Raw genomic sequence first — 55286 nt, 5'->3', positions numbered from 1 at the left:
CTCCTGAGCGCGGTCGAGATCACGGGGCGAGGATGCCCCTGGCCCGCTGCAGATGCCGTGGACCTTGACACTCACCGTAGGTAACCTAGTCTCTAATGGGAAGTAGGCACTTTGCGGTAACCATCCCTCCGCGGTATTCCGTCCCTCACAGAGGAGCTCGTGATGGCCCTGTTCGACTTCGACCCCTACAACCGCGAGTGCCCCTCGCGACAGCTGCTCGACCGCATCGGCGACCGCTGGACGGTGCTCGTGATCGGCATGCTCGAGGACGGCCCGCAGCGCTTCTCCCAGATCTCCCGCCGTGTCGACGGCATCTCGCAGAAGATGCTCACCCAGACCCTGCGCTCGCTCGAGGCCGACGGGCTGGTGCTGCGCACCGCCTATCCGGAGATCCCGCCGCGGGTCGAGTACGAGCTCACACCCCTCGGCCGCTCCCTGCTGGCGCCGCTGCACGGCCTGGTGGAGTGGGCGCGGCAGCACATGGACGAGGTGCAGGCCGCGCGGGCCGGCTCCGCGCTCGCCTGAAGTCCCTCCCGTCGGCCGTCGGGCGTGGCGGCGCTCGCGCGTCACACCCCCGTGGTGTGCTGGGGCGCATGAGCGGAACACAGATGCTCCTGATCGGGCTGACCCTCGGCGCGGTGCTCGGCGCCGCGGTGACCTGGCTGCTGCTGCGCGAGCGTGCGCGGGCGCTGGTGGAGAGCCGGCGCTCCGAGACGGATGCGGCCGGGCAGCTGCTGCGCCTGGCCGATGAGCGCCACGAGCGGGACGTCGCCCGCAGGGACGCGGCCGAGGAGGAGCGTGAGGTCGAGCTCCAGCGCACCCTCGCGCCGATCTCTTCCACGCTCGCCCATCTCGAGCGGTCCCTGGCCCGTTCCGAGGCCGCGCGCATCGAGGCGGAAGGGGCGCTGCGGGCGCACCTCGGCCAGCTCGCCCAGCGCGCGCAGTCCCTCGAGTCCGGCACCAGCGCCCTCACCGCCGCGCTGCGCGCCCCCACCGCACGCGGACGCTGGGGCGAGGTGCAGCTGCGGCGGATCGTTGAGGCCGCCGGAATGATCGAGCACGTGGACTTCTCCGAGCAGCTCTCCGGCACGCGGGCCGACGGGAACGCCGGGCAGCGCCCGGACCTGGTGGTCCACCTCTCCGGGGACCGGCATGTGGTGCTCGATGCGAAAGCGCCGATGGACGCCTATCTCGATGCGACCGAGGAGACGGACCCGGAGCGCGCCGCGTCGCGCCGGAAGGCTCACGCGAAGGCGCTGCGCCACCACGTGGGCGTGATCTCCGCGAAGGCGTACTGGAAGGCGCTCGGGGACACCCCGGAGTTCACGGTGCTGTTCGTGCCCAGTGACGGAGTGCTGGCCGCGGCGCTCGAGACCGATCCCCATCTGCTCGAGGATGCCTTCGCCAAGGACGTCGTGATCGCCTCCCCGTCCACGCTGGTCGCGCTGCTGCGCACCGTCGCGCACACCTGGCGCACCGACGCCCTGAACCGCGATGCCCGCGCCGTGCTCGACGCGGGCCGGGAGCTGCACCACCGGCTCGGGACCTTCACCGGGCACCTGGGCAAGGTGGGCCGTTCGCTGGACTCGTCGGTCGCCGCGTTCAACGAGGCGGTCGGCTCCCTGCAGTCACGTGTGATGGTCACCGCACGACGATTCGAGGAGCTCGGACTCGCCGGCACCCCGGTGGACGAGGTCGAGCAGCTCACGCGACGGGCGCGCACACTCGATGAGGAGGAGATCGCGGACCTCGCCGCACCCGTGGAGTCCCGCTCGCAGCCCCTGCGCGAGGACCGTACGGGCTGACTCGGGCGGGCAGCGCTCAGATCAGGACTCGGCGGTCGCACCCTCACCGGTGGGCTTGGTGCGGCTGTCGCTCACACCCCGGTTCTTCATCTCCTGGCGCAGCTCGCGCGGGAGGGAGAACATCAGGTCCTCCGTCGCAGTGCGCACAGGCTTCACGTCTCCGTAGCCCCGCTCGGCCAGCTCGGCGAGCAGCTCCTGGACCAGCACGTCCGGCACCGAGGCACCGGAGGTCACGCCCACGGTCCCGACGCCCTCGAACCACTCCTCGCGCAGCTCGGAGACCGAGTCGATGCGGTGGGAGGCCTTCGCGCCGGCATCCTTGGCGACCTCCATCAGGCGCACGGAGTTCGAGGAGTTCGGGGAGCCGACCACCAGCACCAGATCCGCGTCCGGGGCGATCTTCTTGATCGCGACCTGGCGGTTCTGGGTGGCGTAGCAGATGTCATCGCTGGGCGGGGCCTGCAGTGTCGGGAAGCGTTCACGCAGCTTGTCGACCGTCTCCATCGTCTCGTCGACGCTGAGGGTGGTCTGGGAGAGCCAGACGACCTTCTCGGGGTCGCGCACGGTGACCTTGTGGACGTCGTCCGGCGAGTTCACGATCTGGACGTGCTCGGGTGCCTCGCCAGCGGTGCCCTCGACCTCCTCGTGGCCCTCGTGGCCCACCAGCAGGATGTCGTAGTCCTGGCGGGCGAAGCGCACCGCTTCCTTGTGGACCTTGGTCACCAGGGGGCAGGTCGCATCGATGGTGCGGAGATTGCGTGCCTCGGCCATCTCGCGGACCTTCGGGGAGATGCCGTGGGCGGAGAAGATCACGAGCGCCCCCTCGGGGACCTCGTCGACCTCCTCGACGAACACGGCGCCCTTCTCCTTCAGACGGTCCACCACGAACTTGTTGTGGACGATCTCGTGGCGCACGTAGATGGTCTCGTCGTAATGCTCCAAGGCACGTTCGACGGCGACCACAGCTCGGTCGACACCCGCGCAGTAGCCGCGCGGCTCGGCAAGAAGGACGGTTCCGGTGCTCACGCCTCCCATCGTAGGAGGCGAACCGCGCTGGTGGCAGGGTGGTGGGGCAAGACTCACCATCCCTCCACAGGCACCCTCGCTCCACAGGCACTGTGCGGCCACAGGCGCTGTCCCTCCACAGGCGCTGTCCCTCCACAGGTGCAGTGCGTCCACAGCTGGGCCCGGCTGCGATGAGCTGTCCGGACCTCGTGCCAGAGTGGACCCCATGACGCAGACCTCTCCCGAGCCGGATGCGGACAGCGGCGCGGCAGCCCGGCCCGCACTGGCCGCCACCGCAGCGCAGACCACCGCAGAGAATCCGTGGCCGCTGCGGCAGCTGTCCGTCAAGGTCGGCGAGTACGTGGCGAGGATGGCCCCACTGTGGGTCGAGGGCGAGATCGTCCAGCTCAACCGTCGACCGGGCGCGGGCATGAGCTTCATGACGCTGCGGGACATCGACGTGGATATGTCGTTCTCGGTCCCGGTTCGCGAGCATGTGCTGCGCACCCTCCCGGTCGAGCCGGTCCCGGGTGCACGGGTGGTGATCCACGCCAAGCCCACCTTCTGGACCAAGCGCGGAAGCCTCCAGCTCGAAGCCGACGACATCCGTCCGGTGGGCCTCGGTGAGCTGCTGGCCCGGCTCGAGCAGCTCAAGCGCGTGCTCGCAGCCGAGGGGCTGTTCGCCGCCTCTCGGAAGCAGCCGCTGCCGTTCCTGCCCCGCGTGGTGGGCCTGATCTGCGGCCGGGAATCCGCGGCCGAGCGAGACGTGGTCGTCAACGCCCAGCGCCGCTGGCCAGCGGTGAGGTTCGAGATCCGTGAGGTCGCGGTGCAGGGCGCGAAGGCGGTGCGGGAGGTCTCCGCAGCCTTGCGCGAGCTCGACGAGCGCGAGGAGGTCGACGTCATCATCATCTCCCGTGGCGGCGGCTCCCTCGAGGATCTGCTGCCCTTCTCCGACGAGCAGCTGACCCGGCTGGTCGCCGCCGCGAAGACTCCGATCGTCTCCGCCATCGGTCACGAGGTGGACACCCCGCTGATCGACCTCGCGGCGGATGTCCGCGCGTCCACCCCCACCGATGCCGCGAAGCGGGTTGTCCCCGATATCCAGGCCGAGGTCGAGCAGCTGGACCTCGGCCGCACCCGGCTGCGAGCGGGGATCCGGGCCCGCATCGAGCGTGAGCAGTCCGCGCTGGATGCGATGCGATCGCGGCCCGTGCTGGAGAACCCGGCCACGATCCTCGCTGGCCGGGCGGACGAGATCCGGTCCCGGATCTCCCTGGCCCGCACGCTGATCGGCTCCCGCCTGGACCGGGCGGCCGACGAGGTCGATCACCTGGGACGCCAGGTGCGCTCCCTCAGTCCGTTGGCGACCCTCGAGCGCGGCTACGCCGTGGTCCAGGACGCCGGCGGCACGATCATCCGCGCCCCTGACCAGTCCGCCACCGGGCAGGCACTCTCGGTCCGCGTGGCCGGGGGTCGCTTCGGGGTGCAGCGCACCACCGATGACCCGTACACCCCTCCTGCGCAGCCCACCCAGGCCTTCCCTTCCGAGCAGGACGTCGCTTCCGGCAAGACTCTGCCCTCCGACCGGGCCGTCCCTTCCGACCAGGCCCTGCCCTCCCACCAGACCACCCCTCCCGAGGAGACCCGATGACCCCGAGCACGAGCCCCGAGAACGAACTGACGGCGACCGAGGGCGACCCCGCGGCCAGCAGCCCCTCGGTCACCCCCGCCGACGGTGCGCAGCAGCTGCCCGCCGATATCGCTGAGCTCTCCTACGAGGCCGCCCGCGACCAGCTCGTCGATGTCGTGCGGCGGCTCGAATCCGGGCAGGGCGGGCTCGAGGATTCGATCGGGCTGTGGGAACGCGGCGAGATGCTCGCCCGCCGCTGCCAGCAGTGGCTCGACGGCGCCCGCGAACGCCTCGACGATGCCGTCGCCGCGCGACGCTCTGAGGACGGCGCCTCACGCTGACGCAATGCGGCTGAAAGCCGCTCGACTGCGGGCCAGTGCGGCTTCGCGCGGCCCAGCGCCGACCATCAATGCAGCAGTGTGGCCCCGGGTCGCGCGGCCATGAGGCAGTGCGACTGCGGGCCGTTCAGCCGATCGACGTCAGAGCGGCGCCCGCGAGCTCCTCGAGCTCGGCCTGCTCGGCATCGCCGTGGACGAGGAAGCCCCAGTCCGTGCCCTGACAGGAGATGCCGAGCTGCCTGGAACTCTGCTCGCCGCCGCTGAGCAGGCTGCACTCGGCGCCCTCAATGGTGAGCTCCCCCTCGACGACACTGCCCGGCAACGCTGCGGAGAGCATCGGAGCACTGACCTCAGAACCCTCGGTGAGGGTCACCAGCTGCCCCTGCGGTGAGGAGTACTGCACCACCCAGCGCGGGTCCTGCCCATCGGCGAAACGTGCGGAGCGCTCGCTCCACTCCTCCCCCACCGCAGGCACGGCCACCGGGAACGGCACGCTGCGCTGTGCACGCTCCGCGCTCGCGGACACATCGAGGTCGGAGTTCTCCAGCGGCTCACGCTTCAGATCACTGCCCACGCCGAAGAATGCGATGCCGATCACGACCACCACCGCCATCGTCAAGGCGAGCGCCCACACCATGTTGCGCAGCACGGTGTTCTTCTTCGACGGCAGCTCATAGGCGGACTTCGGCTGCGGCCGGGGTGCCGGGGACGCTGGCTGCGCGGTCGGCGCAGCCTGCTCCGGAGGTGCGGAGGTCTCGTGGTCGGGATCGTGCATGACCCCATTGTCCCTGCTCCCCTCCGCGCTGGCTGTCAGGGTGAGGCGCCCCACCCGTCGACCTCACCACAGGCACTGACACGCGCCGCGCCACCTCGTGCAGCACAGCGCCCGGACCTGGCTGCACCGGATCACCGCGAACCAGACCCGCCGCACGGCACGGCACGGCACTGCAGGCGGCCGGTCGCTGCGCCCCGCCGCCTGCTCCCGCGTTCGCCCCGCCCCCAGAAACCTGCAATGATCGAGCGGTGAACGCGAGATTCCTGATCGTCGGAGAAGCACTCACTGACATCGTCGTCGACGCCGACGGCGTCCGTCGTGAGCATCCCGGCGGGTCCCCCCTGAACGTGGCCGTGGCGCTCAGCCGCCTCGGCCATCCCACCGACCTCCTCACCCGCATCGGCAACGATGCGCGCGGCGACGCGATCCGTGCCCATCTGGAAGCGTCAGGCGTACGGCTGACGGCCGGCAGCTCGGTCGCCGCGCCGACCTCCACGGCGCTCGCACAGCTGGATGTCACCGGAGCTGCCACCTACGAGTTCGATCTGCTCTGGGACCCGGACCCGTCGGGCCTGCCCGCTCAGATCGAGGCCGTGCACACCTCCTCGATCGCCGCAGTGCTGGATCCCGGCGCCAGCACGGTGCTCGATGTGCTGCGCAGCCGTCGGGAGAGCGCGACCATCAGCTACGACCCCAACGCCCGCCCTTCCCTGATGGGGGCGCCGGAGCTGGTGCGCGAACGGGTCGAGGCGAGCATCGCCCTCAGCGACGTCGTCAAGGCGTCGGATGAGGATGTGGCCTGGCTGTACGGCACAGACGACGTGGAGGATGTGGTCGCCTCCTGGCGTGAGCTCGGCCCCGCGCTCACGGTGATGACCCGGGGCGCCGAGGGCGCAGTGGGCTTCGCCGAGTCCGGCCGGGTGCAGGTCTCTCCCGTCGTCATCGACGCTGTCGACACCGTCGGTGCCGGGGACACCTTCTCCGCCGGGATCCTCGATGCCCTCGCAGCGAAAGGCCTGCTGGGGGCTCAGAAGCGTCCGGCGCTGGCCGCGATGCCGAGCGTCGAGGTCGCCTCGCTCCTGAGGCGCGCCGCGGCGCTCGCCGCGATCACCGTCTCTCGCGCGGGAGCGAACCCGCCCTGGAGCCACGAGCTCAGCTGACCGGCCATTGCGGCCGGCACATCCGCACCGGGGCTCCCGCACCCTCGACGGCTCCCGCGCCCCAGACCACTTCTCCTGCCCCTGTTCGTTCCCACCGATCCACTGCATGACAACCCCGAGGGAGGCCTCTCCATGAACCAGTCCACGACCGCCGCGCAGCAGGATGGCTACCGCATCGAGCACGACACCATGGGCGAAGTGCGGGTGCCCGCCTCGGCCCTGTACCGGGCGCAGACCCAGCGTGCAGTGGAGAACTTCCCGATCTCCGGTCAGGGCCTGGAGCCCGCACACATCCACGCCCTCGCCCAGGTGAAGAAGGCAGCGGCGCGCGCGAACCAGGACCTCGGGGTGCTGGACTCGGCCATCGCCGACGCGATCGTCGCCGCGGCGGATGCGGTGATCGCCGGCGATCACGACGACCAGTTCCCGGTGGACACCTACCAGACCGGCTCCGGCACCAGCTCGAACATGAACATGAACGAGGTGCTCGCGACGCTCGCCACGAACGCCGGCACCGAGGTCCACCCCAACGACCACGTGAACTGCTCGCAGTCCTCGAATGACGTCTTCCCCACCTCGGTGCACGTGGCGGTCACGCAGGGCGTCGTCGAGAAGCTGCTGCCCGCGCTCGCCCACCTCGCCGAGTCGCTCGAGAAGAAGGCCGAGGCCTGGAAGAGCGTCGTCAAGGCCGGCCGTACCCACCTGATGGATGCCACCCCGGTGACCCTCGGCCAGGAGTTCGGCGGCTATGCGGCATCGATCCGCTACGGCATCGAGCGTGTGGAGGCGGCTCTGCCCCGAACCGCTGAGGTCCCCCAGGGCGGCACCGCCGTCGGCACCGGCATCAACACCCCGATCGGCTTCCCGCAGAAGGTCATCGCGAACCTCGCCGAGCAGACCTCGCTGCCGCTCACCGAGGCGCGCAACCACTTCGAGGCGCAGTCCAACCGCGACGGCCTGGTGGAGATGTCCGGCGCGCTGCGCACCATCGCGGTCTCCCTCACGAAGATCTGCAACGACGTGCGCTGGATGGGCTCGGGCCCCAACACGGGCCTCGGCGAGATCTCGATCCCTGACCTGCAGCCGGGCTCCTCGATCATGCCGGGCAAGGTCAACCCCGTGATCCCCGAGGCCGTGCTGATGGTGTGCGCAAAAGTCATCGGCAACGACGCCGCGATCGCCTGGGGCGGCGCGCAGGGCTCCTTCGAGCTGAACGTGCAGATCCCGCTGATGGGCACGAGCCTGCTCGAGTCGATCCGGCTGCTGGCCAACGCCTCCACCGTGCTGGCGGACAAGACCGTCGACGGGCTGGTCGCGAACGAGGAGAAGGCCCGCTTCTACGCGGAGGCCTCCCCCTCGATCGTCACCCCGCTGAACAAGCTGATCGGCTACGAGTCCGCCGCGAAGATCGCCAAGCACGCCGTCGCCGAGCGCATCTCCGTGCGCGAGGCCGTCGTCGCGCTGGGCTTCGTGGAGCGCGGCGAGCTCACCGAGGCGCAGCTGGACGAGGCCCTGGACGTGCTGTCCATGACCGCGCCGAAGGCCTGATCAGAGTCTTCTGAGCGACGGGGCGTCCCACCGGTCGGTGGGGCGCCCCATCCTCTGTCATGGCGTAGTCAGCGGTCGCGACGCAGTCGACGGTCGAGACAGCGTCAGCGGTCAAAACAGTGTCAGAGGTCGAGCTCGTGCCATCGCCCGAGCGGCATCTCGGCGGCTGCGCGAGTGGTCTCGGGAGCGATCTCACCGCGGTCCTCGAGGGCGCGCAGCACGCGGTCCCCGTTGCGTCGCAGCGCATTCTGCTCACGCTCCTCCAGCAGTGCGACGGCCCAGCCGAGAGCTGCCACCGGTCCTCGCGGGCCCGAGTGCTGCTGGCGCCATTCGGTGTCCTCGGTCAACGCGTGCTGGATCCGTTGCAGATCGCGGGCGTGGGCGTGTTCGAGGCTCCGCAGCGAGGTGACGGCGAGGAGATTCCCGATCGCCAGTGCTGCGGCGGCGATGTTGAGGGATGCCGGGCTCCCCCAGTCCCCCGTCCCACCGCGGATCGCGAGGAACAGGCCGCTGAACAGCACCAGAGGGAAGACGAGCAGGACCGCGACTGCGCTGATCAGTCGCACCACGTGGGCCCTCGCCGGCCAGACCGCCCATGCGAGCAGGAGTACGAGCTGCACCGCGATCACCAGCAGCGAGGTGACCTCGAGTGCTTCGAGAAAGCGACCGGTGCGATGATCCAGGACTGCTGGGCTGCTCGAACCGGTGTGCCGGGGGATCAGCAGCAGCGGCAGCGACGGCAGCGCGATGAGTGCGGCCCAGAGCGCCCAGCGCAGCGGTTTCAGGCCTGCTCGGAGCCGCGGGTGCAGGAATGGGGTCTCCGTCTCGCCATGCCGTCGGGTGTCGAGCACCGTCGAGGTCAGGTGTCGATCCCGGCGTACGAGCCGCGCCTCGGCCTCCGCCACGGTGAGCGGGCCCTCGGCCGTCCGCGCCCACTCCGCGACATCGTCCAGCTGCTCCCGTGCGCGGCGACGGGCGGCCCGTCGGGTGGTGCGGACGGATTCCTCGGGCACGATCGCGGGTCCTCTCGGCACCGTGATGGCGCACTGCTCAATAGTTCTGCGCCATCAGTGTGCACCAGGGACGGCTCCGGAGCGCTCCTTGACCTGGAGTGCACTCCAGGTGGTGTGCTCACTCCATGATGATGCTCCTCGCTCTCGTGCCCTTCACCCTGCTCACGCTGATGCAGCTGCTCGCCCTGGTCGCTCTGCGCAGCGGCCTGCAGGAGGGCGTCGTATCCCTCGCGGCAGCCTGGCCGTCCGTGCTGGCTTACGTGCTCGCGGCGCTGCTGTGCTGCACCGCCCTCGGTCTCGCCCTGGGCCTCGGGGCGTGGGGGAACGGTGGCGACCACAGCAGGGTTCTCGCCCTCACCCTTGGAGTCGGGGCCGGTGCCCTGGTGGTATTGGGGCCGCTGCTATGGGGCCATGCGGCCGGTGAGTTCACCCTGTCCCATCACCTGGTGCGGGCTCTGCTGGTCGCGCCCGCCGTCGTGCTCTACTGCTGGTATGTCTCTGCTCATCGGTGAAGTCTCCGCCCGTAGCGGGCTCAGCCATGACACTCTGCGCTATTACGAGCGGGTGGGAATGATCCCCGCTCCGGAGCGGGATGCGACTGGCCGGCGCCGCTACGATGCGGCGGTGCTGGACCTGCTGCGGGTCGTGGATGCCCTGCGGCGGGCGGGGTTCTCGCTCGCGCAGGTCTCCTCCGTGCTGGAGGTGAAGGCCCGCACCCGGACGGTGAGGGGGCGCACCGTGGCGATGCGGCAGGCGATCGCGCTCCTCGAACAGGATCTGGACAGCCGCACCGCAGCGATCGCGGATGCCCGGAGTCTGCTGTCCTCCTGGCAGGAGGAGCTCGATGCCGGCGAGCCGTGGCCGGACACGCCCCTGGACTGCTGAGGGGCGCGACCTCCCCGATCAGAACACCGGCTCGTCCAGCACGTGGGTCACCAGCTCTGCGACCTTGGAACGCTCGGAGCGCTGCAGGGTGATGTGGGCGAAGAGGTCCTTCTCCTTGAGCGCCTCGACCACGGAGGCGATCCCGTCATAGCGGCCGATGCGGAGGTTGTCGCGCTGGGCCACATCGTGGGTGAGCACCACCCGGGAGTTCTGCCCGATGCGGGAGAGCATCGTCAGCAGCACGTTCCGCTCGAGGGACTGGGCCTCGTCGACGATCACGAAGGCGTCGTGGAGGGAGCGGCCGCGGATGTGGGTCAGGGGCAGCACCTCGAGCATGCCGCGCGAGAGCACCTCGTCGATCACGTTCTGGGAGACCATCGAACCCAGGGTGTCGAACACGGCCTGGCCCCAGGGCCCCATCTTCTCGCCCTGGTCGCCCGGGAGGTAGCCGAGCTCCTGACCGCCCACGGCGAACAGCGGGCGGAACACCATGATCTTGCGCTGGGTGCGACGCTCGAGCACGGCTTCGAGCCCTGCACACAGCGCCAGTGCGCTCTTGCCGGTGCCTGCGCGGCCGCCGAGGGAGACGATGCCGAGGGACTCGTCCTGGAGCAGGTCGATGGCGATCCGCTGCTCGGCCGAGCGGCCTGCCACCCCGAACACGGTCTGATCGCCCTCGACCAGGCGGACCTCGCGATCGCGGGTGACGCGCCCGAGGGCAGAGCCGCGGGGGCTGCTGATCGTCAGCCCGGTGTGCACGGGCTGATGCGCCACTTCAGGGATCTCGACCGTCTGGCCGTCATAGAGATCGGCCATCGTCTGCTCATCGACCGCGGTGGTGACCAGGCCGGTATAGCCGCGATCGCGCGCCAGCTCGGCGCGGTACTCCTCCGCGTGGATGCCCGACGCGCTCGCTTTGATCCGCATCGGCAGGTCCTTCGAGACAAGCACCACGTTCTTGCCCTCGAGCTGCAGGTTCTTGGCGACGGCGAGGATGCGGGTGTCGTTGTCCCCGAGCCGGAACCCGTCCGGCAGGGAGGCGGTGCTCATGTGGTTGAGCTCGACGTGCACGTGCCCGCCGTCCTTGCCGATCGGCAGCGGCTGGGCGAGGTTTCCGTGCAGCTCGCGCAGATCATCCAGGAGGCGCAGGGCCTGGCGGGCGAAGTAGCCGAGGTCCGGGTGGTGGCGCTTGGCCTCGAGCTCCGTGACCACCACGATCGGGAGCACGATGTCGTGCTCGGCGAAGCGATGCAGGGACAGCGGGTCCGAGAGCAGCACGGAGGTGTCCAGCACGTAGGTGATCACCCCGGTCTCGACCTCAGCGAGCATCTGCTGAGCGGCGCCGGGGAGCAGCGAGGGGACCACCGGGGCACCGTCGGGGTTCGCCGCGTCGATCACCGCCGCTCGGCTGCGGGTGCTGAACGATGCCGTGCCGTCGGTGGCGGGCATCGTCTCGCGAGCAGTGATGGTCTCTTCCATGGGTGCCTCCCGAGATCGAGCGGATGCCTGGACCATAGCCGCGCCGGCAGCCGCCATCGGGCGCGTACCGCAGGGTGCGGGTACGACGTTCACCCGATCGTCACCGGGTGTTCTGCAGCACTCCCGGAGGCCTTCAGTGTGCCACCGGTCACAGCAGGTGGCGTGGAGGCGGGCGGGAGTGTTCGCTCTGCCGTGCCACGTGACGCCCGGCTAGACCCCCATCCAGACGCCCCGCCGCACCCTCAGCCGCTCTCCCCGCAGCGCCCACAGCCGGACCCCGCCCGGGCCGAGACAGGACATCGTCCGTTCAGGCGCCGAAGCGGCGCTCCCGGCGGCAGAAGTCCCGCAGCGCCCGCAGCAGGTCGATCCGTCGGAAGCCGGGCCAGTAGGTCTCGCAGAACCAGTACTCCGAGTGCACGGACTGCCAGAGCAGGAAGCCCGAGAGGCGCTGCTCGCCGGAGGTGCGGATGATGAGGTCCGGGTCGGGCTGGCCGCGGGTGTAGAGGTGCTCGGCGATCGAGTCGACGCTGATGGCCGAGGCGATCTGATCGCCGTCGAGCCCCTGCCCGGAGAGGTCGCGCACGAGCTCGCGCACCGCGTCGACGATCTCCTCGCGGCCGCCGTATCCGATGGCGACGTTCACGGTCAGCGAGGATTCTCGAATGACCTGCTCCTGAGCCCGGGCGATCCCGGCGCGCATCTCCTCAGGCAGCGCCTCGGCATTGCCGGTCAGCCGCACGCAGTGACCGGCCTGGATGATCTGCTCGATAGTGCCGGTGATGATCTCGTAGAGGGCGACGAGCTCCTCGGGCGGGCGGCGCAGATTGTCGGTGGAGAGCATCCATACGGTGACCAGTGGGATGTCGAGACCGTCGCACCAGGAGAGGAACTCGAGGATCTTGGCGGCACCGACGCGGTGGCCATGCTCGGTGGTCTCCCCCGCCTCCTTCGCCCAACGGCGGTTGCCATCGACGATCACGCCCAGGTGCTGCGGGAGCGAGAAGGACTCGAGCTCCTTGGTGAGCCGACGCTCGTAAACGCGGTAGAGGAGACCGTCGTCGTCCATCCCAGCCTCCGTTCCGTCCCGCTGTTGCTCATACCCGGTGGTGCTCATGCCCGCTGGCACTCATGGATGCCCGCGCCACGGGCCGTTCTCCACCCCGCCTCAGCGACGCGCGGTCGTGGGCGCTGGGGCGCACCTGTCCATTATCGGTCACCCTGCGGCGCGGCCTCGACGAACCCGGGAAATCGACACCGGATGGACACAGCGAGCACACCATTAACCTACGGCCCCGTAAGTTACGGTGTTCTCATGAATTCCGGATTTCGACACGAGGACGGCCGGCGCCCTTCCGGGCACATCCCCGACGCTTCTGATCACGCACAGACCGCACCCGAGTTCGAGGATCCCGCCGCGCGGGAGCTCTTCGAGGCGACCTCGGGCAGCGGGGGCACCGAGCTGCCGTCCGACGACGACCTGCCCACTGCCGAGAAGTTCCCGTTCGCTCCGCGCACCCTCACCCGGGCGATGGCGCAGCGGGCCACCCAGCTCGGCCTCCAGCTGCCCAAGCCGCGCCTGCGCGGGACGCTGCACCTGATCGCGTTCCCCACCTCTTTGGTGGCCGGCCTGATGCTGGTCGCTGTCGGCGACACCTTCGCGATCCGCCTGGCCTGCGCGGTGTTCGTGCTCACCGCGGGCCTGCTGTTCGGCATCAGCGCCGTCTATCACCGCGGCACCTGGACCCCACAGAAGGCGATCATGCTGCGGCGCTTCGACCACGCGAACATCTTCCTGATCATCGCCGGCACCTACACCCCGATCGCGGTGGCGATGCTCGAGCCTGGCTCGGCTCGCACCCTGCTGGCGATCGCATGGGGCGGCGCGCTGGTCGGCGTCTGCTTCCGGCTGTTCTGGACCGGTGCGCCGCGCTGGATCTACGTGCCCGCCTACATCGCGCTGGGCTGGGTGGCGGTGTTCTACATGCCGCAGCTGCAGGCCAGCGGCGGCTGGGCCGTGGTCTGGTTGCTGGCGATCGGCGGCCTCGCCTATACGGCGGGCGCGGTCATGTATGCGCTCAAGCGCCCGAATCCCTCACCGGCCTGGTTCGGGTTCCATGAGCTCTTCCATGCCGGGACCCTGATCGGCTTCGGCTGCCACTTCGCGGCAGTCACGGTTGCCGTGGTCTGACGAGTCGTCGTGATCTGGCGGGTTGCAGTGATCCGACGGGACGCCGTGCCCTGATGGGCCGCAGCATTCCGGATGGGCCGCCGTCAGCTGACGGTCGCCGCTCAGCGGTCCTCGGTGGAGGGTCGGGTCCCGCCCTCGGGGCGGTCGCCCGCTGGGCCATTCGCCTCAGAGGTCGACTGGTCCGTCGTCGATGGGTCCTCCGCCGGCTGCTCGCTTGCCGACTGGTCCGTCGTCGGCTGAGATTCCACCGGCTGTGTTTCCACCGGCTGTCCGTCCACCGACTGTGCATCCACTGGCCCGCCGTCGGCTTCCGCCGCCGCCTGTTCGGCCTCGGCGCGCTCTTCGGCCTCGATCCGCTCCTTGAGCCGTGCCTGGGCCTGGATCCGGCGGGTATGGCGGGTCATGCTGATCGCGAGCAGCACCACCAGCACCGCCAGCACGAAGGCCGCGAAGAAGCCCGGCAGCCCCGGCGAGACGGTGACGGAGTTGAGCTCTCCGCCGTCGGAGGGGCTCGGGGCGGCGAACACCAGGCCGGCGTCGAGCAGAAGCTGTGCCCCGTTCATGCGCGCGCCTCCATGGTCTCGTTCCGCAGCCCTGCGAACAGGTCGGTCTCAGGAAGCTTGACCCCGATCCGAGAGATGTGCAGCTCGTAGTCCTCGGTGCCCCAGGCCGCGGTCTCGGCATCGTGCGAGATGCGGAAGAACGGCCCTTCGGGATCGACCTGGGTGGCGTGCGCCCGCAATGCATCGTCCCTCACCGCGAGGTAGTCACGGACGTCGATGCGCGTGGTGAGCAGCCGATCATGGCTCTCGTCGTAGTGCTGGAGCATCTGATCGAGCTCCTCGTTCGGCGTTCCTTCGGTGCGCAGGTGCCGGCTGACCGCCGAGAACCGCTGCCGGTGGAAGCCGTTGATGTAGTAGAGCTTCGCGATCGACCAGGGATCGCCCAGCTCGGGCGCGAAATCCGGGTCCGCTGCGAGGTCGAAAGCGGCCACGCTGATCCGATTGACCTGGATGTGGTCGGGATGCGGGTAGCCGCCGTTCTCGTCATACGTGGTCATGACATGGGGGCGAAGGCGACGCACGGACTCGACCAGGGGGCGCACCGCCTCCTCGACTGGGGTGGCGGCGAAGCTCCCGGCCGGCAGCGGTGGCAGCGGGTCGCCTTCGGGGAGCCCTGAATCGATGAAGCCCAGCCACTCGTGGTCCACGCCGAGGATCTCTTTGGCGCGCTCCATCTCCCGGCGACGGATACCGGGCAGGGCCTCGACGGTCACGGTCGGGTCATCACGCAGGCGCGGGTTCAGGACATCGCCGCGCTCACCGCCGGTGCAGGTGATGACCGTGACCTGGACACCCTCGCGCGCATATCGAGCAGTCGAACCGGCACCCTTGGACGACTCGTCGTCCGGATGCGCGTGGACGGCCACCATCCGCAGTGGTTCATCGGAAGCGGGCAGCTGGACGGTCACGGGACTCCTCGGAGGCGGCTGGACGGTGTCGGGACCCCCAGCGACGGTGCGCATGCTCTGCACGGAGCCGGTGGGGTGCACCAGCGTCCGATCGTACGCCACCCCCGCTGAGTGGAACCGGGAGGAACCGGGGATTCCCGGACGACGTGACAGGCACCTCCCCACCTCTCCGGACGCTCCCGGGGAGCACCCGGACAGGGTCTGGGAGACTGGCCCCATGAACGACGTCAGGGAGCGGCACGCCGACCGCTATGGGAAGCCGCTCGTCAGCCGACGCACCGCCCGTGTGCTCCTCGCGCTCGCTGTCGCGGCGTTCGTGGCCGTGGTGCTCTACGTGGGGATCCAGGCCGCGAGCACGCCGGTCCGTTCCGAGGTGCTCTCCTACGAGCATCTCGCCGATGACTCGATCGGCGTGGACTTCATGGTGACCATGGACCCGGGCACGGAGGCGAGCTGCCGTATCCAGGCGCTGAACAAGGGCCGTGCGCAGGTCGGTTTCGTGGAGACGGAGATCCCTGCCCAGGAGGATCGACGCACCGCGCACCACGTCGAGATCTCGACCCAGGGCGATGCGGTCTCTGCAGAGGTCGTCAGCTGCTCCGCACGGTGAGCTGGCCGCGGTGATTACTCGATGCGCGTAAACGTGCCGGGGATCCCCGGGAAAGCGTTCTGCGCGGTGTAATGTATTCCGAAACCGGCTCGACGCCGATTGATCATCACCCGCACACGGGGCGCATGAGGACATGTGCCCCGTGATTCGCGTATATGGGGATCGTTTCCCGATGCGCACTACCGAGGACGACAGGAGTGAACCCATGAGCAGCCAGCCTAATGGCGCCTGGCTCACCCAGGACGCGTACGACCGCCTGACCAAGGAGCTCGCGGAGCTCGAAGGTCCGGCACGCGCAGAGATCACGGAGCGCATCGCTGCGGCTCGTGACGAGGGGGACCTGAAGGAGAACGGCGGCTATCACGCCGCTCGTGAAGAGCAGGGCAAGATGGAGTCCCGGATCGCGGATCTCCAGCGTCTGCTGAAGAACGCCGTGGTCGGCGAGGCTCCGAAGGACGACGGCGTGGTCGAGCCCGGCATGGTCGTGGGCATCACGATGGCCGGCAAGGAGCGCACCTTCCTGCTGGGGAACCGCGAGATCGCTGACGGCGACGACGACCTCGAGGTGTACTCCTCGGAGTCGCCGCTGGGCAGCGCGATCCACGGTTCCCGGGTCGGTGACACCGTCGAGTACACGGCGCCGAACGGGAAGACGTTCTCGATCGAGATCCTGACGGCCACGCCCTACAAGGCGTGACCCGCACGGCGTGAGCCGCCGCCCGAGATCGCGGGCGCAGAGCATGAAGGAAGGCCCCCGTCCCGGCAGCTGCTGGGATGGGGGCCTTCTTTCACGCATTCAACGAGCGCCCGCCCGGGGCAGGCGCCCAGGCCGGGCGCCTCGGGGCCCGAGCGGGCGGGCGTGGAGCTCAGATGCCGTCGCGGTCCTCGCGCGCCGGGTCGTGTAGCGGGTCCTGCGGCGCGTCTCCTCCCGCGTCGGCCACGGGGGTGCCGGAAGCCGGGAGGTCCGCGTCAGGGGCCGGATCCACCGGAGCCGGATCGGAACCCGCTGTGGTGGTGGCAGGAGTCGCAGTGGCGGTGACAGGAGCCGCGGCGGTGGCTGCAGCACCGGTGGTGGCCGCGCCTCGGGGAGCGGTCTCACCTCCGCGGACCGCGCCGGCCGGGCGCACCGTGGAGGGGCGCAGCGCGGCGAAGCTCGGGATCGCGAGCTTGATCCCGCCACCGCTCTCCGCGCCCGCTGCGGGGGCTCGTTTGCGGGTGAGCGAGGCGAAATGCTCGCGGCTCGCCCTGTCCTCTCCGAGATCCGGGCTCGGGTCTCGGCCCACCACGTACAGCAGCGTGGCGTTGACGAAGGCGATCACCGGGATCGCGAACAGCGCGCCGGGGATGCCGGCGATCATCGCGCCTCCGGCGACTCCGAGGAACACCGCCAGGGGGTGCAGCTCGACAGCTTTGCCCATCAGGAACGGCTGGAGCACGTTGCCCTCGATCTGCTGCACTGCGAGCACGATCGCGAGCATGATCAGCGCCCCGATCCAACTCTTCAGCACGAGCACCAGCAGCACGGCGATCACGCCGGAGAGGATCGCGCCGACCAGTGGGATGAAGGAGAACAGGAACACGAGCAGCCAGATCGGCACCGCATAGGAGCCGAGCCCGAGCGCCACCATGCCGATGGCGATGCCGATGGCGTCCACGGCGGCGACCAGGATCTGGGTGCGCATGTACGCCGACAGCGCCTTCCAGCCCCGGCGGAACGCTTCATGGGTGGGGACCCGGGCCGCGGGCGGCAGCAGGCCCACCACCCAGCGCCAGATCCCGGCACCGCCCGAGAGCAGGAAGAACAGGGTGAACAGCGCCACCAGGATGCCGGTGACGACGTTGCCGAGCACTGCAGCGGTGCTGAGCGCTCCGGAGACCAGCTGCCCGGAATACTGCTCAAGCTGCTGGAGGCCCTCGTCGAGTGCTGCGTTCATCATCGGCAGGTCGATCTGGAAGGTCGTGGTGGCCCACTCCACGAGGCCCTGGAACCCCGTGACGGCCTTGTCCTGGATATCCGCGAACTGTGCGAACAGCTGCCGTCCGGCGAGGGTGAACATCCCGGCGATCACCAACAGCAGACCGAGCAGCGCGATGCCGCTGGCCGCAGTTCGCCCGAGGAAGGTGTAGCGGGTGAGGACCTTGACGATCGGCGTCAGCAGCGCGGCGAGCAGGATGGCGATGAGCACCGGGATCACGATGGTGGTGATCTGCAGCAGCCCCCAGATGATCAGGGCGGCGGCAGCGACGACGACGATGAGCCGCCAGGACCACGCCGCAGCTCGACGAACGCCCAGCGGGATCTCCTCGACCTCCGGCGCGAGGCTCGAGGCCCTCGGGGTGGCGCGCAGCTTCGACATGGGACTCCTTCCGTGAGCCACGGCGGCTCAGGGGCATCCTAATCACGCACGCTCGAAGATCCGCACGCGAGCGCGGGAACGGGACCGACAGCGAGACCAGGACCGGGACCGACGAAGGTCGGCCCCTGACTCACCGAGCGGGGGGCATGTGCCTGACCTCGCGGGAACTACCGTGATCCCATGCACAGTGAGCACCCGTCCTCCTCTCCTGATCTCGAGGTCCCCCACGCGCCGCCCTCCCAGGCGGCCCCCGCTCCTTCCGGAGTGACCCCCGCTCCTTCCGGAATGACTCCCGCTCCTTCAGGGATGGCCGCCGGCCCTTCAGGGATGGACCCTGCTCCCTACGGGGCGGCCCCCGCATCGCAGCCGGTCCACGGGGTCGCCGCGCCGATCGCTGCCGACGCGGCGATCCCGGAGCGGAGCGCGCTGTCGATCCGAGGCCTGCGGAAGTCCTTCGACAAGACGGAGGTCGTGCATGGGATCTCCCTGGATGTCCCCCGCGGCTCCTTCTACGGGATCGTGGGCCCGAACGGGGCGGGAAAGACGACCACGCTGTCGATGGCCACCGGGCTGCTGCGCCCGGACGGAGGCACCGCCCATGTGCTCGGGCACGACATGTGGGCCGAGCCGCAGCAGGCCAAGGCCCTGCTCGGGGTGCTCGCCGACGGGCTGCGCACCTTCGACCGGCTGACCGGTCGGGAGCTGCTCACCTATGTCGGCCTGGTGCGCGGGATGAAGGCCGACGTGGTCGAGGAGCGGATGGAGTCACTGCTGACCGCACTGGACCTCGCCGGAGAGGACGGCAAGCTCGTCGTGGACTATTCCGCCGGCATGACCAAAAAGATCCTGCTGGCCAGCGCACTGCTGCATGCGCCCCGGATGCTGGTGCTGGACGAGCCGCTCGAGGCGGTCGATCCGGTCTCCGCGCAGGTGATCCGCAAGATCCTCACCGCCTATGTCGACGGTGGCGGCACCGTGGTGCTGTCCAGCCACGTCATGGAGCTGGTCGAGGGTCTGTGCAGCCACGTCGCCATCATCGCCCAGGGCGAACTGCTGGCCGACGGCACTCTGGACGAGGTCCGTCACGGCGGCAGCCTGGTCCAGACCTTCATCGACCTGGTCGGCGGCGGCGACGTCGCGGAGGGGAGCCTGTCGTGGTTGGAGTCCTGAGCAGCGAGCACGCAGCGACCGCCTCAGCAACGGACGTCCACCACGGTGCGATCTCGCAGAAGCACCTGATCCGCCTGCAGCTGACGCTCAAGTGGACGCTGTGGAAGCGGTCCTACCGCAAGAACGTCGGCAAGCTGGTCGGCACCATCTTCGGTGTGCTGTACACCCTCGGCGCCCTGGTGGGCCTGGTGTTCCTGTTCCTGGGCACCACGCTTTGGGCTGGGGAGGGCTCGACCTTCCCGCTGATCGTGCGGGGCCTGGGGGCTCTGGCCGTGCTGCTGTGGTTCCTGATCCCGGTGGTCGCCTTCGGCCTCGACGACACCCTCGATGCGCGGGCCTTCGCGCTCTTCCCCCGCAGCGCGAAGGAGCTCCAGCCCGGCATGTTCGCCGCTGCAGCGCTGAGCCTGCCCAGCCTCTTCACGCTGCTCGCGGTTGCGATCGCGACCGGGTTCGAACTGCTGTGGCTGATCGTGTTCGGCCAGGGCGCTGCATGGATCATCCTGGGTGCGCTCGCCCTGGTGCCGGCGAATCTCGCCGCCTTCGCCCTGTGCCTGCTGCTGCCTCGCGCCTGGTTCGCGCATTCGGCGAGCCGCGCCTCCTCGCGCAGCGGGCGTGAGGTGGGCGGGATCCTCGGCTTCCTGCTCATGTTCATTGTGATCTACGGCTTCTCGCTGGGCATGCAGCGCGTCTCCGATCTCGACTTCACCCTGCTGGGGCGCATGATGCCCACGGTCGTCGAGGCGCTCGCATGGACCCCCGTCGGCGCGCTCTTCGCCGTACCGATGGATCTCGCCGAGGGCCGGGTGCTCACCGCGCTCGTCCGGGCCCTGATCGGGGCGGTCACCATCGCGCTGGTGTGGCTGTGGTGGCGACGTTCGATCGATCTCTCCCTCACCTCGGCGCTCACCGGGGATGCCTCCTCGGGGAACACCAAGGTCTCCCCGCTGGTGCCGCACTTCATCGCCCCGAGCGCCTTCGGCGCGGTGATGGGCAAGTCGCTGCGCTACTGGCGCCGCGACACCCGCTATCTCGCGGCCCTCGGCATCTATCCGGTGATCATCGTGTTCTTCGTGGCGATGGGGTTCATGCTCCCGGAATCACGACCGATGATGCTCGCGATGACGATCCTCATGTGCGGGATGAGCGGGATCAGCCTGGCCAACGAGATCGGTTTCGACGGTCCCTCGGGATGGGTCAACATCGTCACCGGACTGCCCTCCCGCGCAAACCTGACCGGCCGCATCGCCGCGATGGCGGTGCTCATGGTGCCCGGCGTGGTGGTGGCGACGATCGCGATCCCGCTCCTGTACGGGATGGCGGACCTGATGCCGATGACGGTGATGATCTCGCTGGGGGCGATGGCCTGCGGCTGGGGCATCTCGATGGTGACCGGCGTGCTGCTCCCCTATCCGAGCTCGCCTCCCGGCACCAACCCGATGAAGGACAAGTCCGCCTCGAGCTCGAACGCGATGGTCGCGATGACCGTGGCGATGGTGGGGGTGTTCGTGCCGCTGATCCCGGCGATCGGCGTGGGCATCTGGGGTGCCGTCTCAGGCAGCCTCGCCCTCACCCTGCTCGCGGGGGTGCTCGCGCTGGTGGCCGGTGTGGTCGTGTTCCTGGTGGGTCTGCGGATCGCCGTGGTGCGGCTGGACGCACGCTACCCGGATGTGTTCCAGAAGGTCCGCAACCACGTCTAGCGAGTGGCCCGCGGGCTCTGGGAGAGGTCGCGTTCCATCACCAGCGCATCGATCCGTCGGCCGCGGATCCGGTAGTAGCCGCGCCGACGGTCGATCTCCCGGTACCCGGCAGCCGCGTAGAACGCGCGCGCCCGAGTGTTGTCCTCCCGCACCTCGAGCAGCATCCGCTCGGCGCCGCCTTCCTGTGCCTGCTCCTGGCACCAGTTCAGCAGCGCCCGGCCGATGCCGGCGCCCTCGCGGCGGGTGCCGATGGTGTGCAGGTCGGCGATGTCTCCGGCGAGCATGATCCCGGCGTACCCGAGCAGCTCGCCGTTCCCCTGCGGCCCGGCCGCGGCGATGACGTAGCGACGGTCAGGGTGCTCGATCTCGGCGGCGAGCTGGAAGACGTTCCAGGCCTCGTCGGGGAACAGCTCGAGCTCGGCGAACGCGATCTCCTCGACGTCCTCGATATTCGCCGGGCGCAGCGCCCAGGCGGGGTCGACAGCCGGCTCGCCGGAGGGCACGGCGGGCGGGACTGCGGGGCCGGTCACGTCAGCGACCCAGTGCGCTCTTGCGTGCGGTGGGCTTGGCCGCATCCGGCTCGCGCAGGTACATCGGCTCGGTGCTGCTGAGATCCACGCCCCGCGCGGTCAGCGCGGCGGCGGCGAGCAGCAGATGCCCTGCATCGACATGCACCAGCTCCGCGGTGGCGGGCAGCAGGTCCGGGTAGATCCCGGTTCCGGAGCCGACCAGGATGTCGCAGGCGGTGAGCTCGTCGGCGACCGCCGCCGGGGCATCGACCGCCGGCTCGGAGATCCGGGTGACCTCACCGCTCGCCTCCCGGCGATAGCGGGCGTGGTAGACCTCGCGGCGACGGGCGTCGAGGGCCACCCCGACGGTGACGGTGCCGTCATGCGCGGCCCCTTCCTGGGCGGGGTCGAGCTCTGCGAGCGCCTGGTGGGCGAGGCCGTCGAGGGAGCTGAGCCCGTGCAGCGGTACCCCGAGCACTGCAGCGATCGAGCGAGCCGAGACCAGCCCCACCCGCAGGCCGGTGAAGGGGCCGGGGCCACGGCCCACCACGACGCCGGTGAGCTCGGACCGCTCCACTCCCGCGGCCTGCATCGCCTCGTCGATCAGGGCCAGCAGCACCTCGTCGTGGTGGCGGGAGCGCTCGTCGGCGCGGACCTGCAGGATCTCGGGTGCAGGGCCGGTGAGCTCACCGCTCGCGATGGCGACGCTCACCGCCCCGGAGGTGTCGATTCCCAGCAGCATCAGCGGTTCTCCTCGAAGGATTCGGCGGCCTCGGCGATCCCGTCGGGGCCGGTGATGGTGGCCAGCGCCGCCTCGAGGCGGGTGATCGCCGGCTCGTCCCAGCGAGGGCCGTGCGGGGTCAGCAGCAGGGTGCGCGGTTCGTCGGGGTCGTGCGGATCGTCGACATGGTCCGGGCGTTCGAGCTCGACCATCAGGTATGAGTCCACGAGGTGCTCGACCCGGTCCCGGCCCCACTCCACGACCGTGACGGCGCGGTCGAGATCTGCTTCGAGGTCGAGGTCGTCGATCTCTCCGCCCCCGCCGAGGCGATAGGCGTCCACATGGACGAGGTCGGGGCCCGCGCCGAGGCTCGGGTGGACCCGTTCGATGACGAAGGTCGGGGAGGCGACGGGCCCGCGCACGCCCAGTCCGGCACCCAGGCCCTGGGTGAAGGTGGTCTTGCCGGCGCCGAGAGGGCCGTCGAGCACCAGCAGGTCTCCGGGCTGCAGCACCGCGGCCAGCGCCCGGGCGACCGTGCGGGTCCCGTCGGCGTCGCGGGTGCGCACGGGCAGTGCTCCCCTGCGCGCATCGCTCATGAGCGCACCTCGCGGGTGACGCGTCCGGAGACGGAGGTGAGGACCTCGTAGGGGATCGTGCCGGCGGCACGCGCCCAGTCGTCAGCGGTCGAGGCGGCGGGATCGTTCGGGGCGCCGCCCGCGTCGCCGAAGAGGAACACCTCGTCGCCCGCACGCGCGTCCGTCCCCGGGCCCAGGTCGATGACGATCTGGTCCATGCTGATGCGGCCCACCTGCGGGGCCCGACGGTCCCCGGACTCGGTGCGCACGATCACGTCGCAGCGGTCGCTGGCGGCGCGGTGGAGTCCGTCGGCATAGCCGATCGGCACCAGCCCCAGGCAGGTGGGGCGGTCGGTGGCACGGAGACGGCCGTAGCCGATGCTCTGCCCCTCCGGCACCTCTTTGACCAGCGCGAGGCGGCTGGTCAGGGTCATCGCCGGGCGCAGCGGCACATCTGTGGGCACCGGCGGGTAGCCGTACAGCGCGATGCCGGGCCGCACGATGTCGCGGTGCAGATCCGGGCGTGTGAGGGTGGCTGCAGAGTTCGCGATGTGCTGCAGCGGGATCGGACCGACCTCCTCGGCGAGCGCCGCGCAGGCGGAGTCGTACAGCTCCACCTGCTGATCGGTCGACGGATCGGAGGGGTCATCCGCCGTGGTGAGGTGGGTCCAGGCGCCGGCGACCTGGATGAAATCGTCCTCCCGCATGGCGGCGCCGATCTCCCGGATCTGCCAGGGCAGCACGCCGTTGCGTCCCATCCCGGTGTCGATCTTCAGGTGCACGCGGGCGCGGCGGTCGGCCTGCCGGGCCGCCTCGGCGACCAGCGCCAGCATCTCCGGGGAGCCGACGGAGACGTCCACGCCGGAGCTGAGCACCTCGGGCAGCACAGTGCGCGCGGTGTGCGGCTCGTAGAGCCAGGTGAGGATCTGCGCATCGAGTCCGGCCCGGGCGAGTGCGAGCGCGCTCGCGGGGTGGGCGACGCCCAGCCAGGTCGCACCACCCTCGATCGCGGCGCGGGCCGCGGTGAGCATGCCGTGCCCATAGCCGTCGGCCTTGACCACCGCCATCAGCGCCGTCTGCTCCTCGAGCAGGGTGCCCAGGGCACGCGTGTTCTGCGTGATCGCCGAGGGGTCGATCACGGCCCGGTTGGGCACGTGCCGAGGGTCCTCGGCAGGGATCGGGATGGTCATCGGGCTCCTTGGATCACGGCTGGGCGCCTGCCAGGATAGTCCCGATCGCGGCGGGCAGGTGTGAGGCCACCTCGAGGGCGACCAGAGGGTGCAGGCCGTCGTGCGAGGCGAGTCGGCCGGCGCGGCCGTGGAGGATCGCGGCGAGCGCAGCAGCATCCGGCCCGGGAAGCCCCGCAGCGAGAAGGGTGCCGAGCACCCCGGCGAGCACGTCCCCGGTGCCGGCGGTCGCGAGCATCGGGGTCGCATCGTCCTGGGCCCTCAGCGGTCCACCATCCCCGGGGGCGACGAGCGTGATCGCGCCCTTCAGCAGCACGGTGGCGCCGGTGGCGCTCGCGAGGGCGGGGGCGAGGAGCACGCCCGGCAGGTCGGGGTCCAGGCCCAGGCGGCTGGCGAGCCGTTCGGCCTCCCCGCGGTGCGGGGTGAGGACCACGTCGGTGCCGAAGCGGTGCTCCGGAGTGATCGTGCCAAGGGCGCCCGCGTCGATCGCGCCACGTGCGATCGTCTTCTCTCTCGCGCCATCTCCCGTGCCATCTCCCGCGCCGTCTTCCGCGCCGTCTCCCGCGCGCAGGCAGTTCACGCCCGCAGCCGCACGAGGGTCCTCAGGTCCGAGCCCGGGGCCGACGACCAGCGCGTCGGTGCGGCCGACGGCGGTGAGGTCCACCGCGTCCGGCCCGCCCTGGGCGCGCTCGACCCGGTGCCCGACCACTTCCGGCCGCTCGCGCAGCACCAGGTCGAGCACCGTCTGCGGGGCGAGGCAGCGGACCATCCCGGCCCCAGCCCGCGCCGCGCCGGACACGGCGAGCACCGCCGCCCCCGGGTACTGCTCGCTGCCGGCTGCGAGCGCGACCACCCCGCGGGTGTACTTGGTGGCGTCCCGCCCCGGCTGCGGCAGCAGGCCACGGGCGTCGGCGTCTTCGAGACGCAGCACAGCGGGGGCGGGCAGGTGCGGGCCGAGGCCGAGGTCCACGAGGTGGAGGATGCCGGCGCGCTCGGCGCCGCCGGGCAGCAGCAGCCCGGCTTTGACCGCTCCGAAGGTGACGGTCTCGGTGGCGTGCAGGGCCTCGTCGGCGGCCTGTCCGGTGGTGGCGTCGACGAAGCTCGGCAGGTCGACCGCGATCACGGGGACTCCGCTCCCCCGCACCACCGCCAGCAGCGGGAGGAGGTCGGCGGGGACCTCGGGGCGGCCACCGATGCCGAGAATCGCATCGAGCACCAGCGTGGTCCGGGCCAGAGTGTCCTGGAGCATGCCGGGTGCGGTGTCGGCCAGCGGGAGGATCTCGCCTCCCTGCTCGCGCAGCGCAGCGGCCCCCTCGTCGTGGAGGCGATCTGCAGTGGCGATCGCGTCGGCGTGGATGCCGTCGGCGCGAAGCATCGCGGCGGCATGGAGCCCGTCGCCGCCGTTGGCACCAGCGCCGACGAGGACCAGCACCCGGGGCACGTCCGGACTGCTGGTGTCAGGGGTACCCAGTCGGGCCGCGACGTGGCCGGCCAGGGCGCGGGCGGCGCGGAGCATGAGCGGCTCCCCCGCCGCCAGCAGCGGCGCCTCCGCCGCACGCACCGCCGCCGCGGTGTGCCCGCAGATCACGGGAGCCTGCTTCCGTCGCCGGTACCGACCCCGCGTTCGGCGACGACGATCGCGGTGGCGACGTCCCCGTCGTGAGAGAGGGACAGGTGCAGGTGGGCCACGCCCTGGGCCTCGGCGGCCCGCAGGGTGGCACCGCGCAGGCGCAGGTACGGGCGGCGCACCTCGGTGCGCTCGACGGTGACGTCCTGCCAGGAGAAATCGCCTGGAGCGCCGAGGGCCTTGCCCACGGCCTCCTTGGCCGCGACCCGGGCGGCGCGCGAGGCGGCGGAGAGATGGCGTTCTGACGGGGTCAGCAGCCGGTCGAGCAGGGCGGGGGTGCGCTCCAGCATCGCGGTCAGGCGCGCGATCCCCACCACGTCGATGCCGACGCCCGCGATGGTGCCATCATCCTGGGGCGCGAACGCCCGGCCCCCGAAGCTGTGATCGGGGCCGGGCGTCGGCGATGCAGTCGGAGAAGTGCTCACCCCGGCAGTATCACACCCCCGCCTGGGCTGAGCGGGAGTGCCGGCTCACTCCACGGTGACGGACTTGGCGAGGTTGCGCGGCTGATCCACATCCAGGCCCTTCGCCGTCGCCAGCTCGCAGGAGAAGATCTGCAGCGGGATGACGGTCAGCAGCGCGGCGAAGAGGGTGCGGGTGGCGGGCACCCGGATCACCACATCGGCATAGGGCAGCACCGCATCGTCGCCCTCCTCGGCGATCACCAGGGTGCGGGCGCCGCGGGCGCGCACCTCCTGGATGTTCGAGACCACCTTGGAGTGCAGGGAGTGACGGCCGTTCGGGGAGGGCACGATGACGAACACCGGCTGTCCCTCCTCGACCAGGGCGATCGGGCCGTGCTTGAGCTCCCCGGCGGCGAAGCCTTCGGCGTGGATGTAGGCGATCTCCTTGAGCTTGAGCGCGCCCTCCATCGCCGTCGGGTAGCCGACGTGGCGGCCCAGGAAGAGCACGCTGGTGGCGTCCTTCATGTCGCGGGCGAGCTGCTCGACCTGTGCGGAGTTGTCCAGCACCTGCTGGATCTGGTCCGGGAGCTGCTCGAGGTCGCCCATCAGCGCCGCGATCTCGTCGGGGTAGAGGTTGCCGCGCACCTGGGCGAGGAACAGGCCCAGCAGGTAGCAGGCGGCGATCTGGCCGAGGTATGCCTTGGTGGAGGCGACCGCGATCTCGGGGCCGACGTGCAGGTACAGCGCCGCATCCGCCTCGCGCGGGATGGTCGAGCCGCGGGTGTTGCAGATCGCGATGACCTTCGCGCCCTGTTCCCGGGCGTGGCGCACAGCCATCAGGGTGTCCATGGTCTCGCCGGACTGGGAGATCGCGACGACGAGCGTCTTCTCGGTGACCACGGGGTCGCGGTAGCGGAACTCGTGGGCGAGCTCGACCTCGGTGGGGATGCGGCACCAGTGCTCGATCGCGTACTTCGCGACGGCGCCGGCATTCGCGGCGGTGCCGCACGCGACCACGACGATCTTGTCGATGCTGCGCAGCACGGAGGGGTCGATGTCCATCTCGTCGAGCTTCAGGGAGCCGTCCTCGAGGCGGCCCCGCAGGGTGTCCGCGACGGCGCTGGCCTGCTCGTGGATCTCCTTGGCCATGAAGGAGTCATAGCCTCCCTTCTGCGCGGCCGCGGCGTCCCACTCGATCGTGTATCGCTTGGCGTCGGTGACCTCGTTGCCGTCGAAGTCGATGATCGACACGGAGTTCGCAGTGACGGTGACGACCTGGTCCTGGCCGATCTCGAGGGCCTCCTTGCTGGAGTCTACGAAGGCGGCGACGTCCGAGCCGAGGAAGTTCTCGCCCTCGCCGAGGCCCACCACCAGCGGGGAGTTGCGGCGGGCGGCGACCACAGTGTCCGGGGCGTCCTTGTGCACAGCCAGCAGGGTGAAGGCACCCTCGAGGGAGGCGGCGCTGCGGCGCATCGCCTCGGTGAGGTCCCCGGCCTGCTCCATCTCGCGGGCGATCAGGTGTGCGGCCGCCTCGGAGTCGGTCTCGGAGGTGAAGAGGAAGCCGTCGGCCTCGAGCTCGGCGCGGAGGTTCGCGAAGTTCTCGATGATGCCGTTGTGCACCACGGCCAGCTCCCCCTCGCGGCCGCCCAGGTGGGGGTGGGCGTTGAGGTCGGTGGGTGCTCCGTGGGTGGCCCAGCGGGTATGGGCGATGGAGACCCCGCCGGTGGTCTCGGCGGCGTCCTGGAGCGCCTCGCGGAGGTTCGCGAGCTTGCCGGCGCGCTTGGTGACGCGCACGGAGCCGTCATCGATCACGGCCACGCCCGAGGAGTCATATCCGCGGTACTCGAGGCGAGCGAGGCCCTGAAGGGCGACGTCCACCGGACGGGAAGAGGGGCTCTTGGCCCGAGGGCCTGCATATCCGACGATTCCACACATGCCGCTCACGCTAATGATCGCGGGAGAGTTCGGCACTCCCCGTGCGGATTCCGTGAGAGGCCTTCCTCACGATGGCGGACCCCGGCGCGCAGCCATGGCCAATGGCTGCACATAGTGAGCAGAAATGAGCAGGCATTCATGCGCGGAGCTGACCGCCTCTCGCCTGCGCTCCGCCCGAGTCGCACCACGCCGCACCCGTGGCCCGGGCCCGCACCGCGAGCTGGAACAATCACCCCATGAAGTCTGCGTCGACGTCGAGCACCGTCACTCCTTTCGAGGAGATCCCCCGGGAGGACTGGGCACGGCTCTCGCAGCAGACCCCGCTGCCGCTGTCCGAGGAGGACGTCACCCGGCTGCGCGGCCTCGGCGATCGACTCGACCTGCAGGAGGTCGACGCCGTCTATCGGCCGATCTCGCGCCTGTTGAACATCCAGGTCGCCGCCGCCCAGGCGCTGCGCCGGAACCGCGAGGACTTCCTCGATCAGCACCAGCAGCGCACCCCGTACGTGATCGGAGTGGCCGGCTCAGTGGCGGTCGGCAAGTCCACCACCGCCCGACTGCTCCGGGAGCTGATGGCCCGCTGGCCGGATACCCCGCGGGTGCAGCTGGTGACCACCGACGGATTCCTCTACCCCAACGCCGAGCTCGAGGCGCGGGGCATCATGCAGCGCAAAGGCTTCCCCGAGAGCTACGACCGGCGCCGCCTGCTGCGCTTCGTCGCCGACGTGAAGGCCGGGCACGAGCGCGTCGAAGCGCCGATCTACTCCCACCTGACCTACGACATCCTCAAGGACGAGCGCGTGGTGGTCGAGCAGCCCGACGTGCTGATCGTCGAGGGGCTGAACGTGCTGCAGCCGGCCCGTCCCCGCCGCGACGGCCGCCTCGGGATGGCCGTCTCGGACTTCTTCGACTTCTCCGTCTACGTCGATGCGCGGATGGAGGACGTGCAGCGCTGGTACGTGGACCGCTTCCTGCAGCTGCGGCGCACCGCCTTCTCCAACCCCCGCTCCTACTTCCGCCGCTACGCGGAGCTCACCGACGAGGAGGCCAAGGAGACGGCGCTGGGGATCTGGCGCTCGATCAACGGCCCGAACCTCACCGAGAACGTAGTCCCCACCCGGGGCCGCGCCGACCTGGTGCTGCGCAAGGACGGCCAGCACCGCGTCCACTCGGTGCTGCTGCGGAAGGTGTGAGCGGCCCGGTTGTCATCGCGCATAGACCCCTGACAGCGAGACACCCCCCGATCACGGGACCCCTCACGCGACACGCCCGCCGAGACCACCGATCCCATCCGTTTCTGGCAGGAATCCGCGTTCTCGACGGGCGTGCCCCGAGACCGGAGAGGGTCAGAGACCCACGCGCTCCCGGACGATGACGGCGAGGCGCTCGGCCATCTCGGTGGCCTGCTCATCGGTGGGGGCCTCGACCATGACGCGCACGACGGGCTCGGTACCGGAGGGGCGCAGCAGCACCCGGCCGGTCTCCCCCAGCTCCTGCTCCACTGCGGCGACGGCGTCGGCGACCCCGCGGTCGATGGTGGCTTTGGCCTTGTCGATGTTCTTGACGTTGATGAGCGCTTGCGGGAGGCGGGTCATCACGTTCGCGAGGTCCCGGGCGGTGCGGCCGGTCTCGGCCATCCGCTGCATCAGGTGCAGGGCGGTGAGCTCGCCGTCGCCGGTGGTGGCGTGCTCGGCGATGATCACGTGCCCGGACTGCTCGCCGCCGATGGAGTAGCCGCCGAGGTTCATCTCCTCGAGCACGTAGCGGTCGCCCACGCCGGTCTGGCCCAGCACGATGCCGTGCTCCTTCATGGCGAGCTTGAGGCCCAGGTTGCTCATGACGGTCACCACGAGGGTGTCGTCGTGGAGCTTGCCTCGCTCCTTGAGGTCCAGCGCGAGGATCGCCATGATCTGGTCGCCGTCGATGATCTCGCCGTCGGCGGCGACTGCGAGGCAGCGGTCCGCGTCGCCGTCGAAGGCGACGCCGATGTCCGCGCCGTGCTCGAGCACCGCGGCCTGCAGCGGCTCGAGGTGGGTGGAGCCGCAGCCGTCGTTGATCAGGCCGCCGTCGCTGCGGTCGCCGATCACGTGCACGGTCGCACCGGCACGGCGCAGGGCGTCGGGGCCGGTGAGATAGGCGGCGCCGTTGGCGCAGTCCGCGACCACGGTCAGGCCGGCCAGCGGCCGGTCCAGGGTGGAGACGAGGTGCTGGACGTAGGCCTCGACGGCGCCCTCGTAGCGGGAGATGGTGCCGACGTCGGTGCCCTGGGGGCGGTCCCATTCCTCGCCGAGGCGGGCCTCGATGGCGTCCTCGACCTCATCGGGCAGCTTGGTGCCGCCGCGGGCGAAGAACTTGATGCCGTTGTCCGGGGCGGGGTTGTGCGAGGCGGAGATCATCACGCCGAGGTCCGCACCGGTGGACTGCACGAGATACGCGAGGCCCGGGGTGGGCAGCACCTCGGCGTCGAGCACATCGACTCCGGCGGCGGCCAGGCCCGCGCTCACCGCGGCGGAGAGGAAGTCGCCGGAGGGGCGGGTGTCGCGGGCGACGATCGCGCGGGGCCGGGTGCCGCCGAAGGCCCCCAGGGTGCCCAGTACGTGGGCAGCGCCCACGGACAGCTCGACCGCGAGCTCCGCAGTGATGTCGCCGTTCGCGCGTCCGCGCACTCCGTCGGTGCCGAAAAGTCGTGCCACAGGATTCTCCTCATGAGGATTCGGGGTCTGCGGGCCCCCGTGAGCACTGCCGCGCAGGCGTGTCGCGCGCAGGTTCCAGGCCGGAGGTCCGCTGTGAGACTACCCGCTGGCGGGGGCCCTACTCCTCAGGTTCCTCGTCACCGAGGGGTTGCGCCGGTTACTTTGGAGGGATGTCCGATCCCGTCCTGCTCCCCCGCCTGCTGCCCTCCGCGATCAGCCATCACGTGGGTGATCGCTCCGCGAGCAGGGGCCTCGGTGCAGCCCGGGCCGGCCGTGTCGCAGATCTCCGCTGGGAGGCGGAGTCCTCGACCGTGTCGGCCGAGGTCGCCGAGGAGGATGGCACGCTCCGCCATCCCGAGGTGCAGCTGACGGAGTACGAGGAAGACTCCGTCTCCCGCCGCTTCCACTCTCCGGGGCCCGGTGGTCTGTGGCGGCCCCGCGGCTCCGCCTGCGACTGCTCCGTCGGCGAGGCGTGCGTGCACGTCGCGGCGACCCTCTACCGGCTCAATGACCTCGGTTCCGAGGTGGTGCGGGAGAGCCCGCCCGCCGAATGGCGCAGCGTGCTGCGACCCCTGCTGAACGCGACGCCGACCACCGACGGAGGCAATGCCGCGATGCCCCGCCCGCTGGCCCTGCGCTTCGATCTCGAGGCGGGCACCTCCGGGACCAGCACCTCCCGTCATCATCGCGAGATCGCGACCCCCGCCCATGTCGAGGCGGGCGCCGAGCTATGGCTGGGGATGCGGCCCCTGACCCGTGGCCGCAAGGGCGCCTGGATCAAGGGGGACCTGTCGTGGCGCACCTTCGAGTTCCGCCTCGCCGGTCGGGAGTACGACCCGACCCATGGCGAGGCGCTGACCCGCATCTTCGCCGCCGCCTCGGTGGAGCGCTCCTACTCCAGCGGGGCGATCGATCACCTCTGGCTGAACTCGATCACCTCCCCTCTCCTGTGGCAGTCCCTCGAGCATGCCCGGGGTGCTGGGGTGGAGTTCCTGCCCGGCAGCGGGCTGGCCGCCATCGACCTGGTGGCCGGTGGAGAGGTGGGACTGGACCTGCAGTCCGACGACACCGCCGGGGAGCTGTACGTGCGGCCCCGCATCGCCGTGGCTGGCGAGAAGGCGCTCCGAGGTCGGCTCCTCGGGGCGTCCGGGGTGCTGGATGTGGAGACCACGGAGGACGGGCTGCTGGCCGCTCGCCTCGCCCCGCTCGGCTCCTCGGTGCCGCGCGCCCTGCGCTCGCTGCTGCATCGCCGGGAGCCGCTGGTGATCCCGGCGGAGGATCGCCAGGCCTTCCTCGAGGTCGCCTACCCGCAGCTGCGGACCCTGACCACCATGACGAGCCTGGACGGCAGCGTGGAGCTGCCGGCGGCGCGCCGGCCCACCCTGCACCTCACCGCCGCCTACGCCTCGGGGGACCGTCTGTCCCTGCGCTGGTCCTGGCGCTATCACGACCCGGACCGGCGCCTGCCGATGGATCAGCGCCAGGGCGCCCACCGCGACCTGGCCCACGAGGAGGAGGTGATCGCCGCGGCGATGACCCTGTGGCCGCTGGAGGCGACGGACTCCCCCGAGCTGCTCAGCGGCACCGACACCGCCGATTTCACCGAGCACGTGCTGGACGACCTTGCCGCGATGGACCATGTCGAGGTCGAGATCACCGGCACCCGCCACGCCTATCGCGAGCTGGACAGCGCCCCGAATGTGCGCGTCACCCAGCAGGCCTCGCCCGGGAAGAACGACTGGTTCGACCTCGGTTTCGAGATCACCATCGAGGGCCGGCAGATCCCGTTCCCGAGCCTGTTCGTGGCACTCGCCCGGGGCAGCGCGAAGCTGCTGATGCCCGATCGCACCTACTTCTCGTTGGACCATCCGGCCTTCGACGCGCTGCGGGAGCTGATCCGCGAGGGTGAGGCGCTCGCGGAGTGGGAGCCGGAACGGCAACGGATCTCCCGCTTCCAGGTGGACATGTGGAACGACCTCCAGGAGGTCGCCGACGAGACGGTCGCGAGCAGCGAGTGGAGCCGCACCGCGCTGTCCCTGCGCTCGCTCGAGGACACGCCACCGCCCCCGCTCCCGCGCGGCCTGCAGGCCGAGCTGCGTCCCTACCAGCACGAGGGCTTCACCTGGCTGGACTTCCTCTTCACGCACGGGCTCGGCGGGGTGCTGGCCGACGACATGGGCCTGGGCAAGACGGTCCAGACCCTCGCCCTGATCGCCCGTGCCCGCGAGCAGGATCCGCAGGCTCCGCCGTTCCTGGTGGTCGCCCCTGCCTCGGTGCTGCCGGTGTGGCGACGTGAGGCCGAGCGTTTCACCCCCGGCCTGACGGTGCGGGTGCTGGACCGCACCGCCGCCTCCCGCGGCACGGACCTTCCCGCCGCAGCGATCGGGGCTGATCTGCTGGTGACCAGCTATTCGGTGCTGCGCATCGATGAGGAGGAGTTCGCGAGCTCTCGCTTCCAGGGCTTCGTGCTCGATGAGGCGCAGTTCGTGAAGAATCGCCGCTCGCGCACCCACCGCGCCGCGAAGGGTGTGCAGGCCAGCTTCCGGCTCGCGATCACCGGTACCCCGATGGAGAACTCCCTGGACGATCTGTGGGCGATCCTCGATCTGGTCGCCCCGGGTCTGCTGGGCACCGCGATCGGGTTCCGCAAGCAGTACACGCTGCCGGTCGAGTCCGGTGACCACCCCGGCCGGATGGAGCTGCTGCGCCGCCGGGTGCGGCCGTTCCTGCTGCGCCGCACCAAGGAGCTGGTCGCCGCGGAGCTGCCCGAGAAGCACGAGGAGGTGCTCATGGTGACCCTCTCGCCGGAGCATCGTGCGGTGTACGACTCGGTGCTGCAGCGAGAGCGGAAGAAGGTGCTGGGCCTGATCGACACGGATCTTGATCGCAGCCGTTTCATCGTGTTCCGTTCCCTGACGCTGCTGCGGATGCTCGCGCTGGATCCGGCTCTCGTCGACGCCGAGGAGTACGCGGACGTACCCAGCTCGAAGCTCGAGGCGCTGTTCGATCGTCTCGAGGAGGTGATCGGCGACGGGCACCGGGTGCTGCTGTTCAGCCAGTTCACCTCCTACCTGGACCGGGTTGCGGCCGAGCTCGAGCGGCGTGGGGTGGGCTATTCGCATCTGGACGGTTCCACCCGCGACCGGGATGCGGCGGTGACCGGCTTCCGGGAGGGCGATGCCCCGGTGTTCCTGATCTCGCTGAAGGCGGGCGGCTTCGGCCTCACCCTCACCGAGGCGGACTACGTCTTCCTGCTGGACCCGTGGTGGAACCCTGCCGCGGAGAACCAGGCTGTGGACCGTGCGCACCGCATCGGTCAGGAGCGCCAGGTGATGGTGTACCGGATGATCGCGGAGGACACGATCGAGGAGAAGGTGCTCGCGCTGCAGCGGCGCAAGGCCGAGCTGTTCGATGCCCTCACCGATGGTGGCGAGGCGTTCCGCTCCGCGGTCACTGCGGAGGACCTGCGTGAGCTGCTGAGCTGAGTCGGCTCGCTCAGCGTTTCCAGGGCGTCGCGGCGGTGCCGTATGCGCCGATGGGCTGCTCGATGCTCGCCTCGGCCACCCGCAACGGGGGCGGGACGGCGTCGAGCAGGGACCCGGCCGACTCCACTCGCACCCGGGGCACCTCCAGCATCGCCGGGGCCTCCGACGGCGGTGAAGGCATCGCCAGCAGAGTGTGGGCCGCGCCGAGCAGGCTGAGCCGCAGTGTGCTCGCCCGCGCGCGGGCCAACGCCTCCATCACCTGCGCGGCCAGCATCTGCCCGGTGGAATGGTCGAGGGCCTGGACGGGCAGCGCTCCCGGCCGCCCTTCTGCACCGCATTCGACGGCGATGCCGGTGGCAGCCTGGACGATCGAGTCGAAGCCGGCGCGGTGTGCCCATGGCCCCGTCTCACCCCAGGCGGAGAGGGAGACGATCACTGCCCGCGGCGCCAGCTGCTCGAGCTCCTCGATGCCGAGACCCAGTGTGGCAAGGGCCCCCGGTCGATAGCCCCACACGATCACATCAGCCTCGGCGGCGAGTGACCGGAGCTGCTCCGGGGCGCGGCGCAGGTCCAGCTGGGCGCTGCGCTTGCCCATCCCGGTGGAGAGGTGCTGGTCCAGGAGCTCCGGGAGATGCGGCGGGTCGATGCGCAGCACGTCCGCGCCGAGGCAGGCGAGCAGCTGGGTGCCGCTGGGACCTGCGATCACCCGGGTCAGGTCCAGCACCCGCACCCCTGCCAGCAGGGCGAGCGCGGTAGTCCCGGACGTGTTCGTCGCCGGGGGAAGCGCCGGGCGCTCCCCGCGGTCGGTGACGCTCACCCATTCGGCTTCCTGCGGCGCGCTGAGAGCGTCTTGCCGCGCCCGGGCCTGGGGATGCGCGGCCCACTCCTGCCTGGTGCGGACCCGCGCCGCGATGCCGCCGGCCGCGGTGACCTCCTCCTCGATCTCTGCGGCGTCGCGCCGTGCGATCGCACGCTCGAGCCCAGCCCGGTCCTGCACCCCGAGCACGCGGCGGAGCACCTCGGCATGGTGGGGGTAGTTCCCGTGCAGCCGCACCCAGCCGTCCCGAGCCTCGAGGAAGCCGGAGAATTCACCCCACGGCTGCGGGACCCGCCCGTCGATCCGCAGATGCTCGATCGCCGAGAAGGACGCTGCGACGAGCCCCGGGGCGGTGGCGATGGTGAGGTGGAGGCCGCGCGCTGTCGCGAGCTCGGCGGCGGCATCCCGCGCTCGCCCCACAGAGGACCAGGCCAGCTGTTCGACATCGAACGGGCCGGTCCACCAGCGGCGCGGGGTGAATGCCCAGTCTTCGGCGGCGTCTCCAGCGGCGACCATGTCCGGAGCCTAGCGGGGCGGGCCGCCCACTCGCGCGAGCACCCCCGCAACGCGACGATGCCCCCGACCCGGAGGTCGAGGGCATCGTGCGTGCAGCGTGAAGGGTGCGGAGCATTGCCCCGCGCCCGATCAGCGCTTGGAGTACTGCGGAGCCTTACGGGCCTTCTTCAGACCGGCCTTCTTACGCTCGATGACGCGTGCATCGCGGCGCAGGAAGCCTGCCTTCTTGAGGATCGCGCGGTTCGCGTCTTCGTCGATCTCGTTCAGCGCGCGGGACACACCGAGGCGCACGGCGCCGGCCTGTCCGGACGGGCCGCCGCCGTGGAGGCGGACCCACACGTCGAAGCGGCCCTGGAGGTCGAGGACCGTGAACGGGTCGTTGACTTCCTGCTGGTGCAGCTTGTTCGGGAAGTAATCCTCGATGGCGCGGTCATTGATGATCCACTGGCCGGAGCCGGGGGTCAGGCGCACGCGAGCGATCGCGCGCTTGCGACGACCGGTGCCGTAGCCCGGTGCGATCGCGGACTGTCCGGCGCCGACGGCGGACTCGCCGGTCGACTCGGTGGTGAAGCTCGAGGGTGCGGACTCGTCGGTCACGGCCTCGAGGTTGTCGGTGGTATCGGGGGTGGTCTCAGTCACGGTTCTCCTTGGTTCGTCCGTGCGGCAGGGCGGAGTGGCGGGACACCCGCTTACTGCGCCACCTGATCGATGGTGAAGGGGACGGGCATCTGAGCGGCGTGCGGGTGCTCGGAGCCCTTGTAGACCTTGAGCTTCTTGATCTGCTGATCAGCAAGCTTGTTCTTGGGGAGCATGCCGCGAACAGCCTTCTCCACTGCGCGCTCGGGATTCTTCTCGAGCAGCTCGGAGTAGGGGGTGCCGCGGAGGCCGCCGGGGTAGCCGGAGTGGCGGTAGGCCAGCTTGGCCTCCCGCTTGTTTCCGGTCAGCGCGACCTTGTCAGCGTTGATGATGATCACGAAGTCGCCTGCATCCACATGGGGTGCGAAGACCGGCTTGTGCTTTCCCCTCAGGAGCTGTGCAACCTGGGAAGCGAGCCGGCCGAGGACGACATCCGTTGCGTCGATGACGTGCCAGGAACGCTCGACATCGCCGGGCTTCGGGGTGAACGTACGCACTCGTGCCTTCTTCTCTCGTCGTGGTGCCCGGGCGGCAAGACGCCGACCAGGCACGGTTCGATGGACCGTGGGCACGCTTCCTTCGGGTAAAAGCATGGCCCCTATGGCTGTACCCGGCCCGCTCCGCTCACGACGCGACGGCGGTCCTGGATGTGGGTGAGATTCCCTTTCGCGCCGGGCATCAGAGAACGGCTGCGGAGTCGGGGCACACATCAAGGCACAACAGCGCTCAACAATACGCACTGCCGCACCCGAGCGTCAACGCAGAAGACCCCTGTCAGAGGTGTGATCTGCGCCCGACTCCGGTCCCGGTCCTGCCCGGCTCTCCGCCCAGGCCCGCTCCGGCTCCCCACCAGGCTCTGGACCCAGCTCTCAGCCTGCCTCTGGGCCCGCCTCGGGGAGTGGCTCCTGGGGCGGCGGCTGGCGCAGCGTCCGGGTGCGCGCAGCCCAGGCGGCGAGCTCCTCATCGGGAGGGTAGGCGACGTGGTCCAGGGTGAGTCCCTGCGGGGGGCACAGCGGGGCCGCGCCGACGCCGTCGCGGGTGGCGGCCTGGCGCGTGCGGGCGGTGAGCACCTGCGCCGGCCAGTCGAGGTCCCGTCGGCCCTCCCCTACCCCGATCAGGGCCCCGACCAGGGAGCGCACCATGTGATGGCAGAAGGCGTCGGCGACCACGGTCGCGACGATCAGCCCCGCATCTGCACGCCCCTCCTCCGGTCGCTCCCAGGTCATCTCGCGCAGTTCGCGGATGGTCGTCGCCCCTTCGCGGGGGCGGCAGAAGGAGAGGAAGTCATGCTCGCCGAGCAGCGGGGCGCTCGCCCGCGCCATCGCCTCGACGTCCAGGGGCCGACGGTGACGCAGCACGTCCCGACGCAGCGGGTCATGGGCGGCGGGCCCATCGGAGATCCGGTATCGGTAGCGTCGCCACAGCGCGCCGAAGCGGGCATCGAAGTCGCCCGGCACCACCCGTGCGACATGGACCACCACGTCGTCGGGCAGCACGCCTGCAAGCCGGGTGACCAGCGCTTCAGCGGGGCTGCGGGGCGAGCGCCCGGGCAGGGTGGCCAGCACGTCATCGGGCAGTTCGAGATGACAGACCTGCCCCCGGGCGTGGACCCCGGCGTCGGTGCGCCCGGCGACGGTCACCCGTGCCGGGACTCTGGCGATCCGGCCGAGCGCCTGTTCGAGCTCCCCCTGAACGGTGCGCTGGCCGGGCTGGGCGGCCCAGCCATGGAAGTCGGTGCCGTCATAGGAGAGGTCCAGGCGCAACCGGGTGACGGCGCGGGCGCGGGGCAGCGCGCCGGCGTCGGTCACGGCGGGATCGGGGTGCTGGAGCTCGGCGGGCATGGGATCGATCGTAATCGCGCAGCACCGGTGCGGCGCAGTAGTACTGCCCGCGCAGCGCCTGCACAGCACCGGGGCGGCGCCCGGAGTCGCGCTCCACGCCGACCCGGGAGGGCCGCTCTGCGGGCACTTCTCCGACGGTCGTCCGAGTCTGGGTACCCTGCCCGCGTGAAGATCCTCATCATCGGCAGCGGCGGCCGCGAACACGCGATCCTCCGCCGGCTCGCCTCAGATACCCCCACCCCCGAGCTGCACGCCGCGCCCGGCAACCCCGGCATCGCGCAGCTCGCCACCTGTCACGACGTCCCGGTGACCGACCTCGATGCCCAGGTCAGCCTCGCCGAAGAACTGCAGCCCGACCTGGTGGTGATCGGCCCTGAGGCACCGCTGGTCGCCGGCGCCGCGGATCACCTGCGGGAGGCGGGGTTCACTGTCTTCGGACCGTCCGCTGCCGCCGCCCACCTCGAGGGCTCCAAGTCCTGGGCGAAAGAGATCATGGCCGCCGCTGGCGTGCCGACTTCCGCCTCGGTCACGGTCAGCGCCCTGTCCCAGCTGGAGGCCGGGCTGGACCGGGTCAACCCGCTGCAAGATGTGCCCTTCGTGGTCAAGGCCGACGGTCTCGCGGCCGGCAAGGGCGTCGTGGTCACCAAGGACCGGCAGGCCGCAGTGGCGCACGCCGAGGCGGTGCTGGCAGCCGGCGGTTCAGTGGTGCTCGAGGAGTTCCTCGACGGCCCCGAGGTGTCCCTGTTCTGCGTGAGCGACGGCACCCGCGTGGTGCCGCTGGCGCCGGCCCAGGACTTCAAGCGCGCACTGGATGACGACGAGGGTCCGAACACGGGTGGAATGGGCGCCTACTCCCCCTTGCCGTGGGCGCCGGAGGGCCTGGTCGACGAGGTGCTGCGCGCCGTCGCCCGGCCCACGATCGCTGAGCTCGCCGACCGCGGCATCCCCTTCAACGGGGTCCTGTACTGCGGGCTGGCGCTGACCTCCCGCGGACTGCGGGTGATCGAGTTCAACGCCCGCTTCGGCGATCCGGAGACCCAGGTGGTGCTCGAGCGGCTCACCTCGCCGCTGGCCCCGCTGCTGCTCGCGGCCGCTCGCGGCGAACTGGCCGAGGACACGGAGCTGACCTGGAGCGAGGACAGCGCCGTGACCGTGGTGCTCGCCAGCGCCGGCTACCCGGCGACGGTGCGCACGGGAGACCCGATCTCCGGAATCGACGCTGCGGAGGCGCTCGGCACCCATGTCATCCATGCCGGCACCGGCATGGTGGACGGCAACCTGGTCAGCGCCGGCGGTCGAGTGCTCTCGGTGGTCGCCACCGGTGAGGACCTCGAGGCGGCCCGCGCGCTCGCGCTGACCGGCGCCGAGGCGATCGGCCTGGAGGGCAGCCACCACCGCACCGACATCGCCCTCCGGGCTGCGGCAGACGCCGGAGCGCACACCGACACCGACACCGACACCGACACCGTGACGGAGGATCGCGCATGAGCGTCGACGCCACCCCGCTGATCGAGGCCCCGCAGCTGCCGGGCTGGGACCACGTGGTCTCCGGCAAGGTCCGTGAGCTGTACGTGCCGGAGGGCCAGGACCCGTCTACCGCCGACCAGGTGCTGGTGGTCGCGACGGACCGCATCAGCGCCTACGACCATTCGCTGCAGCCGGGCATCCCTGACAAGGGCCGACTGCTGACCGGCATCAGCCTGTTCTGGTTCGAGCAGCTGGCGGACATCGTCCCCCACCATGTGCTCTCCGGAACCGATGTGCCCGAGGCCGTCGCTGGCCGCGCGGTGCGCTGCCGGGGCCTGGACATGGTGGAGCTGGAGTGCATCGCGCGAGGGCATCTCACCGGCTCCGGCCTGGCCGACTACCGGGCCGGCGGATCGGTGGGCGGGCACGTGCTGCCGGCCGGCCTGGTCGAGGCCTCTCGCCTGGAGCCGGCGATCTTCACCCCCTCCACCAAGGCGGAGGCCGGCGAGCACGACGAGAACATCACCGTCGCCCAGGCGCGGGAGCGGCTGGGCGATGAGCTCACCACCGAGCTCGAGTCGCTCACGCTCGCGGTCTTCGAGCGGGCCCGCCGGATCGCCGCTGAGCAGGGCATCATCCTGGCCGACACCAAGCTCGAGTTCGGGCATTCCCGGGTCGATGGCACGCTGATGCTCGGCGACGAGGTGCTCACCCCCGACTCCAGCCGGTTCTGGTCCGCGGACACGTACACCCCGGGCCGCACCCCTCCCAGCCTGGACAAGCAGTTCGTGCGGGATTGGCTGACCTCTCCCGCTTCCGGCTGGTCCAAGGGTTCGGACCTCCCCCCGCCCGCTCTGCCCGCCGAGGTGGTCGAGCAGACCCGCGCGCGGTATGTCGAGGCGTACGAGCGCCTGACCGGAAGGGGCTTCTGAGCGGACGCCGCAGAGTCCCCGACCTCAGCTGAAGTGCTTCGAGGTGGCAGCTGCCGCCTCGAAGCACTTCAGGGGGAACCGTTCAGGACAGGACGAGCACCGCGGCGACCACCAGGGCGACGCCGAGCGCCAGCAGCGCATCGGCGACGGTGAGCGGCACCGGGCGCCACAGGGTGCGGGGGCCGTCGCCGAGCCCGCGCGACTCGAGCGCGAAGGCGAGCCTCTCGGCGCTGCGCACCGCATCGACCAGCAGCGCGAAGGCGCAGCGCAGCAGGTGACGGGCGCGCAATCGCGCCACCGCACCCTCGGCGGTGAGCGGCAGACGGACCCGGTGCGCACGGGTGAGGGTCTCCCAGCGGCGCGGCAGATCCTCGAGCAGTCTCCGTCCCGCCAGCAGCGCGTAGGTGTACCGGGGTGGCAGGTGAGCGTGCTGCTGGAGGCTCACCATCGTGCGCCGCGGATCGGCGGCGCGGGTGACGGTGAGGGCGCCGAGGCCGATCACCAGTGCCCGGAGGGCCAGGGCGGTGCCCAGCACGATCCCTTCCTCCGTGACTCGGATCGGCAGCTCCGGCCACGGTTCATGCCCGGGCCGGCCGAGCACGTTGACCATCAGCACGCCACTGGCGAACACCATGAACGGCAGCTGGGCCCGCAGCAGCCTGAGCGGTCCGAGCCGGCAGCCGATCATCGTCCCCGCCGAGAGCAGCAGGTACAGCAGCACCAGCGGCAGCGGGTCGGTCAGCAGGATGCAGACGATGCTGAGCGCGGTCAGCAGGCCGAGCAGCACGGTCGGGTTACGGCGCGAGAGCCATCCGGATGCGTCCCGTGGGCGGGCGGGCTCGTCGGCCGCACGGGCCCTCGCCACGGGCGGCTTCACCGCCGGCGCCGCCCCCGGGACCAGCGGTGCCGCCACGAGCCCCGCGCGCTGCAGCAGGCCGCGGTCCCGCAGCAGCGTCTGCGGTGACATCGGTCCGAGCAGCCGGCCGTCGGCGATCACCGCGACCGCATCGGCCGCGCGGACGGTGCGCAGGTCATGGGTGGTCATCACCACGCCGCGACCGGTCCCGGCCGCCTCCCGCAGCAGCGAGAGGACGGTCTGCTGAGCGACACGATCGAGGCCGTAGCCGGGTTCGTCCACGAGCAGCACGGGGCGCTGGGTCAGCAGCATCGCGCCGATCGAGAGCCGGCGCTGCTGACCGCCGGAGAGGCTGAAGGGACTGGCGTCCCGCTGCGCCTGCAGGCGCAGCCGGGCGAGCATCTCCTCGACCTGCTCGTGCCCGGCCCCGGACGCGGCGAGCTCCGCCTGCACGGTGTCGGCCACGAACTGCGCCTCGGGTCGCTGGAACACGAGCCCAGCCGCCGCACCGTCGACGGTGCCCGCCTGCGGGAGGTCCAGGCGGGAGAGCGCGCCGAGCAGCGTGGACTTCCCGGCGCCGTTACGGCCCACGACGGCGAGCAGACGCCCCGCATTCACGGTGAGCTCGACCTCGCGCAGCACGGTGCGGTCGCCGTGGCCGAGCTCGGCGCCCCGCACGGTGAGCAGCGGATCCGGCGTGGCCTCCGGGCCTGGGGACGGAGCCACCTCCCCGGACCCCCTCTCGGAGCTCAGCGTCTCCTCGACCTCCCCGGGCAGCCAGCACCCCGCCTCGCGCAGCGCGGCGCCGTGACGGGTGAGCACCACAGTCGTCGGCCCGTCGGCGAGCACCTGCCCGGAGGCGTCGAGCGCGATGGTCCGTGCCGGAAGTCCGGCCAGGCCCGACTCCCCCGCCCAGTCGTCGAGGCGGTGCTCCACGAGGATCGTTGCCACTCCGCCCTCGCGCGCAGCCCGCTCGACGCCGTCGCGCACAGCGCGCACGCCCTCGGCATCGAGCATCGCGGTGGGCTCGTCCAGCAGCAGCAGGCGCGGCCGGGCGACGAGCGCCGCGGCGAGGCCCGCACGCTGCAGCTGTCCGCCCGAGAGCGTCGCGGCCGGGCGGTCGGCGAGCGTCTCGATGCCCGCGTCTGCGAGAGCTTCGCGCACGCGCTTCCCGATCTGCGCGGGCGGCACGCTGCGGCTCTCGAGCGGGAGGGCGACGTCATCGGCGACCCGCGGGAGGCACACCCCGTCGGTCGGATCCTGACCGAGGAATCCGACGGTCCCCGCGGTGGCCAGGACCCCCTCGGCGATCGGGTCGATGCCGCCCACCCGCAGGGTGCCGGTGACCCGGCCGCGCTGGTGGGAGGGGAGCGCGCCGGCGAGCGCGCGCAGCAGCGTCGATTTGCCACAGCCGCTGGGGCCCAGCAGGAGCACCTGCTCCCCGGCCCGGATGCTCCCGGTCCAGGGGCCGACGCCGTCCCCCGAGGGCAGGACCACCTCGAGCTCCCGTGCCTCGACCACCGTCCCCGACTGCCCGGGGGCCGCCGCCTCCCTCTCGCCCGGCGCGGTGACCTCGGCGGCCGCTGCGGCCTCAGCGGACACGTCGTGCCGGGATGCCGTCGTCGCCCTGCGCGGCGGCACCGATCGCGAAGTTCGCGAGCACGCCGGTGCGCTCCAGGGCGCGGACGATCACCCTGGCGAGCAGACCGCCGAGCACGATCCCGGAGAGCACCTGCATCCCGAGCCGCAGCGCGAGCAGGTCCTGGCCGTACCAGCCCATCCGGTAGGCGGTCCAGAAGAACACCAGGCCCGCACCGAAGGCGCCCGAGGCGGCGAACACTCCCCAACCGAACCGGCGGTAGCGGGTCAGGGCGAAGGGCAGCTCGCTGCCGATGCCCTGCAGCGCGGCGGCGAGCACCAGCATCGGGCCGACGGGGCTGCCGAGGAAGACGACCTCGATGATCGCGGCGAGCATCTCGGCGAGGATGCCCACGCCAGGGCGGCGCAGGATCGCCAGCGCCACCGGTCCCACCAATAGCCAGGAGCCGAACAGGACGTGCTGGGCGAGGTCCCCGGCGGGGCCCATCGCGATCGCGAGCCCGTTCCAGGCCTGGACGAACACCCAGTACAGGAAGCCGAACACGACACCGAGCACCACCACCAGCACGATCTCGCGCAGGGAGAGCCTCGGACGCCGGGCGGCACGAGCGGCCAGATCAGAGGCCTGCGAGGGAGTCTGGCCGGGAGCCCGGGAGGGGGTCTCTGCCGGAGTCTGTGCGCGGGTCATCGCGTCTCCTCGCCGAGCTCGCGCACCTCGTGGGAGGGGCTGTTCAGGGAGAGGGTGAGATGGCTGGTGACGTGCTGCACGCTGCGACCCACCTGCAACCAGCCGGCGACGGCAGTCGCGATCACCTCGCCGATGTCGCCCTCGAGGCGGGTGACGAAATGCTCGGAGCCGCGGAAGGTGCCCAGCTCCCGGGCGCGGTCGATCGCGGCGTAGATGTCGCGCATGTGGTCCGGCGCGGTGCCGTCGGCGGCGACCTGGTCCGCCAGCGGGTACAGCGCCCACTCCGCGGAAGCGAAACGGCCGGTGCGACGGGGCTCGGTGATCCCGACGTCGCGCGGGCCGGCGCCACCGGGAAGCTCGCAGGTCACCTCTCCCGGGCAGCCGCGCGAGAGGGTCACGGAGAGGGTGGCGTGGTGCTCGGTGCGGGCGAGGTCGTCTGCGAGGTCGATGAGATACCGCTGCAGGTGGGCTTCGTGGCCGCCGAGATAGGTGGAGACGTCCCCCGTCTCGCGCACCAGGCCGGTGAGGTCGAGCCGGGACAGGATGCCGACGAGCACTCGGGCGTAGTCATCGGTCATGACGGCTGCGGTGACCCTGGCGCCGACGCCGAAGCCGAGCGGGGTCTCGGTGGGATCCGGGGCGGTGCCCGGGAGGGTGGCGGGGGTGCCGACGGGAGTGATGCTCACGATCCGTGCCTTTCACGAGGGCACGGGCGCGCAGCGACGATCGCCTGGCGGAGCTTCCTGCGCCGGCATGATCCGGATCAGGTTCTACGGTCGGAGTTCGAGAACTCCCTCTCAGCCCGGCCTACCGGACTCCCGTGCACGGAAGCACCGTACCCCGATCCGGCGTCCCTGGAGCGCGGCGGTCCACGAACCAGTGGCTGGACCGGGCGGCGGCGGAGACCAGGATCCGGTCGAAAGGTCCGTCCGCCGGCGCCCCCAGCACCCCGGGGAGGGCTTCGCGGATCTCCGCGCGGCCGTCCTCGCGGCCGACGGTCCCGGCGAGCGCGGCACGGGCAGGTGCCAGCAGGCTCACCTGCCGCTCCACACCCACCACGCTCCCGGAGGGTCCGACGAGGTGGGCGAGCAGCGCCGTGGTCCAGCCGGAACCGGCACCGACGTCGAGCACGTGCTGCCCCTCACGCACATCGAGCAGGCGGAGCATGTCCAGCACCGTGCTGGGTTGGGAGTTGGTCTGGCCCACTCCGATCGGCAGCGGGGAATCCACGCCGGCACGGTCCCGCAGCTCCGGGGGCAGGAAGTGCTCCCGGGGCACCGCATGCATCGCGCGGGAGGCACCGTCGCCGGTCCCTGCTCGGTCCGCGGGGTCCCGCCGGTCCTCGGACCGGTTCCTGTTCCTTTCGGCGCTCATGGCGCGTTCAGCTCCCGGGGAGCTCGATGACCCCGTCGACCGGCCAGTCACGCACCTCCGTGCCCTCGGGAGCGAGGGCAGTGGCCTGGCGCAGATAGATCGGTCGGCCCACGTCGCTCGCAATCGCCTCATGCACGGGCAGGGCCAGCGTCGGGCCGACGGCGCGGAGGAAGTCGACGGTCTCGGACACTTTCGACCAGGGGGCGACGACGGCGAAGGCGAGCACGTCGATGCCGTGGAACTCCGGCAGCGGCTCGAGGGAATCTCCGGTCACGCCGAGCCGGGGGCCGTCCCCCGCGGAGATCACGAGACCCGAATTGCCGACCCGCGGAATGTCCGGGTGGATGATCGCGTGCCGGCCGCCGACAGCCTCGATCCGCAACGAGCCGTGGCCCGGGACCGCGGCAAGCACGTGCGCGTCCCCGGCGGCGAGCGGACGCAGCTGCTCGGGGCGCACCGCAGCGGCGCCGTCGACCGCCTCCCGCAGCTGCTGCGCGGTCTCGGGCTCCGCGATCACCTCGGCGGTGGTCGCCAGGCGAAGCACCTCGTCCAGCAGGGTGCGGTCCACGTGATCGGGGTGCTGATGGGTCAGGAGCACGGCGTCGATCCCTGTCAGCACCGCGGCGCCGAGGCCGCGCACGGCCTCGCCGCTGAAGCCGCCGGGATCGATCAGCAGTCGACGCCCGCCGGTCTCCACCAGCAAGCACGAGTGGACGAGGTGGCGGATCTTCATCGGTTCCTCCTGGGAATGGGTGCGACGGTCCCTCGAACCTATCGCCGCCGGCACCGTCTGCACAGGGGGCGGCCCCCCCGGCGCGTGCTCGCCTCCACCGATCGGTGGAGGCGATCGTGGCTACTCGGTGGTACCGACTGCATCGCCGCGCTCCCAGACTCGAGCCATGACCAGCACACGGACCGCCCCGACCCCGGCACCCGCCGCAGACCCTCCGCCCGCCCTCGCCGTCTCCCACCTCGTGAAGTCCTACAGCGGCCGCCGCGTCGTCGACGATGTGTCATTCCGTGTCACCCGGGGCACGATCTTCGGGCTGCTCGGCCCCAACGGCGCCGGTAAGACCACCACCCTCGAGATGTGCACGGGGCTGCGACACCGCGAGTCCGGCACGATCGACCTGCTGGGCCTGGACCCGACGGCGCTCGGCAGCCGGGACCGCAACCGGGTGGGGATCGTCGCCCAGAGCGGCAGCGAGCGCGCCTCGCTCACGGTGCGGGAGATGGTCTCCCAGTACGCGGCCTACTGCGAGGACCCGTGGGACGTCCCCGAGCTGCTCGAGGCGACCGGCCTCGCGGAGAAGGCCGGCGCTCGCATCGCGAGCCTCTCCGGCGGGCAGCGCCGACGCCTCGACGTGGCCACCGGGATCGTCTCCCGGCCGGAGCTGCTGTTCCTCGACGAGCCCACCACCGGCTTCGACCCGGCCGCGCGGCGCGAGTTCTGGGAACTGATCCGGGAGCTGCGCAGGCTCGGCACCACCATCGTCCTGACCAGCCACTACCTCGATGAGGTCGAGTTCCTGGCCGACCGCGCCGCCGTGCTGCGTGCCGGGCGGATCGTTGCCGAGGGCACCGTCGCCGAGATCCGTCGGGCCCACGGCACCAGCTCCACGGTCACCTGGACCGGCCCCGACGGGCCGCAGGCGCGCGTGGTCGAGGACCCCGATCCGCTGCTGCGCGAGCTGCTGGCCGCCCATCCCTCCCTGCCCGATCTCGAGGTGCGCCGCCCGTCCCTCGAGGAGATCTACCTCGGCCTCGTCTCGGAGGGACCCCGATGAGCGCCACCACCGCTCCCACCCTGCATCCTGCCGCCCCGACGTCGGCCGCCTCCCGCCGCGCCCCCTCCCTGCTGCGCGCCGTCGGCGTGCGCACCCGCGTCGAGCTGCTGCAGTTCTACCGCGAGCCGCTCCAGGTGATCTTCGGCTTCGCCTTCCCGATCGTGCTGTTCGCGATCTTCGCGACGATCTTCGACCAGGCCTGGACGCTGCAGGACGGCACCGAGGTCGCGGCCTCCACCTACTACCTCGCCGGGATGATCGCCGCGGCGGTGATGACCTCGGGCTTCCAGTCCACCGCGGAGATCATCGCGACCGAGCGCGATGACCGCACCCTGCGGCGCCTCGTGGTGAGCCCCATGCCTCGCAGCGCCTACCTGATCTCCAAGGTGGTTCTCGTGGCCCTCAACACCACCCTGCAAACAGCCCTGCTGCTGGTCGTCGCGCGATTCGCCTTCGACGTGCCGATGCCCCACCAGATGTTCACCTTCGCCTGGGTGCTGCTGCTGGGCACGGCCGCGACCACCGCCGCCGGGGTCGCCTTCGCCTCGGCGCTGCCCTCGGGCCGGGCCGCGATCGCCGCCTCCGCCCCCATCACGGTGGTGCTCAGCTTCTTCTCCGGCAGCTACATCCCGATGTCGGAGCTGCCCACCTGGCTGCAGAACCTGGGTTACGTCTTCCCCCAGGCATGGATCGCGCGCGGTCTGCGCCTCTCGCTGCTCCCGGAGGAGTTCGGGGAGCAGATCGAGATCGCCCCCTTCGGCCTGGACGACCTGTCGATCCCGGTGCTCGCGGCACTAGTGTTGAGCTCATGGCTGATCGTCATGCTGGTGCTGGCGAGGACCACGTTCCGGTGGAGTCCTCGTGACGCAGGCTGAGCGTCGCACGCTGATCGCCGGCGGGAACCTCTGCACCCTGGACGGCGTGCCGCGGAGCTGGGCCACCAACTGGCCCCTCCACCTGATCGTCGCCGGGACCGCGCTGCTGGGACTGGTGATCTCCCCCGGGCCGCTCACGGCCCTGCTGGTCTCGTTCTGGCTCGCCGCCTACGCCGCCACGCACTGGGCGGTAGTGCTGCGCAGCCTGCCCGGTGCCGGCGTGGTGGGCACGATCGTGCTCGGCGGGATCGCCGTGGCCCTGTTGGGGGTCTCGAACGTGGGCCTGCACCTCTTCGCCGCGTTCATGCTGATGTGGGTGCTGCATTCCACCTACCGCGCGGGGCTGGCCGCGACGCTGCTGCTCGCGGGCGGGGTCGTCCTGGTGCTGTTGCCGCGGGGGCTCGAGAGCGGCTCGGCCGGGGTGGCGGTGGCGCTCGCGACCGGGCTGGGCAGCGCCCTGTTCTCCGTGCTGATGGCGACCTGGATCTGGCAGATCGAGACCCTCTCCCACGAACGCCGGGAGCTGGCCGAGGAGCTCGCCGACTCCGTGCGGAGCCTGGAGCGGACCCGCTCCGCGCTGCTCGTCCTCGAGCATCAGCGCGGGGTCGACGAGGAGGCGGGCCGGCTCGCCGCCGAGATCCACGACACCCTCGCCCAGTCCTTCACCTCGATCACGATGCTCTCCCAGGCCGCCCGGCACACCAGCGGCTCCGACGGGGCTGGCGGGGTGGGCGGGACCGACAGCACTCCCGTGCCGCTGCTGGCCCAGATCGAGGAGATCTCCCGGGAGGGCCTCGCCGAGTCCCGCGCGCTGATCGCCCGCACCCAGGCGCCCCTCGACCTCGGTGCGGCCCTGGACCGTCTGGCCGCGGACCTCGAGCAGCGCACCGGCGTACGCACCACGGTGGACTCCTCCGGCTGGTCCTCGGTCGCGACCCGCACCGAGGTGGTGCTGCTGCGCACCCTCCAGGAGGCGCTGCGCAACATCGAGCGGCATGCCGGCGCGGGCTCCGTGCGGATCCGCCTGACCCGCGAGGAGGGGGACGCGCTGCTCGAGGTCTCCGACGACGGCGCCGGCTTCGATGTGGACCTGCCCACCGCGGGCTACGGCCTGGTGGGGACGCGCTCCCGGCTCGAAGCCGAGGGCGGGGTGCTGCACCTGGTCTCCTCCCGCGGCGCGGGCACCACGCTGCGGGCCGTCCTGCCCGTCACCGCGACCACCCCGGAGGTGCCCGATGCCGAGCCCGATGCCGAGTGAATCCCTGCGCGTGGTCCTGGCCGATGACCACCCGATCTTCCGCTCCGGGGTGCGGGCCGTGCTCGAGTCCGCCGGGCACGAGGTGGTGGCCGAGGCCGGCACCGGCCAGGAGGCGGTCGACGCCGTCGAGCGCCTCCAGCGCGACGGCCGGGGCCCCGACGTGGTGCTCATGGACCTGCGGATGCCCGGCACCGACGGGGTCGAGGCCACGCGCCTGCTCAGCAGCTCCGCGTCTCCGGTCCCCGTGCTGGTCCTGACCACCTACGACACCGACGCACTGATCCTGCGAGCGATCGAGGCGGGAGCGACCGGCTACCTGCTCAAGGACACCCCTGCGCCGCAGCTGCTCGAGGCGGCGGCGAGCGCCGCGACCGGCCGCACCACCCTCGCCCCCGTCGCCACCGCCGCGATCGCCTCCTCGCTGCGCGCACCGCGGCCCGAGGCCCTCACCGCCCGTGAGCTCGACGTGCTGCGCCTGGTCGCGACCGGCAGGTCGAACGCGGAGATCGGACAGCGGCTCTCGATCGCGGCGTCGACGGTGAAGTCCCATCTGCTGCGGATCTTCACGAAGCTCGGGGTGGACGACCGGACGCGGGCCGTGACCCTGGCCCTCGAACGTGGCCTGCTCTGAACCGAGGCGACCGGGAGGTCGTTCCCACGGTGGGCAGGCCCCCGCCGATCGGCTCCGGCTCGGTACGATGTCCTCGTCGGGCCCGACCCGTCGGCCGACCCCGTGCCGACCGCTCACCCGCACTGCAGATCCACCCGCCCGGCCCGCCCCATCGCGGCCGTCGTCCCCCAGGAGAGTCCCCATGCCACGTGTCGTGGTCCACGTCATGCCGAAGCCGGAGATCCTCGACCCGCAGGGCAAGGCCGTCGCCGCCGCACTGCCGCGACTCGGTTTCGAGGGCATCGCCTCGGTGCGCCAGGGCAAGCGCTTCGAGCTCGAGGTCGAAGGTGAGATCACCGACCAGGTGCTCGCCTCCCTCCGCGAGGCCGCCACCACCCTGCTGTCCAACCCCGTCATCGAGGACGTCGTCTCGATCGACGTCGAGGACGAGGCCGACGGGGCGCAGGCCTGATGCGCATCGGTGTGGTGACCTTCCCGGGCACGCTGGATGACCGGGATGCGCTGCGCGCCGTGCGGATCGGAGGGGCCGAGCCGGTCGCTCTCTGGCACGGCGAGGACTCTCTCCAGGACGTCGAAGCGATCGTGCTCCCCGGCGGCTTCTCGTACGGCGACTACCTGCGCGCCGGCGCGATCAGCCGCTTCGCCCCGGTGATGGAGAAGGTCGCCGACGCCGCCAAGGGCGGGATGCCGGTGCTCGGCATCTGCAACGGCTTCCAGATCCTCTGCGAGACGCATCTGCTGCCCGGCGCGATGATCAAGAATGCGCACCGTGCGTTCCTCTGCCGCGACCAACCGCTGACGGTCGAGAACACGAGCACGGCCTGGACCTCCGGCTACGAGAAGGGCCAGGTCATCCGCATTCCGCTGAAGAACCAGGATGGCCAGTACGTCGCCGATGAGCGCACCCTCGCCGAGCTCGAGGACGAGGGCCGGATCGTGTTCCGCTACGCCGCTGGCGCCACCCACGGCCCGGCCGGTTTCGAGGCGAACCCCAACGGCTCCCGCCATGACATCGCCGGAATCACCAACGCCGCAGGCAACGTCGTGGGCCTGATGCCGCATCCTGAGCACGCGGTCGAGACCGGCTTCGGCCCGGACCAGCCCGGCGAGGGCACCCGCTCCGGCACCGACGGCCTGGCGATGTTCACCTCGGTGCTGCGCAGCATGGTCGCCTGACCACCCGTCGCACTCGCTCCCGCGACGCACCGCACACCCAGCTCACCCCGCGCCGCGGAACGCGCGATTGTCCGGTTCTGAGCCAGATCTGCCCTGGATCTGGCTCGGAATCGGACTTTTTCGTCTGTGCCAGCGACTGTGCCGGCGTTGGCAGTGCGGCGACGGCGTGGGCGGGCCGAGCAGCGGCCGGGCTCAGCTGCGGTCAGCGCACTGCGCTGAGCACGGTGAAGCGTCGGTCGCGGGAACGCTGGCGCACCGACCCCACCCGACGCTCCACTTCGGTGCGGTAGCGCAGGTGGGAGTTGTGCACGAACCACAGCTGTCCGCCCGGCCGCAGCACTCGCGCTGCGGTGTCGAGCAGCCCCTGCACCAGGGTCGCGTCGACCGCGGTGCCATCGTGGAACGGCGGGTTCAGGAGCACCAGGTCCACGCTCGCGTCCGTCACCCGTGAGAGCGCATCGTCCCAGGTCACCTCGACTCCCTTGCGCTCTAGATGGTTGGCGGCGAGGGTTGCTCTGGCGGAGCTGACCGCGTCGGCTTCCGCATCGCTGCCCAGTACGGCCGTCTCGGGCAGGGCCGCGGCGAGGTAGGCGGTCATCAGTCCGTTCCCGCAGCCGAGATCCACGGCGGAGGCCACCGGCGCCTCGGGCGTGCCTAGCTCTCCTGCGGCGACGGCCCGGTCCAGGGCGCCCAGCAGCAGTCGGCTGCCTGCGTCGGCTCCGGCCCCGCCGAACACCGCGCCGGTGGCGCGCAGTGCGAGCTCGCGCTGCTGGCCGCGCACTGCGACCCGTGCCGCGCTCTCGAGCGCGGCCGGCGCCGCGACGGACTCCCGCAGCTCGGTCGCGATCAGGGCCCGGGACTTGCCGATCCCGCGGCTCGCACGGACCTCGGAGAAGACCGTCGCGAGCGCATCGTTCTGTGCCCGGGTCATGTGCTTCACCCGGCCGCCCGCGACGATCTCGAGACCAGACTGACCGCTCACGCGGACCGCCGCAGCGAGACGACGGGCCCGGTCCTCGAGGGCGTGCACCGCCTTGGGCAGCCGCATAAGCACCAGCAGGTGCCCCTCGACCTGGGCGGCCGCCTGCTCGAGCGAGATCGTTTCCGGGCCCGCGGGGACCCGCAGCCGCCCTGACTCGATCTGCGCAGCGAAGCGCTCCTTCAGGGTGGTGGCGAGGGTGAGGGAGGAGGTCCAGCTGAGCACCACGGCGTCCTCGTGCTCGGCGACGGATTCGAGGGCGTAGGCGGTCAGCTCACCGGTCGCGTCGTCGACCACGATGAGGTCGCAGGGGCAGCCGGTCCCGATCTCCTCGGCCGCGGCGATGATCACGCGGTCAGTCTGGTCCGGGCCCTGCGGCGCGGGGGTGACCGGCTCCGCATCGATCGGATCACCGGTGTGGAGATCGTCTGCGAAGAGGTCTTCGCCGAAGGGGTCTGCGTCCACGGGGTCTGCGTCCACGGGGTCTGCGTCCAAGGGGTCTGTGGCGGGGTTCTGGGGCAAGGGTTCAGTCCTTCGGAATGCCGACGCGGCCGCGCGAGCGCAACCGGCCGTGAGGAAGTGTGGGGGCGGGCAGTGCCGCGGGGGTGTGCGGGGCGAAGGGGCCGAACTGCTCGGCATCGGCCGCCAGGCCGCCCCGCGAGCGAACCTCCGGAGAGATCGGGGCCTCGGCGAGCGTACCCTCCGCACCGATCTCTGCCTGGTAGCGAGCCCGGAACTGCTCGATCTCCTCGTGGGTGCGGCCCACGAAGTTCCACCACATCAGAATGTCCTCGCCGAGTGGTTCGCCGCCCAGGAGCATCACGCGCAGGCCCTCCCCCTCCTCGGCGAGGATGGTCAGCTGCGCGGCGCCGTCGGGCAGCACCAGCAGCTCGCGGCTCACGGCCCCGGTCTCTCTCCATCCATCGACGGACTCCCCGGGGCGAGGGTGCGCTGTGCGCAACCGTGCCGCGCCCCGGTCCACGAGCAGGCCGTACTCGTGTCCCGGATCGAGGTCGATGCGCAGGGTGCCGCCGGCACGCAGATCGAGCTCGACCATGCTCAGCACGGTGTCGGTCTCCACCCTGCTGCGGTCCTCGAGCACGGTGCCGTCCTCGCGGGTGGCGTGGAAGGACCCCAGGCCCACGCGGGCCCGCGCCTCTCCGTCCCCGATCACGGGCGGGGTGTAGACCTCGAAATGCGATTCACGGAACCGGGCGCGATCGGGCAGGGCGTACCAGAGCTGAACGCCGTGCAGGATCGTGGTGTCGAGGGTGGAGAACTCCGAATGGGTGATGCCGGAGCCGGCCACCATGATGTCCACGTCCCCCGGGCGGACCAGGGCGTGGCTGCCGAGCGAGTCGCGGTGGGTGATCGCGCCGTCGAACAGCCAGGACACGGTCGCCAGGCCCGTGTGCGGGTGGCGCGCCACCCGCATGCCGTCACCGGCGGAGACGTCGTCGGGACCGAAATGGTCCACGAAGCACCAGGCGCCGATCAATGAGGTCTGGCGGGCGGGCAGGGTGCGGTGGACGGTCATCCCGCGGGGCCCGCCGAGCGGCACCGCCCGGGGCTCGAGCCGGACGAAATCCTCGAAGCTGCTCATGGGTCGAGTGTAGAGAAGGAACCTCTTCCGGACCGTGCGGGCGGGTTCTGCTCCCCGCGGGTTCGCTGTCTCGGCCCTGTCGCCGCCCGCGCCGCGCTCGTACGCTGTGCGCATGTCATCGCAGACCTCGCCGCCCGCATTCCTGCTCCGCGCCGTCGAGGACGGCACGGTGCCCGGAGCCGTGCTCGCGGTGGGCCACGACCCGGAGCCGGTGGCGATCGGAGCGTCGGCCGTGGACGGCCCACCAATGCGGGCGGACGCGATCTTCCGCATTCAATCGATGACCAAGCTGGTCACGACCGTGGCGGCGCTGCGACTCCTCGAGCAGGGCGCGCTCGCGCTCGACGACCCGGTGGCGACCTGGCTCCCCGAAATCGGCACACCGCGCGTGCTCACCGCCCCCGACGCTCCGCTCTCCGACACCGTGCCCGCCGAGCGGCCGATCACCGTGCGCCATCTGCTGACGAACATGTCCGGGTACGGGATGATCCTCGCCGACTCGCCGCTGCAGCACGCCATGGCGGCGAACGAGACCGAGGCCGGGCTGCTGCCGCCGAGCCTCGGGGCCGACGACTGGCTCGCGGCGCTCAGCTCCCTGCCGCTGGTGGGACAGCCCGGCACCGTATGGCGCTATCACCACTCGTTCGGGCTGCTCGGGATCCTGCTGTCCCGTCTCACCGGGATGAGCGCCGGTGAGCACCTCGAGCGCTCCCTACTCGGCCCGCTGGGCATGGTCGACACCGGATACTTCGTGCCCGCGGCGATGCTTGACCGGCTGCCCGCTCTGTACACGGAGTCCGACGGACAGCTGGTCGAGCTCGAGGGCATCGGCGGCGGCCCCCATATCGGCCCGCCTCCGCAGGACATGAGCCACGGCGAGCTGCTCTCGACAGCACCCGACTACCTGCGCTTCCTGCGCGCACTGCGTGACGGCGAGCTGCTGGGAACCGAGCACCTGGCGATGCTGCGCAGCGATCAGGTGCCCGCGAGCGCGAAGCAACCGGGCTCGTTCTTCCCCGGCTTCTGGGCACAGACCGGCTGGGGCTTCGGCGTGAGCGTGGTCGCCGGCGGCCCGCACCGCGGCCGCTGGGGCTGGTCCGGCGGCGCGGGCACGGACTTCTTCGTCGACGCCGACGGGACGCTGGGGCTGCTGCTCACCCAGGTGGAGCTCGGGCCGCGCGTCGTGCCCCTGCTGGAGGCCTTCGGCGAGCTCTCCCCGGCGGCGTAGTGCGTGCTCGCCGCGCGTGAGGGCTGCGGCCCGTGCTCGCCGCGCGTCAGGGCTGCGGCCCGTGATCTCCGCTCACCAGGCCCGCCGTGACGAGAAAGGGGCCAGTTCTGTGGCACCTTTCTCGTCATGGCGGGGAGGGTCATGATGGGGAGGGAGCTTCACTCCCAGGTCGCGGTCTCCGGCTCCACGCCGTTGGCGCGGGCGTTCTCCTCGATGACTCGGCGCAGCCACGCGGCGAGGCCTTCGGCCTGCTGGTCGTAGTGCGCGGCGAATCGGGGGTCCTCGGTATACATCCGCGACAGGACGACGTGCATGGAATGCGTGCAGTCGTAATGGCGGTCGATGGTGGCGCGGTGACGCTCGGCGAGGACGTTCGCCTCGTCGCTGCCGGGCTCGACCCCGCGGCCCAGGGCCTCGGCGAGCGCGGCCTCGGTCGCGTCGGTCTCATCCTTGACCCCCTGCCACTGCGCGGCGTCCCAATCCCGGGTGCGCGAGGCAGATTGCTTCCAGGCGTCGGACTCCCCCCAGCGCTCGCGAGCCTCGTCCTGGTAGGCGGGGTCCCAGTCGGTGCCGAAGATGCGGGCCTGCTCCTCGGGGCTGAGGGGGGTGGTGCTGTCGTTCATGTCAGTTCTCTCGATCATCTCGTCGACGGCGCGTGCCGTCTTCTCGAGCCGCTGGATCCGCTCCGAGAGGAGGGTCCGTTGGCGGCTCTTCCCGGTTCGTGGTGATGGGGAGCGTCGCGTCGTTGACGTAGAA

The 55286-nt window shown here is 71.1% G+C and carries 52 protein-coding genes and 1 riboswitch; of the genes, 24 read left to right on the top strand and 28 right to left on the bottom strand.

Annotated elements, in window-relative coordinates; translation table 11 throughout:
- The first annotated feature begins 162 nt into the window (after window positions 1-162).
- Together ACTH43_RS11140 and ACTH43_RS11135 are read left to right on the top strand one after the other, a co-directional pair.
- Complete coding sequence (locus ACTH43_RS11140) at window positions 163-525, top strand: winged helix-turn-helix transcriptional regulator (RefSeq protein WP_441444967.1); 363 nt, start codon at window positions 163-165, stop codon at window positions 523-525.
- 68 nt (window positions 526-593) lie between these two features.
- Entirely contained in the window at window positions 594-1805 is a 1212-nt protein-coding gene (locus tag ACTH43_RS11135) for a DNA recombination protein RmuC (protein ID WP_441444966.1), read from the top strand.
- A 21-nt stretch (window positions 1806-1826) separates the two neighbouring features.
- Here the strand turns inward: ACTH43_RS11135 and ACTH43_RS11130 are convergent, their stop codons facing one another.
- Complete coding sequence (locus ACTH43_RS11130; protein WP_441444965.1) at window positions 1827-2840, bottom strand: 4-hydroxy-3-methylbut-2-enyl diphosphate reductase; 1014 nt, start codon at window positions 2838-2840, stop codon at window positions 1827-1829.
- Between the two features lie 196 nt (window positions 2841-3036).
- Here ACTH43_RS11130 and xseA point away from each other — a divergent pair, with 196 nt between their 5' ends.
- Complete coding sequence (gene xseA / locus ACTH43_RS11125) at window positions 3037-4461, top strand: exodeoxyribonuclease VII large subunit (RefSeq protein WP_441444964.1); 1425 nt, start codon at window positions 3037-3039, stop codon at window positions 4459-4461.
- Window positions 4458-4781, top strand: coding sequence for an exodeoxyribonuclease VII small subunit (locus tag ACTH43_RS11120; RefSeq protein ID WP_441444963.1), 324 nt, complete (start codon window positions 4458-4460; stop codon window positions 4779-4781). Before xseA ends, ACTH43_RS11120 begins: the two co-directional genes overlap by 4 nt.
- Window positions 4782-4905: 124 nt before the next feature.
- Here the strand turns inward: ACTH43_RS11120 and ACTH43_RS11115 are convergent, their stop codons facing one another.
- Window positions 4906-5553, bottom strand: coding sequence for a DUF4245 domain-containing protein (locus tag ACTH43_RS11115; RefSeq protein WP_441444962.1), 648 nt, complete (start codon window positions 5551-5553; stop codon window positions 4906-4908).
- Window positions 5554-5801: 248 nt separating this feature from the next.
- On the opposite strand from ACTH43_RS11115, the gene ACTH43_RS11110 reads away from it, so the two are divergent.
- Together ACTH43_RS11110 and ACTH43_RS11105 are read left to right on the top strand one after the other, a co-directional pair.
- Entirely contained in the window at window positions 5802-6713 is a 912-nt protein-coding gene (locus tag ACTH43_RS11110) for a carbohydrate kinase family protein (protein ID WP_441444961.1), read from the top strand.
- Between the two features lie 132 nt (window positions 6714-6845).
- Window positions 6846-8261, top strand: coding sequence for a class II fumarate hydratase (locus ACTH43_RS11105; RefSeq protein WP_441444960.1), 1416 nt, complete (start codon window positions 6846-6848; stop codon window positions 8259-8261).
- Window positions 8262-8383: 122 nt separating this feature from the next.
- Here the strand turns inward: ACTH43_RS11105 and ACTH43_RS11100 are convergent, their stop codons facing one another.
- The gene (locus tag ACTH43_RS11100) at window positions 8384-9274 is read right to left on the bottom strand and encodes a hypothetical protein (RefSeq protein WP_441444959.1); all 891 of its coding nucleotides are present in this window, start codon (window positions 9272-9274) and stop codon (window positions 8384-8386) included.
- A gap of 125 nt (window positions 9275-9399) precedes the next feature.
- On the opposite strand from ACTH43_RS11100, the gene ACTH43_RS11095 reads away from it, so the two are divergent.
- A complete protein-coding gene (locus tag ACTH43_RS11095; protein WP_441444958.1) occupies window positions 9400-9786 on the top strand; it encodes a hypothetical protein in 387 nt (128 codons plus the stop codon).
- Window positions 9767-10159 (top strand): MerR family transcriptional regulator, encoded by a 393-nt coding sequence (locus tag ACTH43_RS11090; protein ID WP_441444957.1) that lies wholly within the window; start codon window positions 9767-9769, stop codon window positions 10157-10159. Before ACTH43_RS11095 ends, ACTH43_RS11090 begins: the two co-directional genes overlap by 20 nt.
- Before the next feature lie 18 nt (window positions 10160-10177).
- Here ACTH43_RS11090 and ACTH43_RS11085 read toward each other — a convergent pair whose 3' ends face one another.
- Window positions 10178-11488, bottom strand: a complete 1311-nt coding sequence (locus tag ACTH43_RS11085) for a PhoH family protein (RefSeq protein WP_441444973.1) — start codon at window positions 11486-11488, stop codon at window positions 10178-10180.
- Window positions 11489-11945: 457 nt separating this feature from the next.
- Window positions 11946-12704: an isoprenyl transferase gene (locus tag ACTH43_RS11080; RefSeq protein WP_441444972.1), complete on the bottom strand. Its 759-nt coding sequence runs from the start codon at window positions 12702-12704 to the stop codon at window positions 11946-11948.
- A 246-nt stretch (window positions 12705-12950) separates the two neighbouring features.
- Between ACTH43_RS11080 and trhA the strand changes: the two genes are divergently transcribed.
- The gene (gene trhA, locus ACTH43_RS11075) at window positions 12951-13826 is read left to right on the top strand and encodes a PAQR family membrane homeostasis protein TrhA (protein ID WP_441444956.1); all 876 of its coding nucleotides are present in this window, start codon (window positions 12951-12953) and stop codon (window positions 13824-13826) included.
- 101 nt (window positions 13827-13927) lie between these two features.
- Here trhA and ACTH43_RS11070 read toward each other — a convergent pair whose 3' ends face one another.
- Together ACTH43_RS11070 and mca are read right to left on the bottom strand one after the other, a co-directional pair.
- Window positions 13928-14389, bottom strand: a complete 462-nt coding sequence (locus ACTH43_RS11070) for a hypothetical protein (RefSeq protein WP_441444955.1) — start codon at window positions 14387-14389, stop codon at window positions 13928-13930.
- The gene (gene mca / locus ACTH43_RS11065) at window positions 14386-15297 is read right to left on the bottom strand and encodes a mycothiol conjugate amidase Mca (protein ID WP_441444954.1); all 912 of its coding nucleotides are present in this window, start codon (window positions 15295-15297) and stop codon (window positions 14386-14388) included. Before mca ends, ACTH43_RS11070 begins: the two co-directional genes overlap by 4 nt.
- Window positions 15298-15514: 217 nt before the next feature.
- Between mca and ACTH43_RS11060 the strand changes: the two genes are divergently transcribed.
- Both ACTH43_RS11060 and greA read left to right on the top strand, forming a co-directional pair.
- Window positions 15515-15907, top strand: coding sequence for a DUF4307 domain-containing protein (locus tag ACTH43_RS11060; protein ID WP_441444953.1), 393 nt, complete (start codon window positions 15515-15517; stop codon window positions 15905-15907).
- A 205-nt stretch (window positions 15908-16112) separates the two neighbouring features.
- Complete coding sequence (greA, locus tag ACTH43_RS11055) at window positions 16113-16604, top strand: transcription elongation factor GreA (RefSeq protein ID WP_441444952.1); 492 nt, start codon at window positions 16113-16115, stop codon at window positions 16602-16604.
- 169 nt (window positions 16605-16773) lie between these two features.
- Here the strand turns inward: greA and ACTH43_RS11050 are convergent, their stop codons facing one another.
- A complete protein-coding gene (locus ACTH43_RS11050; protein WP_441444951.1) occupies window positions 16774-18264 on the bottom strand; it encodes an AI-2E family transporter in 1491 nt (496 codons plus the stop codon).
- A 180-nt stretch (window positions 18265-18444) separates the two neighbouring features.
- Between ACTH43_RS11050 and ACTH43_RS11045 the strand changes: the two genes are divergently transcribed.
- The gene (locus ACTH43_RS11045) at window positions 18445-19434 is read left to right on the top strand and encodes an ABC transporter ATP-binding protein (RefSeq protein ID WP_441444950.1); all 990 of its coding nucleotides are present in this window, start codon (window positions 18445-18447) and stop codon (window positions 19432-19434) included.
- The gene (locus ACTH43_RS11040; protein WP_441444949.1) at window positions 19419-21131 is read left to right on the top strand and encodes a hypothetical protein; all 1713 of its coding nucleotides are present in this window, start codon (window positions 19419-19421) and stop codon (window positions 21129-21131) included. Before ACTH43_RS11045 ends, ACTH43_RS11040 begins: the two co-directional genes overlap by 16 nt.
- Here the strand turns inward: ACTH43_RS11040 and ACTH43_RS11035 are convergent.
- From ACTH43_RS11035 to glmS, 7 genes are read right to left on the bottom strand one after another with little or no spacing between them, the layout of a single operon-like run.
- Entirely contained in the window at window positions 21128-21661 is a 534-nt protein-coding gene (locus ACTH43_RS11035; RefSeq protein WP_441444948.1) for a GNAT family N-acetyltransferase, read from the bottom strand. The genes ACTH43_RS11040 and ACTH43_RS11035 overlap by 4 nt on opposite strands.
- A gap of 1 nt (window position 21662) precedes the next feature.
- Window positions 21663-22382 carry a tRNA (adenosine(37)-N6)-threonylcarbamoyltransferase complex dimerization subunit type 1 TsaB gene (tsaB, locus tag ACTH43_RS11030; RefSeq protein WP_441444947.1) on the bottom strand — a complete coding sequence of 240 codons (720 nt, stop codon included), beginning with the start codon at window positions 22380-22382 and terminating at the stop codon, window positions 21663-21665.
- On the bottom strand, window positions 22382-22957 hold the full coding sequence (tsaE, locus tag ACTH43_RS11025; protein ID WP_441444946.1) for a tRNA (adenosine(37)-N6)-threonylcarbamoyltransferase complex ATPase subunit type 1 TsaE: 576 nt from the start codon (window positions 22955-22957) through the stop codon (window positions 22382-22384). The genes tsaB and tsaE overlap by 1 nt, the downstream gene beginning before the upstream one ends.
- The gene (gene alr / locus ACTH43_RS11020) at window positions 22954-24126 is read right to left on the bottom strand and encodes an alanine racemase (protein WP_441444945.1); all 1173 of its coding nucleotides are present in this window, start codon (window positions 24124-24126) and stop codon (window positions 22954-22956) included. The genes tsaE and alr overlap by 4 nt, the downstream gene beginning before the upstream one ends.
- A gap of 13 nt (window positions 24127-24139) precedes the next feature.
- A complete protein-coding gene (locus ACTH43_RS11015; protein WP_441444944.1) occupies window positions 24140-25711 on the bottom strand; it encodes an NAD(P)H-hydrate dehydratase in 1572 nt (523 codons plus the stop codon).
- The gene (locus ACTH43_RS11010) at window positions 25708-26175 is read right to left on the bottom strand and encodes a holo-ACP synthase (RefSeq protein WP_441444943.1); all 468 of its coding nucleotides are present in this window, start codon (window positions 26173-26175) and stop codon (window positions 25708-25710) included. The genes ACTH43_RS11015 and ACTH43_RS11010 overlap by 4 nt, the downstream gene beginning before the upstream one ends.
- Before the next feature lie 45 nt (window positions 26176-26220).
- Window positions 26221-28089 (bottom strand): glutamine--fructose-6-phosphate transaminase (isomerizing), encoded by a 1869-nt coding sequence (gene glmS, locus ACTH43_RS11005; protein ID WP_441444942.1) that lies wholly within the window; start codon window positions 28087-28089, stop codon window positions 26221-26223.
- Window positions 28090-28325: 236 nt separating this feature from the next.
- Between glmS and coaA the strand changes: the two genes are divergently transcribed.
- The gene (gene coaA / locus ACTH43_RS11000; protein ID WP_441444941.1) at window positions 28326-29282 is read left to right on the top strand and encodes a type I pantothenate kinase; all 957 of its coding nucleotides are present in this window, start codon (window positions 28326-28328) and stop codon (window positions 29280-29282) included.
- A 153-nt stretch (window positions 29283-29435) separates the two neighbouring features.
- Here coaA and glmM read toward each other — a convergent pair whose 3' ends face one another.
- The gene (glmM, locus tag ACTH43_RS10995) at window positions 29436-30782 is read right to left on the bottom strand and encodes a phosphoglucosamine mutase (protein ID WP_441444940.1); all 1347 of its coding nucleotides are present in this window, start codon (window positions 30780-30782) and stop codon (window positions 29436-29438) included.
- A 170-nt stretch (window positions 30783-30952) separates the two neighbouring features.
- Here glmM and ACTH43_RS10990 point away from each other — a divergent pair, with 170 nt between their 5' ends.
- Window positions 30953-34267 (top strand): SNF2-related protein, encoded by a 3315-nt coding sequence (locus tag ACTH43_RS10990; protein WP_441444939.1) that lies wholly within the window; start codon window positions 30953-30955, stop codon window positions 34265-34267.
- Window positions 34268-34277: 10 nt separating this feature from the next.
- Here ACTH43_RS10990 and ACTH43_RS10985 read toward each other — a convergent pair whose 3' ends face one another.
- The 4 genes from ACTH43_RS10985 to truA all read right to left on the bottom strand — a co-directional run bounded on the left by ACTH43_RS10985 (window position 34278) and on the right by truA (window position 38077).
- A complete protein-coding gene (locus ACTH43_RS10985) occupies window positions 34278-35600 on the bottom strand; it encodes a CoA transferase (RefSeq protein ID WP_441444938.1) in 1323 nt (440 codons plus the stop codon).
- A gap of 129 nt (window positions 35601-35729) precedes the next feature.
- Window positions 35730-36239, bottom strand: a complete 510-nt coding sequence (gene rpsI, locus ACTH43_RS10980; protein ID WP_441444937.1) for a 30S ribosomal protein S9 — start codon at window positions 36237-36239, stop codon at window positions 35730-35732.
- A gap of 50 nt (window positions 36240-36289) precedes the next feature.
- Window positions 36290-36733, bottom strand: a complete 444-nt coding sequence (gene rplM, locus ACTH43_RS10975) for a 50S ribosomal protein L13 (RefSeq protein WP_441444936.1) — start codon at window positions 36731-36733, stop codon at window positions 36290-36292.
- Window positions 36734-37105: 372 nt separating this feature from the next.
- Complete coding sequence (gene truA, locus ACTH43_RS10970) at window positions 37106-38077, bottom strand: tRNA pseudouridine(38-40) synthase TruA (protein ID WP_441444935.1); 972 nt, start codon at window positions 38075-38077, stop codon at window positions 37106-37108.
- Window positions 38078-38242: 165 nt separating this feature from the next.
- Between truA and purD the strand changes: the two genes are divergently transcribed.
- Both purD and ACTH43_RS10960 read left to right on the top strand, forming a co-directional pair.
- The gene (purD, locus tag ACTH43_RS10965; RefSeq protein WP_441444934.1) at window positions 38243-39565 is read left to right on the top strand and encodes a phosphoribosylamine--glycine ligase; all 1323 of its coding nucleotides are present in this window, start codon (window positions 38243-38245) and stop codon (window positions 39563-39565) included.
- Window positions 39562-40476 (top strand): phosphoribosylaminoimidazolesuccinocarboxamide synthase, encoded by a 915-nt coding sequence (locus ACTH43_RS10960; protein ID WP_441444933.1) that lies wholly within the window; start codon window positions 39562-39564, stop codon window positions 40474-40476. Before purD ends, ACTH43_RS10960 begins: the two co-directional genes overlap by 4 nt.
- A gap of 82 nt (window positions 40477-40558) precedes the next feature.
- On the opposite strand, the gene ACTH43_RS10955 is transcribed toward ACTH43_RS10960, so the two are convergent.
- The 5 genes from ACTH43_RS10955 to ACTH43_RS10935 form a co-directional block, all read right to left on the bottom strand.
- Entirely contained in the window at window positions 40559-42934 is a 2376-nt protein-coding gene (locus ACTH43_RS10955) for an ATP-binding cassette domain-containing protein (protein WP_441444932.1), read from the bottom strand.
- The gene (locus ACTH43_RS10950; RefSeq protein WP_441444931.1) at window positions 42924-43619 is read right to left on the bottom strand and encodes an ECF transporter S component; all 696 of its coding nucleotides are present in this window, start codon (window positions 43617-43619) and stop codon (window positions 42924-42926) included. The genes ACTH43_RS10955 and ACTH43_RS10950 overlap by 11 nt, the downstream gene beginning before the upstream one ends.
- Window positions 43616-44305 (bottom strand): YkoF family thiamine/hydroxymethylpyrimidine-binding protein, encoded by a 690-nt coding sequence (locus ACTH43_RS10945; protein WP_345077145.1) that lies wholly within the window; start codon window positions 44303-44305, stop codon window positions 43616-43618. Before ACTH43_RS10945 ends, ACTH43_RS10950 begins: the two co-directional genes overlap by 4 nt.
- Before the next feature lie 37 nt (window positions 44306-44342).
- Window positions 44343-44451: riboswitch (TPP riboswitch) on the bottom strand.
- On the bottom strand, window positions 44427-44993 hold the full coding sequence (locus ACTH43_RS10940) for a protein-L-isoaspartate O-methyltransferase family protein (protein ID WP_345077142.1): 567 nt from the start codon (window positions 44991-44993) through the stop codon (window positions 44427-44429). Its footprint overlaps the riboswitch before it by 25 nt.
- A 7-nt stretch (window positions 44994-45000) precedes the next feature.
- Window positions 45001-45726, bottom strand: coding sequence for an MBL fold metallo-hydrolase (locus ACTH43_RS10935; protein ID WP_345077139.1), 726 nt, complete (start codon window positions 45724-45726; stop codon window positions 45001-45003).
- A gap of 166 nt (window positions 45727-45892) precedes the next feature.
- On the opposite strand from ACTH43_RS10935, the gene ACTH43_RS10930 reads away from it, so the two are divergent.
- The 6 genes from ACTH43_RS10930 (at window position 45893) to purQ (ending at window position 50720) form a co-directional block, all read left to right on the top strand.
- Window positions 45893-46780 (top strand): ABC transporter ATP-binding protein, encoded by an 888-nt coding sequence (locus ACTH43_RS10930; protein ID WP_441444930.1) that lies wholly within the window; start codon window positions 45893-45895, stop codon window positions 46778-46780.
- Window positions 46777-47655: an ABC transporter permease gene (locus ACTH43_RS10925; RefSeq protein ID WP_441444929.1), complete on the top strand. Its 879-nt coding sequence runs from the start codon at window positions 46777-46779 to the stop codon at window positions 47653-47655. The genes ACTH43_RS10930 and ACTH43_RS10925 overlap by 4 nt, the downstream gene beginning before the upstream one ends.
- Window positions 47642-48913, top strand: coding sequence for a sensor histidine kinase (locus ACTH43_RS10920; protein WP_441444928.1), 1272 nt, complete (start codon window positions 47642-47644; stop codon window positions 48911-48913). Before ACTH43_RS10925 ends, ACTH43_RS10920 begins: the two co-directional genes overlap by 14 nt.
- Window positions 48903-49544 (top strand): response regulator transcription factor, encoded by a 642-nt coding sequence (locus ACTH43_RS10915; RefSeq protein WP_345077126.1) that lies wholly within the window; start codon window positions 48903-48905, stop codon window positions 49542-49544. The genes ACTH43_RS10920 and ACTH43_RS10915 overlap by 11 nt, the downstream gene beginning before the upstream one ends.
- Window positions 49545-49725: 181 nt before the next feature.
- On the top strand, window positions 49726-49995 hold the full coding sequence (purS, locus tag ACTH43_RS10910) for a phosphoribosylformylglycinamidine synthase subunit PurS (RefSeq protein WP_345077123.1): 270 nt from the start codon (window positions 49726-49728) through the stop codon (window positions 49993-49995).
- The gene (purQ, locus tag ACTH43_RS10905; RefSeq protein WP_441444927.1) at window positions 49995-50720 is read left to right on the top strand and encodes a phosphoribosylformylglycinamidine synthase subunit PurQ; all 726 of its coding nucleotides are present in this window, start codon (window positions 49995-49997) and stop codon (window positions 50718-50720) included. Before purS ends, purQ begins: the two co-directional genes overlap by 1 nt.
- A gap of 202 nt (window positions 50721-50922) precedes the next feature.
- Here the strand turns inward: purQ and ACTH43_RS10900 are convergent, their stop codons facing one another.
- Both ACTH43_RS10900 and ACTH43_RS10895 read right to left on the bottom strand, forming a co-directional pair.
- On the bottom strand, window positions 50923-52221 hold the full coding sequence (locus ACTH43_RS10900) for a methyltransferase (protein ID WP_441444926.1): 1299 nt from the start codon (window positions 52219-52221) through the stop codon (window positions 50923-50925).
- Between the two features lie 4 nt (window positions 52222-52225).
- Entirely contained in the window at window positions 52226-53302 is a 1077-nt protein-coding gene (locus ACTH43_RS10895) for a pirin family protein (protein ID WP_441444925.1), read from the bottom strand.
- Between the two features lie 112 nt (window positions 53303-53414).
- Between ACTH43_RS10895 and ACTH43_RS10890 the strand changes: the two genes are divergently transcribed.
- Window positions 53415-54530 (top strand): serine hydrolase domain-containing protein, encoded by a 1116-nt coding sequence (locus tag ACTH43_RS10890; protein ID WP_441444924.1) that lies wholly within the window; start codon window positions 53415-53417, stop codon window positions 54528-54530.
- Window positions 54531-54688: 158 nt separating this feature from the next.
- Here the strand turns inward: ACTH43_RS10890 and ACTH43_RS10885 are convergent, their stop codons facing one another.
- A complete protein-coding gene (locus ACTH43_RS10885; protein WP_441444923.1) occupies window positions 54689-55153 on the bottom strand; it encodes a TipAS antibiotic-recognition domain-containing protein in 465 nt (154 codons plus the stop codon).
- Between the last annotated feature and the right edge of the window lie 133 nt (window positions 55154-55286).

This window comes from Brachybacterium sp., assembly GCF_052095815.1.
GTDB lineage: Bacteria > Actinomycetota > Actinomycetes > Actinomycetales > Dermabacteraceae > Brachybacterium.
Note: the sequence above shows the minus strand (reverse complement) of the source record. Positions and strands in the feature narration are given on the sequence as shown.

What these genes read in the sequence shown, in the direction of transcription:
- ACTH43_RS11060 (WP_441444953.1), top strand. Translation starts at nt 15,515, where the DNA reads ATGAACGACGTCAGGGAGCGGCACGCCGACCGCTATGGGAAGCCGCTC.
- ACTH43_RS10985 (WP_441444938.1), bottom strand. Translation starts at nt 35,600, where the DNA reads ATGGTCGCCGCTGGAGACGCCGCCGAAGACTGGGCATTCACCCCGCGC.
- ACTH43_RS10990 (WP_441444939.1), top strand. Translation starts at nt 30,953, where the DNA reads ATGTCCGATCCCGTCCTGCTCCCCCGCCTGCTGCCCTCCGCGATCAGC.
- ACTH43_RS11095 (WP_441444958.1), top strand. Translation starts at nt 9,400, where the DNA reads ATGATGATGCTCCTCGCTCTCGTGCCCTTCACCCTGCTCACGCTGATG.
- ACTH43_RS11105 (WP_441444960.1), top strand. Translation starts at nt 6,846, where the DNA reads ATGAACCAGTCCACGACCGCCGCGCAGCAGGATGGCTACCGCATCGAG.
- purS (WP_345077123.1), top strand. Translation starts at nt 49,726, where the DNA reads ATGCCACGTGTCGTGGTCCACGTCATGCCGAAGCCGGAGATCCTCGAC.
- ACTH43_RS10915 (WP_345077126.1), top strand. Translation starts at nt 48,903, where the DNA reads ATGCCGAGTGAATCCCTGCGCGTGGTCCTGGCCGATGACCACCCGATC.
- greA (WP_441444952.1), top strand. Translation starts at nt 16,113, where the DNA reads ATGAGCAGCCAGCCTAATGGCGCCTGGCTCACCCAGGACGCGTACGAC.
- ACTH43_RS11140 (WP_441444967.1), top strand. Translation starts at nt 163, where the DNA reads ATGGCCCTGTTCGACTTCGACCCCTACAACCGCGAGTGCCCCTCGCGA.
- ACTH43_RS10930 (WP_441444930.1), top strand. Translation starts at nt 45,893, where the DNA reads ATGACCAGCACACGGACCGCCCCGACCCCGGCACCCGCCGCAGACCCT.
- purQ (WP_441444927.1), top strand. Translation starts at nt 49,995, where the DNA reads ATGCGCATCGGTGTGGTGACCTTCCCGGGCACGCTGGATGACCGGGAT.
- glmS (WP_441444942.1), bottom strand. Translation starts at nt 28,089, where the DNA reads ATGTGTGGAATCGTCGGATATGCAGGCCCTCGGGCCAAGAGCCCCTCT.
- ACTH43_RS11045 (WP_441444950.1), top strand. Translation starts at nt 18,445, where the DNA reads ATGCACAGTGAGCACCCGTCCTCCTCTCCTGATCTCGAGGTCCCCCAC.
- ACTH43_RS10890 (WP_441444924.1), top strand. Translation starts at nt 53,415, where the DNA reads ATGTCATCGCAGACCTCGCCGCCCGCATTCCTGCTCCGCGCCGTCGAG.
- ACTH43_RS11120 (WP_441444963.1), top strand. Translation starts at nt 4,458, where the DNA reads ATGACCCCGAGCACGAGCCCCGAGAACGAACTGACGGCGACCGAGGGC.
- ACTH43_RS11080 (WP_441444972.1), bottom strand. Translation starts at nt 12,704, where the DNA reads ATGGACGACGACGGTCTCCTCTACCGCGTTTACGAGCGTCGGCTCACC.
- ACTH43_RS11070 (WP_441444955.1), bottom strand. Translation starts at nt 14,389, where the DNA reads ATGAACGGGGCACAGCTTCTGCTCGACGCCGGCCTGGTGTTCGCCGCC.
- ACTH43_RS11090 (WP_441444957.1), top strand. Translation starts at nt 9,767, where the DNA reads ATGTCTCTGCTCATCGGTGAAGTCTCCGCCCGTAGCGGGCTCAGCCAT.
- ACTH43_RS10885 (WP_441444923.1), bottom strand. Translation starts at nt 55,153, where the DNA reads ATGAACGACAGCACCACCCCCCTCAGCCCCGAGGAGCAGGCCCGCATC.
- ACTH43_RS10950 (WP_441444931.1), bottom strand. Translation starts at nt 43,619, where the DNA reads ATGACCCGCGCACAGACTCCGGCAGAGACCCCCTCCCGGGCTCCCGGC.
- xseA (WP_441444964.1), top strand. Translation starts at nt 3,037, where the DNA reads ATGACGCAGACCTCTCCCGAGCCGGATGCGGACAGCGGCGCGGCAGCC.
- truA (WP_441444935.1), bottom strand. Translation starts at nt 38,077, where the DNA reads ATGCCCGCCGAGCTCCAGCACCCCGATCCCGCCGTGACCGACGCCGGC.
- ACTH43_RS10895 (WP_441444925.1), bottom strand. Translation starts at nt 53,302, where the DNA reads ATGAGCAGCTTCGAGGATTTCGTCCGGCTCGAGCCCCGGGCGGTGCCG.
- ACTH43_RS11085 (WP_441444973.1), bottom strand. Translation starts at nt 11,488, where the DNA reads ATGCTCGCTGAGGTCGAGACCGGGGTGATCACCTACGTGCTGGACACC.
- ACTH43_RS11135 (WP_441444966.1), top strand. Translation starts at nt 594, where the DNA reads ATGAGCGGAACACAGATGCTCCTGATCGGGCTGACCCTCGGCGCGGTG.
- ACTH43_RS10940 (WP_345077142.1), bottom strand. Translation starts at nt 44,993, where the DNA reads ATGAGCGCCGAAAGGAACAGGAACCGGTCCGAGGACCGGCGGGACCCC.
- ACTH43_RS10925 (WP_441444929.1), top strand. Translation starts at nt 46,777, where the DNA reads ATGAGCGCCACCACCGCTCCCACCCTGCATCCTGCCGCCCCGACGTCG.
- ACTH43_RS11050 (WP_441444951.1), bottom strand. Translation starts at nt 18,264, where the DNA reads ATGTCGAAGCTGCGCGCCACCCCGAGGGCCTCGAGCCTCGCGCCGGAG.
- tsaE (WP_441444946.1), bottom strand. Translation starts at nt 22,957, where the DNA reads ATGAGCGATGCGCGCAGGGGAGCACTGCCCGTGCGCACCCGCGACGCC.
- ACTH43_RS10935 (WP_345077139.1), bottom strand. Translation starts at nt 45,726, where the DNA reads ATGAAGATCCGCCACCTCGTCCACTCGTGCTTGCTGGTGGAGACCGGC.
- trhA (WP_441444956.1), top strand. Translation starts at nt 12,951, where the DNA reads ATGAATTCCGGATTTCGACACGAGGACGGCCGGCGCCCTTCCGGGCAC.
- tsaB (WP_441444947.1), bottom strand. Translation starts at nt 22,382, where the DNA reads ATGCTGCTGGGAATCGACACCTCCGGGGCGGTGAGCGTCGCCATCGCG.
- ACTH43_RS11130 (WP_441444965.1), bottom strand. Translation starts at nt 2,840, where the DNA reads ATGGGAGGCGTGAGCACCGGAACCGTCCTTCTTGCCGAGCCGCGCGGC.
- ACTH43_RS10960 (WP_441444933.1), top strand. Translation starts at nt 39,562, where the DNA reads ATGAGCGTCGACGCCACCCCGCTGATCGAGGCCCCGCAGCTGCCGGGC.
- alr (WP_441444945.1), bottom strand. Translation starts at nt 24,126, where the DNA reads ATGACCATCCCGATCCCTGCCGAGGACCCTCGGCACGTGCCCAACCGG.
- ACTH43_RS11115 (WP_441444962.1), bottom strand. Translation starts at nt 5,553, where the DNA reads ATGCACGATCCCGACCACGAGACCTCCGCACCTCCGGAGCAGGCTGCG.
- coaA (WP_441444941.1), top strand. Translation starts at nt 28,326, where the DNA reads ATGAAGTCTGCGTCGACGTCGAGCACCGTCACTCCTTTCGAGGAGATC.